This is a genomic window from Streptomyces sp. NPDC002580 (assembly GCF_042889485.1).
GTDB lineage: Bacteria > Actinomycetota > Actinomycetes > Streptomycetales > Streptomycetaceae > Streptomyces.
The window spans coordinates 245372-300985 of sequence record NZ_JBIAQZ010000010.1; the positions used below are offsets into that span (position 1 = coordinate 245372).

Consider the following 55614-nt stretch of genomic DNA (forward strand, 5'->3'; position numbering starts at 1 on the left):
CGACCACTTCCTGATGCCCGCGATCCTGAAGCGCCGGATCACCTTCCTGGCGAAGGCCGAGTACTTCACCGGGCCCGGGATCAAGGGACGGCTGACGGCCGCCTTCTTCCGCAGCGTCGGGCAGATCCCGGTCGACCGTTCCGGCAAGGAGGCGGGGCAGGCCGCGATCCGCGAGGGGCTCGGCGTGCTGCGCAAGGACGAGCTGCTCGGCATCTACCCCGAAGGCACCCGCTCGCACGACGGACGGCTGTACAAGGGCAAGGTCGGCGTCGCGGTGATGGCGCTGCGGGCCCAGGCCCCGGTCATTCCCTGCGCGATGATCGGCACCTTCGAGGCCCAGCCGCCCGGCAGGAAGCTCCCGCGGATCCACCCCGTGGTGATCCGCTTCGGCGAGCCGCTCGACTTCTCGCGCTACGCCGGGATGGAGGGCGAGAAGGCCGTCCTGCGGGCCATCACGGACGAGATCATGTACGCCGTCCTGTCCCTCTCCGGCCAGGAGTACGTCGACCGGTACGCGGCCGACGTCAAGGCGGAGGAGGCGGCTGAGAAGGCCGCCGAGAAGGGCGAGCAGGGACGCAGGTTCCCCCGGATGCCCATGAGTTGACCGGCCCGGGAACTCGTACGTACATCCTGTACGTTTCTTACACATGAGACGTGCTGTGGTGATCGGGGCGACAGGACAGATCGGACGCGCGGCCGTGCGGGCGCTCGCCCTGGACGGCTGGGAGGTGACGGCCGCGTCGCGCGGCGGCGGCCGTGACGACGGCTGGCCCGCCGGGGTGCGCACGGCGGCGCTCGACCGGGAGGACGACCCCGCGCCGGCCGCGGTGGTCGGTGACGGCTGCGACGTGCTGGTGGACATCGTCGCGTACGGCGCGGCCCACGCGCGGCAGCTGACGGCCCTCTCCGACCGGGTCGGCTCGGCCGTCGTCATCTCCAGCGTGTCGGTGTACGAGGACGACAAGGGCCGCGGATTCGACACGCAGTTCGAGCCGGACGGCTTCCCCGCCTATCCGGTGCCGATCCCCGAGCGTCAGGCGACCGTCCCGCCCGGCGAGGCCACGTACAGCACGCGCAAGGTGGCCCTGGAGCGTGAACTCCTCGCCGCGGGCGACCGGTTGCCGACGACGCTGCTGCGGGCGGGCGCCGTCCACGGCCCGTACGGCCGCGCGCCCCGCGAGCTGTACGTGGTCAAGCGCAATCTCGACGGCCGCCGCAGGCGCGTCCTCGCGTACGGCGGCGCGAGCCGTTTCCATCCGGTGAGCGTGCACACCCTCGCCGAGCTGATCCGGCTGGCCGCCGCGCGACCCGGCTCGCGCGTCCTCAACGCCTGCGACCCCGACGCGCCGACCGTCGCGGAGATCGCGCGGGCCGTCGACGCGGTGATGGGCGCCGAGACGGAGGACGTCCTCGTCGACGGGCCTCCCCCGTCGCCCACGGTGGGCGACACGCCCTGGACCGTTCCCCTGCCGGTGATCTGCGACATGAGCGCCGCCGAGCGGGAGTTGGGCTACCGCCCGGTGGTCCGGTACGCCGACACGCTCCCGGAGACGATCGCCTCGATCGAGCGGCAGCTCACGGGGCGGGACTGGCGGGAGGCCTATCCCGCGATGGCCAGGAACTACGGGGATCTCTTCGACTACGCGGCGGAGGACGCCTGGCTCGCGTCCTGAGACGGGGACGGTCCGACGCGCCCCCGCGGCGCGGCGGGTACGACCGAGGGGGCGGCCGGATGGACCGGCCGCCCCCTCGTACCGCGCTGACTACGGCTGCGGAGTGGCGTGCGACGCGCAGGTCACGTCGGCCGCGTCCGTCTTGCCGGTGAGCAGGTAGGAATCCACCCGCCCGTTGATGCACGGGTTGACCAGACCGGTCACACCGTGCGAGCCCGCGCCCTTCTCGGTGATCAGGCGGGAACCCTTGAACCGCTTGTGCAGCTCGACGGCGCCGACGTACGGAGTGGCGGCGTCATTGGTGGACTGCACGATCAGGACGGCCGGCAGACCCTTGCCGGTCGTCACGTTCACCGGGGTCTGCTGCTTGACCGGCCAGGTGGCGCACGGCAGGTTCATCCAGGCGTTGGCCCACGTCATGAACGGGTAGTCCTTGTGGAGCCGGGAGTTGTCCCGGTCCCACTTCCGCCAGCTGGTGGGCCACTGGGCGTCGGTGCACTCGACGGCCGTGTACACGGCGTTGCCGTTCTCCGAGGAGATGTTGCCGGCCGTGTCGGACAGGTCCGGGGCCGCGGCGTCGACGAGCGCCTGGGTGTCGCCGGCGACGTACTTGCTGAACACCGAGGCGGTCGGCGCCCACGAGGAGTCGTAGTACGGCGCGCTCTGGAAGAAGGAGATCAGCTCGGCGGGGCCGACGACGCCGCCCAGCGGGGCCTTCTTCGCGGCGGCGCGGACCTTCAGCCACTGGGCCTGCACCTCGGCGCGGGTGCCGCCGAGGTGGTAGGTCGCGTCGTTCTTGGCGACCCAGTCCTCCCAGTCCTTCCAGCGGCCCTCGAAGGCGATGTCCTGCTCCAGGTTGGCCTGGTACCAGATGTTCTGGCGCGCGGGGTTGACGACGCTGTCGACGACCATGCGGCGCACGTGCCCCGGGAAGAGCGTGCCGTAGACGGCGCCGAGGTACGTGCCGTACGAGACGCCCAGGTAGTTGAGCTTCTTCTCGCCGAGCGCGGCCCGGATGACGTCGAGGTCACGAGCCGTGTTGGGCGTGGTCATCTGCGCCAGCACGGCCTTGCCGCTGCGCTCGGCGCAGCCGTCCGCGTACTCCTCGGCCAGCTTGCGCTGGGCGCGCTTGTCGGCCTCGGAGTCCGGGACCGGGTCTGCCTTGGGCGCCTTGACGAACTCCTGCGGGTCGATGCAGGAGATGGGTGCCGAGTGGCCGACACCGCGCGGGTCGAAGCCCACGAAGTCGTACGCCTTGGCGGTGTTCGCCCACAGGGGCGCCTTGGTGGTGACACGGCGCGGGAAGCGCATGCCCGAACCACCGGGGCCGCCCGGGTTGTAGACGAGCGCGCCCTGGCGCTCCTCCTTGGTGCCGGTGCTCCCGATGCGGTCCACGGCCAGCTTGAGCTGCTTGCCGTAGGGGTGCGCGTAGTCCAGCGGCACGCTGACCCAGCCGCACTGGATCGGCTTCTCGAAGCCCCAGTCCGTCGGGCAGTCCTTCCAGTCGATCCCGGCCTCGGCGGCCCGCTCCGCGGCGATGGCCGCGCCGCGCTGCTCGCGGCTCTGACCGTGGCTCCGGCCCTGACGCGAGTCGGCGGTGGCCGACGGAGCCGCGACGGCTCCGGCTATCAGGGTCGCCGTGACGAGTGCTCCGGCCGAACCGAGCGCTGTCACCCGTCTCGTCGGTCTTGTAGACCTCAAGTGGGGCCTCCCCGTACATGGTTGCGATTGTCTCCGTGATCCTCGCGGCTGTGAGGCCCCTGGCAACAGACGTGACCGGTGTTCTTTACTAATCCGATAGCCGGTATGCCTTGTTCCGTTGAGCGGTGAATGTTTCGTGAACCCGCTTGCCCGCACCGGCTGTTGCCTTCGGGCGCTCGGGAACGGCCGACGTCAGGCGAGCCCGCGCAGTGCCTCGTCCAGCACCCTCCGCAGCAGCAGCGCGTCCGGGGCGAGCGCCGTCACGAGCACGGCCGGCCCGGCGAGCGGGGTGAGCGCCGCGCACGCGCCCAGCGGCCGGGCCGACGGCATCTCCTTCTCGAACTCCGGTCGCACGAGGACCAGCTGTCCTACGGCCCGGTGACCGGCGAGGACGGCGGGTCCGTCCCAGCCCCCGGGCGCACCGGGACCGCACGCCACCTCCTGGTCGAGCAGGGCCCGCCCGCCGTACCGCACGGTGAGACGGCTGGTGAGCCGCCCGGGTTCCTCACCCACGCGTCCGAGCACCTGCTCCTCCCGGAGGACGAGCCGGGCGCCGCGCCCGAGGTCCACGCGGGAGGAGACGACGAGGTCACTGCCGCCGGCGGAGATCAACTGCTCCGGCAGCCAGGTCAGTTCGCCTCCGTCGGCGACGTCGAGGCGCACGTCGTACCGGGCCTCGCCCTTGGCCTGTCCGGGCAGGGCGATGGTGGCGGCGGCCGAGCCCACCCGCAGTCGGGCGCCCGGACCGACCCGTGCCTCGATGGTGAGGTGATCCCCGCCGAGCGGTCCGCTCATCGCCCCGACCAGCATCACGCGGGCCTCGGGCCCGCCGCCGCGGACCCGGCGGAGGGCGAGCGGTCCCTCGCCGTCCAGCACCGGCAGCGACGTGCCGCCCCGGCCGTCGTCCCGGGCCTCGATCCGTGCGGTGGCGCGCAGGCCGGCCGTCGTCACGCCGTCCACGCCGCGAGCCGTTCCCGCACCCATCCCGCGACCGCCGTGACCCCGTCGTCGGTCCGCAACGACTGGAAGACCACGGGGCGTTCGGCCCGCTGCGCCTTGGCGTCGGTCGCCATCCGTCCCAGATCGGAGCCGACGTACGGCGCGAGGTCGGTCTTGTTCACGACGAGCAGGTCGGCCGTCGTGACGCCCGGCCCGCCCTTGCGCGGGATGTCGTCCCCGCCCGCGACGTCGATCACGAAGATCTGCGCGTCGACCAGCCCCTTGGAGAAGGTCGCGGTGAGGTTGTCGCCGCCCGATTCCACCAGGATCAGGTCGAGCGGTCCGACCTCGTCCTCCAGGTCCTCCACCGCTTCGAGGTTCGCGGAGATGTCGTCCCGGATCGCGGTGTGCGGACAGGCGCCCGTCTCGACGGCGGTGATCCGCTCCGGGGGCAGCACCGCCTCCCGCAGCAGGAACTCGGCGTCCTCGCGGGTGTAGATGTCGTTGGTGACGACGGCGAGGGACAGTTCGTCGCGCAGCGCCCGGCAGAGCGCGGCGACGGTGGCGGTCTTGCCGGAGCCGACGGGGCCGCCGAGCCCGATGCGCAGGGCACGGCGCCTTCCGTCGGGCCGTCGGGCGTCGGCGCTGACCGCGGACGGCCCGTGGAGAGTGTGGTCGAGATGCACGGCGGGCTCCAGATTCGTTCGGGGCGTTGCGGTCGGGAGGGGACGGGGCGGGTGACGGCCGTCCCGGGTGCCAGGGTCTCGGCGACCCGGACGGCGGGACACCGGGACGGTCTTCGGGCTCCCGTGGGTCCGGGAGCCCGCGGCCGCCAGGTCCTGCCGTCACGGGGCGGGCGGGAATGTGACGACAGGGCCTAGGACGCGAACAGCCGTACGGGCCAGGACGCATGGGCTTCGGCGCCGATCTCCAGCAGCGGCGCCGAGGCCGCGGGCAGCACGTCGACCCCGTCGTCGAGGACCCGTCGTGCCGCGCCCGCCGCGGCGTGGGCGACGACGTCCAGCTCCGGCGCCAGCCGGGCCAGCACGGCCGTCGCGTCGAACGGGTCGAGGCTCAGCAACCGCACCGTCGCCGAGGCCGGCCCGCTGACGCACTCGTACACCGAGCAGTACGCGGCGTCCTCGGGACCGAGGCCGGCGGCCCTCGCCGTCACGCCCAGCACGACCGGCTGATGAGCTCCCTTGGGGAACTCCCTTGCCAGCGCGTCGAGTTCGGCGCAGGGCCAGGTCGCCCGGGCCGCCCGCACGAGTTGCCGTCCGAGGCGGCGCGCGGCGACACGCAGCGCGAGCGAGGGCGTGCGCGCGTCGGCCGCCGCGTCCAGAGCCACCGGATCGACTCCGAGGGCGCCCGCCGCGGCCAGCGCGGCCGCGACGAGTCCGGTCGTGCGCAGTCGGCCCCGGCAGAAGTCCTCCAGGGTCGCCGCTCCGGTGATCCGTCCGGCCTCGACCGCGGCTTCGGCCCCGCCGGAGTGCGCGTGCCCTCCGGCGGGAAAGCGGCCGTCGGCCAGGACGAGAAGTGCTGCCCGCGACATCAGAAGAGGAAGTAACGCTGGGCCATGGGCAGTTCGGCGGCCGGAGTCGCCTCGACGAGTTCCCCGTCGATGTGCACGGCGAAGCTGTCGGGGTCGATCCGCACGTCGGGCCGCGCGTCGTTCTCCCGCATGTCGGCCTTGGTCACCGACCGTGTCGACTCGATGGCGACGAACCGCTTGCCGAGCGAGAGCCGTTCGGGCAGTCCGTCCTCGATGGCGAGCGGCGCCACGAAGTTGAACGAGTTCGCGGCCGGGGCCCGTCCGATCGCCCCGAACATCGGCCGGGGCAGGATCGGCTGCGGGGTCGGGATGGACGCGTTGGCGTCGCCCATCTGCGCGTACGCGATCATTCCGCCCTTGATCACGAGCTGCGGCTTGACTCCGAAGAACGCCGGCTCCCACAGCACCAGGTCGGCGAGTTTGCCGGTCTCCACGGAGCCGATCTCGCGGGCGAGCCCCTGCGCGAGCGCCGGGTTGATCGTGTACTTGGCGACATAGCGACGTACGCGACGGTTGTCCGCGCGGCCGTCGCCCGGCAGCGCGCCCCGGCGCCGCTTCATCACATGGGCCGTCTGCCAGGTCCGCATGACGACCTCGCCCACGCGGCCCATCGCCTGGGAGTCCGAGGAGATGATCGAGATGGCCCCGAGGTCGTGGAGTATGTCCTCGGCCCCGATGGTCGACGGCCGGATACGGGACTCGGCGAAGGCCAGGTCCTCGGGCACCGCGGGGTTCAGGTGGTGGCAGACCATCAGCATGTCGAGGTGTTCCTCGGCGGTGTTGACGGTGTAGGGCCGGGTCGGGTTGGTGGAGCTGGGCAGCACGTGCGGCTCGGAGACCACGGTCATGATGTCCGGCGCGTGCCCGCCGCCCGCGCCCTCGGTGTGGTACGCGTGGATGCCGCGTCCGCCGATGGCGGCGAGCGTGTCGGCGACGAACCCGGCTTCGTTCAGGGTGTCGGTGTGGATGGCGACCTGGACGCCGGTGCGGTCGGCGACGGTGAGCGCGGCGTCGATCGCGGCGGGCGTCGAACCCCAGTCCTCGTGGATCTTCAGGCCGAGCGCGCCGCCCCGGATCTGGGACAGCATCGCGTCGTGCGAGACGGTGTTGCCCTTGCCGAGCAGGCCGAAGTTGACCGGGTACCCCTCCATCGCCTCCAGCATCCGGGCCAGGTGCCAGGGGCCGGGCGTGACGGTGGTGGCCTTGGAGCCCTCGGCCGGGCCCGTGCCGCCGCCGACGAGTGTCGTGATGCCGGAGGCCAGCGCCTCGTCGGCGATCTGCGGACAGATCAGATGGACGTGCGCGTCGATGGCGCCCGCGGTCAGGATCCGCCCGTTGCCCGCGATGATCTCGGTCTCGGGGCCGATCACCAGGTCGGGGTGGACCCCGTCCATGGTGTCCGGGTTGCCGGCCTTGCCGATGCCGGTGATCCGGCCGTCGCGGATGCCGACGTCGGCCTTGACGATCCCCCAGTGGTCGATGATCACCGCACCGGTGACGACGGTGTCCGGGGTGCCGTCCGCGCGGGTGGCGCGCGACTGGCCCATGGATTCCCGGATGACCTTGCCGCCGCCGAACACCGCCTCGTCACCGGCGAGTCCGGGTCCGCCCGAGCGGTCCTCCTCGATCTCGACGAGCAGGTCGGTGTCCGCGAGGCGGATCCGGTCGCCGGTGGTGGGACCGAACAGGTCGGCGTACGCGCCGCGCGAGAGCTCAGGCATCGAGGGCGCCTCCGGTCTCGCCGCGCAGTCCGGGCACCACGCGGGCGCCGGCGATCGGGACCAGTTCGACGTCCACGGGGATTCCGGGCTCGAAGCGCACGGCGGTGCCTGCGGCGACGTTGAGCCGTCGGCCGTGCGCGGCGGCGCGGTCGAACGCGAGCCCGGGGTTGGCCTCGGCGAAGTGGTAGTGGGAGCCGACCTGTACGGGACGGTCGGCGGCGTTGAGGACGGTCAGCCGGGTGACCTCACGGCCCTCGTTGAGGATGACGGGATCGTCGGCGAAGAGGATCTCTCCGGGAATCACGGTGCTCGCTCCCCCGTCAGACGATCGGGTCGTGGACGGTGACCAGCTTGGTGCCGTCCGGGAAGGTCGCCTCGACCTGGACGTCGTGGATCATCTCGGGGATGCCTGTCATGACATCGTCCCGGGTGAGGATCCTGCGCCCGGAGGACATCAGCTCGGCGACGGTACGGCCGTCGCGGGCGCCTTCGAGCAGGTGCGACGTGATCAGGGCGACGGCTTCGGGATGGTTCAGCTTCAGCCCGCGGGCCCTGCGCTTCTCGGCGACGTCGGCGGCCACATGGATCAGCAGCCTCTCCTGCTCGTGCGGAGTCAGTTGCACGGCGTCCCACCTCACATCCTCGCTCCGGACCGCGCGGGGCCCGGTGGCCGGCGCCACCGAGACCCCTGGTGGCGTGGAGGGGCACGCTAGTTGGCCGGAGTTTCGAGGACGTTAACCGGCCGCTGATCCCTTTCGGGGCGGCCCACAGGGCCTCGCCCCGTCCTCCCGACGGCCCGGCTCCCCCGATTCCACCGCGTGGCCCGCACCGACGGTCCGGCGGACCGTCGCACGGTCGCACCGCCAGGGACCGGACCGTATACGGCGGACGGCGGACGGCGGACGGCGGACGGCGGACGGCGGACGGCGTGACTGTGACGCCACGTGGGGACGGCGGGCCGGGACCTGGCCCGGGTACCGCGCCGGCCAGGATCATCCGCCCGAAGACGCCCAGGCACCCTCACGCTCCCTTCCGGCGGACCGGCTCGGGCGGGAAGTCCCGCCTCGACGGCCGGACACCCGAGCGCCTCCGGTACGAGCGATTCCGGCCGCCACTCCCCCGGCTCGCCCCGGCCTGGGGACCCCACAGCTCGTGACGCGCCGACACGACCGCTCCCTGGCGGGCGCTCCCCGACGGGCGGGCCCGCACGGCCCCGGCCCTAGGAGGCGCTGGGCCCCCGGTGCTCCGCGGCGATGCCGAACCGCTGGCGTTCGCGGGGCGCGGAGGCCACCTCGCGGACGCTGGACAGGGAGCTGATCACCTGCTCGTCGGCGGGCTCCTCGAGTCCTTCGAGGCGTTCCAGGTCGGCGGCCGAGACCAGGGCGACGAGCGGCTTCCCGTGCCGCGTCACGACGACGCGCTCGCCGCCGTACACGACGCGGTTGATCAGTTCGGCGAGCTCAGCCCTGGCTTGCGTCACCGGAATCTCGTAGGCCATGGCGTCCAGCTTAGACCGGGCCTCCGGCACCCCGGAGGGTGCGCGACCCCGCCGACCAGCCGTGCGCACCGCCCCCGGCTCCCCTCCGGGTCCCGGCGCGGCGCCGTTTCCGCTCTCAGCGTGACCCCCCTTCCAGGGACGTACGTCCTGTACATTTTTTACAGACGTCGATCCGAGGAGGCGCCACCATGACCCACCCGTCCGCCCGCCACGTCCTGCCCGAGTTCACCGAACGCACCGGTACGGGGCACCGGACGCTGGATCCGTACGCCAAACTGCTCGGCGAGCGGATCGTGTTCCTCGGGACACCCATCGACGCCACCTCGGCGAACGATGTGACGGCGCAGTTCATGTACCTCGAACACCAGGCCCCCGAGCAGGACATCTCGCTCTACATCAACTCCCCCGGAGGCTCCTTCGGCGCGATGACGGCGATCTACGACACGATGCGGTTCGTCACCTGCGACGTCGAGACGGTCTGCCTCGGCCAGGCGGCGTCGAGCGCGGCCGTCCTGCTGGCCGCCGGCGCCCCGGGCAAGCGGCTCGCGCTGCCGGGAGCCCGCGTCCTGATCCACCAGCCGTCGGCCCCGGAGCCGATCCACGGGCAGGTGAGCGATCTGGCCATCCAGGCGGACGAGTTGGCGCGCACCCGCGAAACCCTCGAGGAGATGCTCGTACGGCACACCGGACGGAGCCCCGAACAGGTCGGCGCGGACATCGAGCGGGACAAGATCCTCGACGCTCCGGCGGCGCTGGCCTACGGGCTGATCGACCGGATCGTCGCGAACCGCGGGTCCTCGCCCGAGACGTCCGGCCCGAGGTGAACGGCCGATGATCCCGGACCTCCCCCCGCTGCCCGCGCTGACCCGTGCCGAGGCCGAGCTGATCGACCGCTACCTGGACGTGGTCGACCTGCTCGGCCGCATCAACCCGGCCCGCCCCGGTGACACCTATCGCGGCCTGAGGGCGGCTCAGGCACTGGTCGGCAAGGCCGCGGCTCTGCGGGACGCGCTCACACTGATGCACCAACGGGGTGAGAGCGAGGTGCACGCCCCCACTCTGGCCCAGGCCCTGCGCGTCCTCGACGGCGAGCGGCGCGCCGCCCGGGTCACCGTGCCGCCCGCGTCCGACAGTTGACGCACCCCCACACGGGAGCCGGTACGCGCCGGGTTCGCGCGGCGTCCGGATCAGGACTCAAACGGACCGGATGGTGTACCCACCGATGGCGTAGCGAACGGTCCTTTCTGAGACCCCTCCAACTTGCGCAACAAGCGGGTCCCAAAGGCGGGATGAAGCCCTTCGTCGCAGGTGCGGGCCTCATCGGTGTCCCCAACACCCCGTCGAACAGAGGGGTGTCCACCCGAACGGGTGAGTGGTGAGTAAGCCCACAAAACACCGGTTCCACTCGGATTTTCCCTCACTCATGAGTGAAGATCCCTCCGACGACAAGCCCCCGCCGCAGCGGCGGGGCGGTCCGGGCGGACGCCGAGTCCTGCCGCCGCCCGGATGCCCGGTCGACAGATGTGCATCGGCAGGAGTGGAGGACCCAGCACGACGGTCCGCCGGAGCGATCCGGGCGGACCTTGGGGTGAAGCCGCAACCGCGGCCGGGCAACTTCGCCAGCCCGAATCCGACAGGTCATCCTTCACAGGCGGCTGACGAAGGGTTGCGCATGACTGCGCTCAATCGTGTCCCGTCGCTGTGGACCCGGGCCGGTACGGCCTCGGCGCTCACCATCGCCGCCGTGGGCGGCAGCCTCGTGGTCCCCGGTGTCGCACCCGACGCCCAGGCGGCCACGCCGGCGACGAAGGCACTCCAGGTCGCGGCGTCCAAGCACGGCGCCCCCTACAAGTGGGGCGCCACCGGACCGCACCGTTTCGACTGCTCCGGGCTCACGCTCTACTCGTACAAGAAGGCGGGCAAGCAGCTGCCTCGTACGGCCGCGGCGCAGTACAACAAGACGCATCATGTCTCCGCCTCGCATCGCAAGGCCGGTGACCTCGTGTTCTTCCACTCGGGCCGGAACGTGTACCACGTCGGCATCTACGCCGGGAAGGGAAAGCTCTGGCACTCCCCGAAGACCGGGGAAGTGGTGAAGCTCCAGAAGATCTGGACGAGAAGCGTCTGGTACGGCAGGGTCAGCTGACCTTGTGACCGAAGGGGTGGCGGCACGTACCGCCACCCCTTCGGCCACGAAGCTCCCCGGTTGTGTGCGGCACGGACGGAACGGTTACTCATTCCGCATGACCGCCGACCCGGCCCGCACGCCCCGCGACGAGACGCCCGAGGGGAACGGCCCCGCCCAGCCCGCCCGGGCGTCAGGGCGCCGCGAGACACCCCTCGAACGGGCCGACCGCAACTTCGCCGAACTGCTCCAGGAACTGCGCGTCACCCAGACCGGGGTCCAGATCCTCTTCGCCTTCCTGCTGACGCTCGCCTTCACCCTGCGTTTCCCGTCCCTGGACACCGCGCAGCGGGCCACCTACGTCGTCACGCTGCTCCTGGTCGTGCTGGCCGCCGCCCTCTTCACGGCCCCCGCCGCCCTGCACCGGTCGTTGTTCCAGCAAAACGCCAAGGCCGCCGTCGTGCGCCTCTCCTCCCGGCTCGCGACCGCCGGTCTGTACGTCCTGATGCTCGCCTTCACCGGTTCGGTGCTGCTCGTCGTGGACGTGGTGCTGGGGCGCGCCGCGGGCATCGCCGCAGGGGCCGGCACGCTGACCGCCTGTCTGGCCCTGTGGGTCCTGCTGCCCTGGCTCGTGCAGCGCCGTCTCAGCCCCTCAGAGGCTCCAGCACGAGGACAAGACCCAGAACGGTGAGAGCGGAGCCGGTGACCCCCGACACGGCCCGCAGGGCGCGCGGCCCGCGCAGCCACCGTCCGAGCCGGTCCACCAGGAGCGCGACCACCGGGAACCACACGAGGGCCAGGACGACCACGATCAGCGCCAGGAGCAGCGTCCGCGGCATCGCGGGACTGCCCGCCGGCACGAACTGCGGCAGCAGGCTGAGGAAGGTGACGGGGGCCTTCGGGTTGAGCGCGTTGGTGACGAATCCCTGGCGCAGCGGACGCGCGCCGGGACCCGGCCCGTCCCCCGTCGCGACGCCCGGCCCCGGCCCCGTGCCTGTCACGGCACCCGATCCCGTCCCCGCGCCTGCCACGGCGCCCGTCTCGGGCCCCGGGCGGCGGGTCGAGCGCAGCGTGCTCAGGCCCAGGTACAGCACGTAGGCACCACCGAGCAGCTGGAGGGTCCGGAACAGCGCCGGTACGGCGGCGAGGACCGCGGCGACCCCGGCGACGGCCAGCGCCGTGTGCAGGAGCAGTCCGCCCGCGATACCGAGGGCGCACGCGATTCCGGCCCGGCGGGAGACGAGGGCGTTGCGTACGACCACGGTGAAGTCCGCGCCCGGCATCGCGACCATGCCCGCGGCGACGCCCGTGAAGGCGACCAACTGTGCGTCCATGCGCCCAGGCTGCCCGGCCCGGGCCTTCAGTGGGTATGTCGAATATCCTGGGCAGGCCTGAAGCGATCGTTTAGGCCCGGCGTCCGTCCGGACCCGGCGGCGGTGTCCTGACGGACGCGGCGGCGATGTCCGGACCCGACGGTCCGGTGGCCCGTCGCGGTGCTCCGCCCCCGGGAGGGTTCCCATGTACGACCCGACGCGGCTCGCGGCTCTGGTGGCGGTCTCCGAGGCGGGGTCGATCACCCGGGCGGCCGAGCGTCTCGGATACACCCCGCCGGCGCTCTCCCAACAGGTGGCGAAACTGGAGCGGGAGGTGGGAGCGACGCTCCTGACGCGTTCCCACCGCGGGGCACGGCTCACCGAGGCGGGTGAACTGCTGGTGGCGCGGGCCCGCCGGATCCTCGGCGAGATGGAGCTGGCCCGGCACGAGCTGGCACGGCTGACGGAGCTGTCGGGCGGCACCCTGCGTCTGGGCACCTTCCAGACGGCCGGCATCCATCTGCTGCCGCCCGTGCTCAGCGCCTTCCGCCGGGCCCACCCGGACGTGGAACTCGCGGTGGCCGACTACGAGCCCCCGCACGGGATCGCGGCGGTCGCGGCCGGGGAGGTGGACCTGGCCCTCACCCACACGTACCAGCCCGCTCCACCGGTTCCGGTGCCGGCGTCCGTGGCCCTCGAACCCGTCCTGGTCGAGGAGCTGGTGCTGGTGACCGCTCCCGGGCACCTCCTCGCGGGCGGTTCGGCCCGGCTGCCGCTCGCCGAGCTCGCCGGTCAGCCCCTGATCAGCATGGCCCCGGACCACCCGCCCCGGCAGGCGGTGGAGGCCGCGCTCGCCCGGGCGGGGGCCACCCCCGCGGTGCTCGTCGAGACTCCCGGGTACGCGCTGGTGTGCGCGCTGGTCAGCGCGGGGCTCGGGATCGCGGTGGTGCCGGAGATGGTGGCGGCGACCGCCGCGACCCCGGTCGGGACGCGGTCGCTGGAGCCGGGGGACCTGCGCCGGACGATCTCGGTCGTCCACCGCACGGACGTGACCGCGCCCGCGGCCGACGCGTTCCGCGCGCTGCTGCGGGGCACCTTCGGACGGGCCGGACAACACCGGGCCGGCAACCGGGCGGACCTCTAGAACCGGTCCGGGCGCGACCTCCGAGGCCGGTCCGGGCGGCCCGGCCCTACGGCTCTTGCGGGCCCGCGACGACCACCGGCTGGACGGGTGCGGTCCAGGGGAGGTCGATGGCGACCGTCTTGCCGCCCTCCCGGGTCGGCCGGACGGTGAGTCTGCCGCCGCATTCGGCGGCCAGCCAGCGGATGATCACCATGCCGCGGCCGTTGTCCTGCTGGACGGCCGCGGGCAACCGCCTCGGAAAGCGCGGATGGCTGTCGGTGACCCCGATGCGCAGGTGCTCCTCCCGGTCGAGACGTACCTCGACGGTGTAGGTGGGCGACTGCCCGAACGTGTGCTGGATGGCGTTGGTCGCCAGTTCGGACACGATCAGGCGTACGGTTTCGACGACTTCGGAGTCGGAGGGCAGACCCCATTCGGCCAACACCTCGGCAACGAATTTCCGGGCCGTGGAAACCGAGACGGGATCGCTCGGCAGCGTGATGATTGCTTCCTGGTGATCTGCCATGACGGCGTCGCCCCTTTCCCCCGCGACCGGAGCCCGACACCGAGCGGACGGTTCGAGTACGGTCCCGGACTGGTGCTTGCGCCAGACTGCCACTACCGGGCGGGTCACGGGTGCGATCCACCGAGTTATGCATATATCTGTCGCTCGATGCGGTGAACTCTGCGTCGGCAGAGCGTATTCGGGCGACTTGGAGGGAGTAAGGAGAACAGCCATGCAGCACGGTCCCGCGGTCCGCCGCCGCAAGCTCGGTGCCGAACTGCGCGCGCTGCGCGCGGGTTCGGGCCTCACGAGCGGCGAGGCGGCGCGTCTGCTCGGCTGGCACCAGTCCAAGGTGAGCCGCATCGAGACCGGCACCAGCGGGGTGAAACCGGGCGACGTGGAACGCCTGTTGGACGCGTACGGTGTCGAGGATCCGGAACTGCGCGAACTCCTGGTCGTGTTGGCGGGGTCGAAGGGCAACGGCCGTCATCACTGGTGGCACGCGTACCGGGGGGTGCTTCCGGCCACGTACCGGGACTTCATCAGCCTGGAGTCGGGGGCCAGCGACATGCGCACCCTGGAGACCTCCGTCGTACCCGGGCTGCTGCAGACGCCGGAGTACGCCCGGGCGGTGACGCGGGCCGCCGTGGGCGGCCTGGAGGAGAGCAGACTCGACGCCCTGGTCGAGGTGCGGCTGGCCCGGCAGGACGTGCTGCGTTCGGATCCGCCGCTGCGGCTGTCGGCGGTGCTGGACGAGGCCGTGCTGCGACGGGAGGTCGAGGGACCCGAGGTGATGGCCCGCCAACTGGGCCGGTTGTGCGAGTCCGCGACGCTGCCTCAAGTGCGCTTGCAGGTACTTCCGTTCAGGGCCGGCGCACACATCGGAGTCACCGGCCCTTTCGTTATTTTCTCATTTCCGACCACATCAGATCTGGACGTGGTTGTTCTCGACCACTTGACGAGTAGCCTCTATCTCGAGCAGAAAGAAGACCTCCAGGCCTACGCCGAGGCCTTCGACGCCCTTCAGTTCCACGCCCTTTCGCCCGAGGACTCGTTGGACTACATCGCCGGGATAGCTGACGGCGCGTGAGGAGGCACCCCCATGTCTGCAATGCCTCGGTACGTACCCTCCAGTACCTCACTGCACGACGTGCGATGGCTGCGCAGCAGCCGCAGTACGGGAATGAACAACTGCGTCGAGACGGCGCGTCCGGGCTCCGGCCCCTGTTCCGGACTGGTCGCGGTGCGCGATTCCAAGGACCCGGAGGGCCCCGCCCTCCTGTTCGCCCCCGACGTCTGGGAGGGATTCGTCACGGGACTGACCTGACCCGGTCCCGCACGGTTCACCGCTCCACCGGTCGATCACCTCACCGGTTCACCGTGTCACCGGTTCCGGCTGATCACGTCCACCGCGTGCCCGATCTGCTCCTCGGTGAGGTCCGCGCGGGCCGTCAGCCGCAGCCGCGAAATACCGTCGGGCACCGACGGGGGACGGAAACAGCCGACGGCGAGGCCCGCCTCGCGACAGTCGGCCGCCCATCGCACCGCCCGTTCGGGGGACGGTGCCCGCACGGAGACCACGGCGGCGTCCGGCCGCACCGCGGCCAGACCCTCCGCCGTCAGCCGGGTGTGCAGAGCCGTGGCCACCTCGCGCGCCCGCGCCGCCCGGTGCGGTTCGCGGCGCAGCAGTCGTAGCGCCGCCAGCGCCGCGCCCGCCGCCGCCGGCGCCAGCCCGGTGTCGAAGATGAAGGTCCGCGCCGTGTTGACCAGGTGGTCGATGACCGCCGCCGGGCCGAGGACAGCGCCGCCCTGGCTGCCAAGCGACTTGGAGAGCGTCACGGTCACGACGACGTCCGGGTCTCCCGCGAGCCCCGCCGCCTGCGCCGCGCCCCGGCCGCCGTCGCCCAGGACGCCGAGTCCGTGCGCGTCGTCGACGACCAGTCCCGCTCCGTACTCCCGGCAGGCGAGGGCGAGTTCGCCGAGCGGTGCCGCGTCCCCGTCCACCGAGAAGACCGTGTCGGAGACGGTCACGGCGGGTCCCTCGTGGGTGCCGAGCGCCTTGCGCACACCGTCGGGGTCCGCGTGCCCGACGACCTGGGTGGCACCGCGGGCCAGCCGGCAGCCGTCGATCAGCGACGCGTGGTTGCCCGCGTCCGAGACGATCAGCGAGCCGTGCGGCGCGAGCGCGGTGACGGCGGCGAGGTTGGCCGCGTAGCCCGAGGACAGGACGAGCGCGGATTCGAACCCGCAGAAGTCGGCGAGTTCGCGTTCCAGTTCGGCGTGCAGCTCGGTGGTGCCGGTGACGAGCCGGGAGCCCGTGGCTCCGCCGCCCCACACGTGCGCGGCCCGGGCCGCGCCCTCGGTGACCTCCGGATGGCGGGCGAGCCCGAGGTAGTCGTTGCTCGCGAGATCGAGGAGCGGCGAGTCGGCGGGGCGCGGGCGCAGCGTGCGCACGAGTCCGGCCCTGCGGCGCGCCTCGGCCTGCTCGTCGATCCAGCCGAACGCCATGTGTCCTCCGGGGCTCGTGACCAGTGCGGTGGCGGGTGTTTTGTAGGCAATGCACAGACCCTAGCGGTCGGCGCTTCGGCCCAGGATGTGGCAATACCCACACGTCGAAGCATCTCTGTTGTGCAAACTCTCCTTGGCCGATAGCGGTCGCATAGGCCAGGATCGGACCTCATGGACCTGCTGAACACGCTGGTGGACAAGGGGCTTCGGCGCGAGCTGCCGACCCGCGACGAGGCGCTGGCCGTACTGGCCACCTCCGACGACGACGTGCTCGATGTGGTGGCCGCGGCCGGCAAAGTACGCCGGCAGTGGTTCGGCCGACGGGTGAAACTGAACTATCTCGTCAACCTCAAGTCGGGCCTGTGCCCGGAGGACTGCTCGTACTGCTCGCAACGCCTCGGCTCCACGGCCGGGATCCTCAAGTACACCTGGCTCAAGCCCGACGAGGCCTCCAAGGCCGCGGCGGCCGGGCTGGCCGGGGGCGCCAAGCGGGTCTGCCTGGTGGCGAGCGGGCGCGGCCCGACGGACCGTGACGTCGACCGGGTCTCCGACACCATCAAGGCGATCAAGGACCAGAACGAGAACGTCGAGGTCTGCGCCTGTCTCGGCCTGCTCTCCGACGGCCAGGCCGAGAGGCTGCGCGAGGCGGGCGCGGACGCGTACAACCACAACCTGAACACGTCCGAGGGGACGTACGGGGAGATCACGACCACCCACACGTACGCCGACCGGGTGGACACGGTCCAGAAGGCGCACGCGGCGGGGCTGTCCGCCTGCTCGGGTCTGATCGCGGGCATGGGCGAGTCGGACGAGGACCTCATCGACGTCGTGTACGCGCTGCGCGAGCTCGACCCCGACTCCGTTCCGGTGAATTTCCTGATCCCCTTCGAGGGCACCCCGCTCGCCAAGGAGTGGAACCTCACCCCGCAGCGCTGTCTGCGCATCCTCGCCATGGTCCGGTTCGTCTGCCCGGACGTCGAGGTCCGCATCGCCGGAGGCCGCGAGGTGCATCTGCGCACCCTCCAGCCGCTCGCCCTGCACCTCGCCAACTCGATCTTCCTCGGTGACTACCTCACCAGCGAGGGCCAGGCGGGCAAGGCGGACCTGGAGATGATCGCGGACGCCGGCTTCGAGGTGGAGAACGCCGGGGAGGTGACCCTGCCGGAGCACCGCTCGACGGTCGCCGCCGGCTGCGGGTCGCACGCGGAGGCCGGCTGCGGATCGCACGGGAACGGGGGCTGCGGCTCCCACGCCGGTGGCGGCGTGTGCGGTTCCGCTCCGGCGGCCGCCGAGGTGCCCGCCGAGGTGCCCGCCGAGACCGGTACGGACGCCGAGGCTCCGGCCGGGGCCCGCACCGACCTGGTCTCCGTGCGTCGCCGCGGCGCCGGGACGGACCTCGCGCCCAATGCCTGACCTGTCCGTACGGGAACTGCTCGACCTCGACCGGCGGCACGTCTGGCATCCGTACGGGCCGATGCCCGGGCGCCAGGAGCCGCTGGTCGTGGAGTCGGCGAGCGGGGTCCGGCTGCGCATGGCCGACGGCACGGGCGAACTGATCGACGGAATGTCGTCCTGGTGGTCGGCGATCCACGGCTACAACCACCCCGTCCTGAACGACGCGGTGCGCGGCCAGCTGGAGCGCATGAGCCATGTGATGTTCGGCGGGCTCACCCACGAGCCCGCCGTGCGGCTGGCGAAGCGGCTGGTCGACATCTCGCCGGCCGGGCTGGAGCACGTCTTCCTCGCCGACTCCGGCTCGGTCTCCGTCGAGGTCGCCGTCAAGATGTGCCTCCAGCACTGGCGTTCGCTCGGCCGGCCGGGCAAGCAGCGGCTGCTGACCTGGCGGGGCGGCTATCACGGGGACACCTGGCAGCCCATGTCGGTGTGCGACCCGGAGGGCGGGATGCACGAGCTGTGGCAGGGCGTGCTCCAGCGCCAGGTGTTCGCCGAGGCGCCGCCTGCCGGGTACGAGGAGTCGTACGCCGACCGGTTGCGCGAGCTGATCGGGCGCCACGCCGACGAGCTCGCCGCCGTCATCGTCGAGCCGGTGGTCCAGGGCGCGGGCGGAATGCGCTTCCACTCCCCCGAGTACCTGCGGGTGCTGCGCGAGGCGTGCGACGCGCACGACGTGCTGCTGGTCTTCGACGAGATCGCCACCGGCTTCGGCCGTACGGGTGAGCTGTTCGCGGCGGACCACGCGGGCGTCACCCCGGACGTGATGTGCGTCGGCAAGGCGCTGACGGGCGGATACCTGACCATGGCGGCGACGCTGTGCACCTCACGGGTGGCCGACGGCATCTCGCGCGGCGACGTTCCGGTGCTCGCGCACGGCCCGACCTTCATGGGAAACCCGCTCGCCGCGGCGGTGGCGTGCGCGTCCCTCGACCTGCTGCTCGGCCAGGACTGGCGGACCGAGGTGAAGCGGATCGGGACGGGCCTGCGGGACGGTCTCGCGGAGGCCGCCGCCCTGCCGGGCGTCAAGGACGTACGGGTGCTCGGCGCGATCGGGGTCGTCCAGCTCGACCACGAGGTGGACATGAGGGCGGCGACGGCCGCCGCGGTGCGCGAGGGCGTGTGGCTGCGGCCGTTCCGCGACCTCGTCTACACGATGCCGCCGTACGTCACGGGCGACACGGATCTGGCACGGATCACGCGCGCGGTGTGCGCGGCGGCGCGGGAGGGCTGAGATGCCGGTACTGGTGATCACGGGGACGGGCACGGAGGTCGGCAAGACGATCGTCACGGCCGCCGTCGCCGCCACGGCCCTGGCGGCCGGGCGGTCCGTGGCCGTCCTGAAACCCGCGCAGACGGGCGTGGGTCCGCGCGAGCGAGGCGACGCGGACGAGGTGGCCCGGCTCGCGGGCGCCGTCACCACGCTCGAACTGGGCCGCTATCCGGAGCCGTTGGCACCGGCGACGGCCGCCCGTCGGGCCGGGCTGACGCCGGTGTCCCCCGAGCTGGCGGCGGAGGCCGCGGCCAAGCTCGCCACCGAGCACGATCTGGTGCTGGTCGAGGGCGCCGGCGGTCTGCTCGTCCGGTTCGACGGTGAGGACGGGACGCTGGCCGACACGGCCCGGTTGCTCGACGCGCCCGTGCTGGTCGTCGCCTCGGCCGGGCTCGGGACGCTCAACATGACGGAACTGACGGCTCGTGAGCTGCGGCGCCGGGAGCTGGACCTCGCCGGGGTGGTGATCGGCAGCTGGCCGGACTCCCCGGATCTGGCGATGCGGTGCAATCTCGCGGATCTCCCGGCGGTGTCCGGGGCTCCCCTGATGGGGGCGGTACCGGCGGGCGCGGGTTCCCGCTCACCGGCCGACTTCCGCGCGGGAGCGCCGAGCTGGCTCGACCACCGGTTGGGCGGCCGCTGGAACGCCGAGGCCTTCGCCTCGTCACAGACGGACTGACCCGTGGCGAACCGGCCCGGCCGCCTGCGGCCGGGCCGGCGGGGGCCCGGCCACGTCGGCGTGCCCGTGCGTGGCCCGGCCGCCTGCCGACCGGCGATCCGGGGGTCTGCCGGGGATCGGCGACGGCGCGCTCCTCGATCGCCCGGTGCTCGGAGCGTGCGGCGTACGTGCCCGGGGGACAATTCCGGTAGGTCCCGTCTCCCGGGAGGTCCGCCATGCCGTTCAACCCGATCCGGTCGGCCCGCACCGGCGCGGTCGCTCCGGAGGCTGTGCACCATCCGGTGTTCGCCCGCTACTACGCCCGCGTCAGCGCCGGCGCCGAGACCCGGATGGGCATGGGCCGGGTGCGCGAGCGGCTGCTCACCGGGCTCTCCGGGCGGGTCATCGAGATCGGCGCGGGCAACGGCCTGAACTTCGCGCACTATCCGGGCACCGTCTCGGAGGTCGTCGCCATCGAACCCGAGCGGCTGCTCCGGCAGTTGGCGGTGGAGGCGGCGCTGCGCTGCGAGGTGCCCGTCGATGTGGTGCCGGGGGCCGCGGAGGCGCTGCCGGTCAAGAGCGAGGCGTACGACGCGGCCGTGCTGTCGCTGGTGCTGTGCAGCGTGCGGGACGTGCGCCGGGCGCTCGCCGAGGTGCGGCGGGTGCTGCGCCCCGGGGGCACCGTTCGGTTCTTCGAGCACGGCAGGGGCGGAGGACGGCTGATGGGGTCCGTCCAGCGAGGCCTGGACGCCACGGTGTGGCCCCGGTTGTGCGGCGGCTGTCACGTCGCCCGTGACCCGATCGGCGCCCTGCGGGAGGCGGGGTTCGCACTGGGCCCCTACCGGCGGTTGCTGATGCCCGAGAGGGGGCCGCGCCTGCCGACCTCGTACTGCGTCCTGGGCACGGCCCACCGACCACTCGACTAGGCGATGCCGTTCGCGTCGTCGAGGCCCGGGCCGCGGCGTCCGGCGAGGCGGAGCGCACCCGGCCCGCCGGGCGTACCCGGGTGACACGGCAACGCGGCGAGACACCGTGCCGGGCATCGCGGCCCCGGAGCGATCCGGGGCCGCGCCCCTAGTTCACGCGGCCTTCGAAGCACTGCTTGCCCTCCTTCGCCGCGCGCCGGAAGCAGGCCTGGACGAGGGTTCCGGGGCGGGTCACCACCATGGGGGTGTACACGAAGGAGTCGGTGTCGGTGCCGTCCTTGATCCCGGCGCCGCGGGCCCGTCCGCCGGTACCGGCCGCGCGCACCTCGATCCGGTCCCCGACCCGGGTACCCCAGGTCCGTGCCCAACTGGTCCTGCACTCCTTGCTGTAGCGCAGTTCCACCCAGGCTCCGCCCGCCATGCGGTGCCGGGCCGGGGTGTCCGGCTCGGCGGCGCAGTACATGGCCATCGGGCTCCTTCCCTCGCAGTCGGACCCCCGGCAGTACGCCCCGGATCCGGACGGGGACGGGGATGCCGACGTGGGTGCGGACGCCGCCGGCCGGTCGCGGTGGTGCGGCAGCAGCAGGAGCGCCACCGCGACACCGCCGACGGCCACGGCGCACACGCACGCGAGGACGGCCACGCAGGTCGCGATCCGGTCGCCGGGCCGCCCGGTCCTCCCAGGTTCAGGAGCCGGGGACGGATCCGGAGGCTGCGGCCTCGGAACAGGTGTGTCCCGTCGCGGCGCCTCCGCCCCGCGCCCGCTCCACACGGGCTCGGCGATCTCCCACAGGGCCAGGCATCGGCCGGCCGGCTCGCCAGCGAGACGGCACAGGTCCTGCACCGCCGCGCGCGGTGGCAGCGTCCTGCCGTTGAAGTAGCGCTCCCACGACGACTTGCTGAACGCGGTCCGCGCCGCGAGGCCCACCAGGCTCAGGCGGGCGGCTTGTCTCAACTCCCCCAGCGCGGCGATGAGTCGGGCGTGTTCCGGCGATGGTGTCATCCGCGCAGGGCCCGCCAGGTGAGCGGCCCGACGACGGCGTCCGCGTCGAGGTCCGCCCGCTTCTGGAAGTCCAGGACCGCGCTCCGCGTCAGCGGACCGAACATCCCGTCGATGCCCCCCGGCGAGATGCCCGCCCTGCGCAGCAGACACTGCACCTCGGCCACCTCCGGTCCGGCACTGCCGTACGCCACGATCGTGGCCGTGGTGCGGCTGTTGCCCGCGTACCAGCCGCCGCCGCCGCGCCGCACCCGGCAGTTGTACGCGGGTGTCACCGACGGGGTCGGTGGCGAGGCGACGGGCGGAGCCGCCGTCGCCCTGCCGCGGCCGTCACCGAGCCGTACCGCCACGAGCACCGCCGAGGAGACGGCCAGTACCAGGGCCACCGAGCCGGCGACGACCGCGAGCCGCAGTGCGCGTCCGTACGGCGGCAGGTCCGCTGCCCCCGACAGAAGGATCTCCGGCTCGGGTGGTTCCGGCTCCGGCGAGGGCTCGCCGGCACGCCTGTTCCGCCAGACCTCGGAGGCGACCTCCCGCAGGGCGAGCAGCCGGGTCGGATCGTCGCCGCCGATCCGGGCCAGCGCCTCCACCGCGTCCGGGGGCGCCAGCGCGCGGCCGCCCAAGTACCGTTCCCACGACTTCGGGCTGTACCCCGTCTTCGCCGCCAGTTGCGGCACGCTCAGCTCGCCGCGGTCCTTCAGCCAACGGAGTCGCACCACCAACTGCCTTACCCGTGGATCCAGTTCTGCGGGCAGCTCTTTCCAGCGCGACAAGTTCCCCCACTCGCTTCCACGGTCATGTGCCTTGGCCGATGGTCCCCGTGGCCCCGCGGCATTGTGCACCAGCGCCAACTCCCCGCGTCCTGAAGCACTTCCCGCACGGGCGCAGATCCGGCCACCGCCCGCCGCGGGCGTCCCGCCACACCGACCCGGCGCACGGCGTCACCGCAGGTCAACCGGCGGGACGTCCCACGACGCCGTCACTTTCGCGGCAACTGTGGCCGTGTCGGCCGTCCGGCCCGCAGTCTCGTTCGCAACCAGGGCGTCGGCCGCAGCGGCTGACGCCCGATGATCCGAGAGGGAAACGCATGCGATCGAACGTCTTGGTCAGGACCCTGGTCAGTGCCGTCGCCGTGGCAGGGATCGCCGCCGGCGGACTGGCGACCGCGGGCACGAGCGTCGCGGCCTCAGCGCCCACCGCGAGCGTCCGGACCGCGGGTGTCGGCGTCCTCGCGACGCAGAACTTCGGCCTCAGCGTCCAGCAGGCCAAGAACGTCCAGTGCTTCATGCGCGGCTCCGCGGCCGCCGACTACCACGGCAACATCGACGGGCAGCTCGGCACCGTCAGCTGGAAGGGCATCCAGCGCTTCCTCAAGGCGAACTGGAACTACAACGACGGCATCGACGGCGACCCCGGCCCCAACACCGTCAAGGCGCTGCAGCGCATGCTGGCGTCCGGCTGGGACTACAACGGCCGCATCGACGGCGACGCCGGCACGGCCACGCGGGCCGCGTTCGCCCGGTTCGCCAACGACACGAGCGTCTTCTTCCCCTGCTGAGCCGGACCGCCGGACACCCGGGTGCCCCAGCGGCGCCCGGATGTCCGGCCTTCCGCCGGCGCCGTGCCCCGGCGCTGACCGCGGGCCGTCGCGTCCGGCAGGGGCGGACGGTTCGCCCCTCGGGCCGGCGGAGCGGCCCCGGTCGACGTCACAGGCTCCAGCGGCGCAGTTCGTGCGTGATGTCGTGGACGGTGGCCTCGCCGCCCTTGACCAGACGGGCCAGTTCCCGCACCTGTTCGGGCGAGGTGACGACCTTCAGGCCGCTGGCGACCAGGTAGGCGTAGGCGACGGCCGAGGCGAACATCGCGTTGGACCGTTCGAGCGCCGGGACGTGCAGCAGGAGCTGGAGCAACGCGGCGGCGCGGGCGTGCGGACTGTCGTACACGGGGATTCCGAAGATCTCCGCCTCATGCCGGCTGACGGCGGCGACGAGCGCTCCCCAGTCGGTGACCTGGGGATCTCCGGGTGTCTTCTGTTCGGCGATCATGAGAAGCCAGGCAAGATCGATTCTGAGACTGCTCAAGGGATCAACGACGACCTTCGCGGGTTCCCTCACGGTCCGCGCCGAACTCCTCGGCGAAGACGGACTCGTACTGCTTCATGAAATCGGCGGCGGCCTCCACGAACGTGTGGCCCACCTCCCCGGTGTCCTGCCGGACCAGTTCCTCGATGTAGCGGTTCACACTCATCCCCCGTTCCAGGGCTCGCTCCCTGGCGGCCCGCGCTGTTCCCTCGTCCACCCGGACGTTCAGCTGAGTCTTCGCCATCCTTCGAAGCTAGCGCGGAACGACTAGCGGCGGCAAGGGCGGGCTCCCGGCCAGGAGGCCGGCGCACCTCGGACCGCCCACCGGCGAGCAGCACGGTGGAGACCGCCATGGAGAAGCACGGTGGAGAGTGCCCCTTACATCGGTATCAGGGACACACCCTGAGACGGAGGCCGTCCGGCACTCAGGGGGGATACCGGGTGTGCCCCCGATCACACTACGCTCGGGCGGGACAAGGGAGTCGGGACGTCCATCACACAGGAGGCGGTCTTGTCCACAGCTGCTGCCGAGCATCTCCCCGGCCGCGCGGAGGGGGACGGGATCGCCGCCCGCGCCCGCGGCCTGACCAAGGCGTACGGTTCCGGCGAGACCGCCGTGCTGGCCCTCGACGGGGTCGACGTGGACATCGCGCGCGGCCGGTTCACCGCCGTCATGGGCCCTTCGGGCTCCGGGAAGTCCACCCTCATGCACTGCCTGGCGGGCCTCGACACCGTCTCGGCCGGACAGGTCTGGCTGGGCGACACCGAGATCACCGGCCTGAAGGACCGTGAACTGACCCGGCTGCGGCGGGACCGGATCGGCTTCATGTTCCAGTCGTTCAACCTGATCCCCACCCTGAACGCGGCGGAGAACATCACGCTGCCCATGGACATCGCCGGCCAGAAGCCCGACCAGAAGTGGCTGGACCAGGTCATCGACACCCTCGGGCTGCGCGACCGGCTGAAGCACCGGCCCGCCCAGTTGTCCGGGGGCCAGCAGCAACGCGTCGCCTGTGCCAGGGCGCTCGCCTCCCGGCCCGAACTGATCTTCGCGGACGAGCCCACCGGCAACCTGGACTCCCGGGCGGGGCTCGAGGTTCTCGGCTTCCTGCGCGAGGCCGTCGACGCGCTGGGCCAGACCGTCGTCATGGTCACGCACGATCCCGGCGCCGCCGCCCACTCCGACCTCGTTCTCTTCCTCGCGGACGGGCGCATCGTGGACGAGATGGAGCGGCCCAGCGCGGAGGCCGTGCTGGAGCGGATGAAGCGCTTCGACACGACCCGGGTGACCTTCGACGGCGGACGCGGCAAGGCCGGTGACACGGCGTCCGGCGCCGACTCCGACGGCGTCGCGCCTGCCGAGGGGGCGGAGGGAACGGCCCCCGTCGCTGGCGCGGCTCCCGGCGACTCCGCCCCCGGTTCCGTAACCCCCGACAAGGACTGAGGCGGTCGTGCTCAAGGCGACACTGCGAAGTTTCCTCGCGCACAAGGGACGGCTGCTGCTCTCGGCACTGGCCATCGTGCTGTCCGTGGCCTTCGTCGCGGGCAGTCTCATCTTCTCGGACACCGTGACCCGCACGTTCGACCGGCTCTTCGCCTCCACGTCGGCCGATCTGACGGTGGAGCCGAAGAACGACCTGAACTCGCAACTGCCGACCGGCGCCACCGAGACCGTCCCCGCCTCGGTCGCCGGCCGGATCGCCGCGGTCGACGGAGTCGCCGCCACCCACGTGGACGTGTCGGTGGAGAACGCCCCGGTGGTCGACAGCGAGAACGAGTCGGTCGGACCGACGACCGGCGCCCCCACCATCGTCAACAACTGGGAGATCACCGAACGCAGTCCGGTGAAGCTGACCTCCGGGCACGAGCCGCGGGGCGACGGGGAGGCGCTGCTGGACGCCGACACGGCCGACAAGAAGCACCTCGGTATCGGTGACACCCTGACGGTCCAGGCGCAACCCGGCTCGTTCCAGGTGCGGATCGTCGGGATCGCCACCTTCACCACCACGAACCCGGGCGCGGCCCTGGTCTTCCTCGACACCCCGACCGCGCAGAAGAAGCTGCTCGGCGGCACCGACGTCGCCACGAGCATCTCCGTGGACGCCGCGCCGGGTGTCGGGGACGATCAGCTCAAGAAGCGCGTCTCCGCCGAACTCGGCACCAGGTCCTACGACGTGAAGACGGCGGAGGAACAGGCCGAGTCGGCCGCCGCCCAGCTCGGCGGATTCCTCGACGTCATCAAGTACGTGATGCTCGGCTTCGCCGGGATCGCCGTGCTCGTCGGCATTTTCCTCATCGTCAACACCTTCTCCATGCTGATCGCCCAACGCACCCGGGAGCTCGGCCTGTTGCGCGCGCTGGGCGCCGACCGCCGCCAGGTGCGCCGGTCGGTGCTCACCGAGGCACTGCTCCTCGGCCTGGTCGGTTCGACCCTCGGGCTGGCGGCGGGGATCGGGCTGGCGATCGGGCTGATCAAGCTGATGTCGGCGTTCGGGATGAACCTCAAGTCGACCGAGATGGCGATCGGCTGGGCGACTCCCGTGGCGGCGTACGTCGTCGGGGTCGGCGTCACCTATGTCGCCGCGTATCTCCCGGCCAGGCGCGCGGCGGGCGTCTCCCCCATGGCGGCCCTCGCGGACGCCGAGGTCGCGGGCGTGGGCAGGCCGTTGCGGGTACGGGCCGTGGTGGGCGGTGTCGTCGGCGCGGCCGGGGCCGCGGCCCTCGCGGGATGCGCGGCCTCGTCGAAGACCTCGACGTCCGCGTCCCTGCTGGGACTCGGAGTCGTCCTGACCCTGATCGCGACGGTGATCGCCGGGCCCCTGCTGGTCCGGCCGGTCATCCAGGTCCTGGGCGGCGCGTTCCCCGCGCTCTTCGGCCCGGTGGGCCGGATGAGCCAGCGCAACGCGCTGCGCAACCCCCGGCGCACGGGCGCCACCGCCGCCGCGCTCATGGTGGGACTCGCCCTGGTCGGCGGGATGTCCGTGGCCAGCGCCTCCATGAGCAAGTCCTTCGACGAGCAGATCGACAAAACGCTCGGCGCCGACTTCGTGCTCCAGAACGACAACTTCGTGCCGTTCTCCAAGGAACTGACGGACGGCGTGCGTTCCACCGAGGGTGTCGGGCTCGTCGTCCGTCAGCGCTTCACCCCGGTCGCGGTACGGCTGCCGGACGGCAAGCGGATCGAGTCGGCGGCCTCGGCCTACGACGCGCGGCTCGACGACGTCGCCCACATCACGTACGCGCGGGGCGACACGGCGGCGGCTCTGGCCGACGGTCACATCGCCATGGACGCGAAGTTCGCCGAGGACCACGACGTGCGGATCGGCAGCACGATCCCCGTCGAGTTCCCCGCCGGACGCAGGACCGAACTGACGGTGGGCGCGCTCACCGACCAGGACGGCGGCGACGGGTTCGGGATGCAGGGCGGGCTCGTCATCGGGTTCGGCACGATCGAGAAGTTCGTGCCCGGCGGACAGGACACCGCCCTCTACGTGAACGCGGCTCCGGGCACCGCCCCGGACCGGTTGCGCCCGCGGCTGGAGAAGACCCTGGAGCCGTTCCCCCAGGTCAAGGTCCGCGACCAGGCCGACTACAAGAAGCTCGTCCACGACCAGATCGCCGTGCTGCTCTATCTCGTGTACGCGCTGCTCGGACTGGCGATCGTCATCGCGGTGCTCGGCGTGGTGAACACCCTCGCGCTGTCCGTGGTGGAGCGCACCCGCGAGATCGGACTGCTCCGCGCGATCGGCCTCGGCCGGCGCCAGCTGCGCCGGATGATCCGCCTGGAGTCGGTGGTGATCGCCGTGTTCGGCGCCGTCCTCGGACTGGCGCTGGGGCTCGTCTGGGGCGTCTGCGTCCAGCAGGTGCTCGCGCTGCAGGGCATGAAGGCGCTCGCGATCCCCTGGACGACGATCGTGGCGGTCGTGATCGGTTCGGCCGTCGTCGGCATCGTCGCGGCGCTCCTTCCCGCGCTGCGCGCGTCGCGCATGAACGTGCTCGCGGCCATCGCGCACGAGTGACCGGCCCGCCCCGTCCCCGCCGGGGCGGGGCGGGGCGGGGCGAGTCACCGGCCGGGGCGGAACGTTCACGCGGCGCCCGTTCTCCACGGGCGCCGCTCCGCCCGGCCCGGCGCCGACCCCGATCGCCGAGACGGGCCCCGGGGCGCACCTGCCCGCCGATGACCGTCCGCATGATGAAACCCGGCACCCGCGGCCGACCCGTGTGATGGGATCGGATCATGACCGACTTGCGGATACGGGCCGCGCGGCCCGACGACCTCGACGGCGTGCTCGCCTTCTGGAAAGTGGCCGCCGAGGGCACGAGCATCAGTGACGACCGGGGAGGCGTGGAACGACTGGTCGACCGCGACCCGGAGGCCCTGATCCTGGCGGAGCGGGACGGCGAGTTGGCCGGCACGGTGATCGCGGGGTTCGACGGCTGGCGCTGCCACCTGTACCGGCTGGCGGTCCATCCCGGGCACCGTCGCCTCGGCATCGGCTCGGCCCTGCTCGCCGCCGCCGAGGAACGCTTCGTACGACTCGGCGGGCGGCGCGGGGACGCCATGGTGCTGCGCCGGAACGAGGACGCCCACCACGCATGGCGGGCCGCCGGGTACGCGCCGGAGGAACAGTGGCGGCGCTGGGTGAAGCCGCTCACCGACTAGGACGGGTCGTCACCGTCCCGTCGTCGCCCGGAGGGGCCGGCGGGAAGGCGACGGCAGGGGCCCGGTCCTCCTCGGTACAGGCGCCGGGGAGGCCGCCGAGGAACCGCCTTTGCCCGTCCTTTACCCTTGGTGGACCGATCGACCCTTCGATGAAAGGTGTGAGCGTCCGCCCATGGGCGAGCCTCCCAGTAGCCGCGGCCGTGATCCCCACGGTCGCGACGGACATCGCGCGATCCCCCCGTCCCTGTCCGATCATGGAACGGAGGTGACCCGATGACGGAAGTGTTCCTGCTGCTGGTGGCGGTCCTGCTGTCGCTGGCCTGCGGCGGATTCGTGGCGGCGGAGTTCTCGCTGACCACGGTCGAACGCAGCGAGCTGGAGCGTGCCGTGGAACGCGGCGAGCGGGGCGCCTCCGGCGCTCTCAAGGCCGTACGGAACCTCACCTTCCAGCTGTCCGGCGCCCAACTCGGCATCACCGTGACCAACCTGGTCGTCGGCATGCTCTCCGAGTCCTCGATCGCCAAGCTGATCGCGGGCCCGCTCGAGTCGATCGGCGTCCCGGCGACCGCCTCGAACTCCGTGGCCCTGGTCATCGGCACGGCACTCTCGACGATCTTCCTGATGGTCGTCGGCGAACTGGTGCCCAAGAACTGGGCGATCTCCGCACCGCTGGCCGTGGCCAAACGGGTGGCGACGCCGCAGCGTTGGTTCAGCGCCGCGTTCCGCCCGTTCATCGCGCACCTCAACGACACGGCGAACCGCGTCGTACGCCGCTTCGGCCTCGAACCCGCCGAGGAGCTGGCCTCCGCCCGCGGCCCCCAGGAGCTGGTGGCGCTCGCCCGGCACTCCGCCAAGGAGGGCGCCCTGGAGGCGGACACCGCCGAGCTGTTCGTCCGCACCCTGAACCTCGCCGACCTGACCGCGGAGAACGTGATGACACCGCGCGTGCAGGTCATCGCGCTGGACATCCTGGCGACCTGCGAGGACGTGGCGAACGCGACCCGGGCGACCGGTCTGTCCCGCTTCCCCGTCTACCAGGAGACCCTCGACGAGGTCGTCGGCGTCGCGCACATCAAGGACGTGCTGTCGGTGCCGGGCGACAGCCGGACGCAGACCCGCGTCTCAGAGATCATGCGCGAGCCGCTGCTCGTCCCGGAATCGCTGACCGTCGACCGGTTGCTGGACCGGCTGGCCGACCGGCGCACGATGGCCGTGGTCATCGACGAGTACGGCGGTACGGCCGGGGTCGCCACGCTGGAGGACATCGTCGAGGAGGTCGTCGGCGAGGTACGGGACGAGCACGACCCGCACGAGACGTCCGACCTCGCCGCGGCCGGCACCGACGACGAGGGCAGGGCGCTGTACTCGGCCGACGGATTCGCCCGCACCGACCAGCTGGCCCGCGTCGGGCTGCGGGTGCCGGACGGACCGTACGAGACACTGGCCGGTTTCGTCGCGGCCGAACTCGGCCGCATCCCCGCCGAAGCCGACACCGTCGAGGTCTCCGGATGGCGGCTGGACGTGGTGGACGCCTCGGGGCGCAGGGCCGCACGCGTCCTGCTGCACGCGCCGCACGATGCCGAGGAGGGCACGCGATGACCGTCGTACAGCTGCTGATCGGGCTCGCGACGCTCGTCGTGAACGCGTTCTTCGTGGGCGCCGAGTTCGGGCTGATCTCGGTGCGCCGCAGTCAGATCGAACCGCACGCCGAGCGGGGCGACCGGCGGGCGCGCAGTGTGCTCTGGGGCCTCGAACACGTCTCGGCGCTGCTCGCGACCGCACAGCTGGGCATCACGCTGTGCACCCTGGTCCTGGGCATCGTGGCCGAGCCCGCGATCGCGCACCTGCTGGAGCCGCTGTTCCACGCGATGGGCGTCCCCTCCGGCGCGGGGCACGCGGTCTCCTTCGTCGTCGCGCTCTCCCTGGCGACGTATCTGCACATGCTGCTCGGCGAGATGGTGCCGAAGAACATCGCGCTCGCGGAGCCCGTCCGTACCGCGCTGGTGCTGGGGCCGCCGCTCGTCGCCCTCTCCCGCGCGCTGCGCCCGGTGATCTTCACGGTCAACGCCTTCGCCAACGCCCTGCTGAAACTCCTGCGGGTGGAGACGAAGGACGAGGTCTCGGCGACCTTCTCCGACGACGAGCTGGCCCGGCTCGTCCAGGACTCCAGCGCGGCGGGTCTCATCGACCACCGCGCCCAGGAGCGGCTCCACGACGTCCTGGAGCTGGGCCGCCGGCCCGTGCACGACGTCGTGCTCCCGGTGGAACGCGTCGTCTACGCGCGCGTGGGCGTCACTCCGGAGGAGCTGGAGCGGCTGTCGGCCGAGTCGGGCTTCTCCCGCTTCCCGGTCGTCGACGAGGGCCGCCGCATCGTCGGATATCTGCACGTCAAGGACGCTCTGGACGCCGTTCCCCGTGAGCTTCCGTTCCGCGTGGAGGACATGCGGACCATCGCCCGGGTCCGGGAGAGCACCCCGCTGGACGACGTCCTGACGGCGATGCGCCGCGGCCGTACGCATCTCGCGGCCGTCATGGGCAGCGACGGACGGCTCACGGGGCTGGTGACGATGGAGGACGTCCTGAGGGAACTGTTCGGGCAGCCGGCGTAGGACCGCTCCCCTCCGCGCGGACACGGAGGGGAGCGGCCGGCCCTCCGGTGAACGAGCCCGACCGACCGACAAGTATGTGTTCGGGTTACCATCTTTTCCGCCATGCAGACGAATGCCACCTACACCAGCCTTGTCGCGGTCGGCGACTCCTTCACCGAGGGCATGTCGGACGTGTTGCCCGACGGCTCGTACCGAGGATGGGCGGACATCCTCGCGGACCGGATGGCGGCCCGTACGTCCGGTTTCCGCTACGCCAACCTCGCCGTTCGCGGCAAACTGATCGGCCAGATCGTCGCCGAGCAGGTGGACGTGGCCGCCGCCATGCGGCCCGACGTGATCACTTTGGTCGGCGGCCTCAACGACACCCTGCGGCCCAAGGTCGACATGGGCCGCGTCCGCGGTCTCCTGGAGGAGGCGGTGGAACGGCTCGCCCCCGCCTGCGAACGGCTCGTCCTGATGCGCAGCCCCGGCCGCAACGGTCCGGTCCTCGAGCGCTTCCGGCCGCGCATGGAGGAGCTCTTCACCGTCGTCGACGATCTCGCGAAGCGCCATGACGCGCTGGTCGTCGACCTCTACGGGGCTCCTTCGCTCTCCGACCCGCGCATCTGGGACGTGGACCGGCTGCACCTGTCCGCCGAGGGGCACCGCAGGGTCGCCGAGGCCGTGTGGCAGGCCCTCGGGTACGAGGCCGAGGACCCGGACTGGCGCACCCCGATGCCGTCCACGGCCCCGCCCGGCTGGGCCGCCCGCCGTACCGCCGACGCGCGCTTCGCCCGGAAGCATCTGCTGCCGTGGATCGGGCGGCGGCTCACGGGACGCTCGTCCGGCGACGGACGTCCGGCGAAACGACCGGAGCTGCTCCCCTACGAGAGTTCCGTCACGGAAGGGCACGGCGGCTGAGTCCGTCGTCCGCCGCTCGGCTCCCGGTACCCGGACCCCGCTCGGGTGCCTGCCGGGGAGAGGGCGCTCCGTGATCACAGGGATCGGGGGCGCCGGCGGGACGGCTTCCGCCGTGTCCCTCTCGCGAGTGACACGGCGGCCCATGCTCCGCATGAAAGAAGACGCTACCGGTCCGTTCCCAGGCCGCCACAGGGCGCACAGGGGGCGCTTGGCAGCGCGGGAATGCCGCTGATGCGCTCACCCGCACTCCCCGGAACAACGGCTGGGCCCGGCACGTGCGCCGGGCCCAGCAGACGGCCCCTCCAGCTTTGCGGAGCATGGAGAGGAGCCGTCTTACCACCCTTGAGTGGATGGCAAGTAAACAGGCCAGCCGGGAATCCCGGCCTGGATCAACATCAAAGCACTCATGCCTTGGCCTGAGAAGTACGCCCCGAAGCACCGTGGAGGGGACTCCTGGAACCGGCTCGCACGCGTGGCCGGGGCAAAGGCGCGCGCGTACCTTTTCGCACGGTCGCACCATCGGTGGACGGATCAGGGCCGATGTGCCCCATCGGCACCCCGGCGGCGAACCGGCGGAGGGTGGAAAACCGGCCACGCGGAGCGGCCGCGCCTACTACCGATCAGGGTCGTTCTGGGCCAGCTGCAGTACGCCTCCCCGGAGCCTCCGTGGACGCGTGGCCTCGGTTCGCCTCGTGCAGGGACGAGGGGTGGCACGGGTGAGAAACAGCCATCCGAAGCGGTGTCCCCGGCGGTCGTCACGCCCTCTGCCCCCGGGGGTCGTCACGCGCACTCCCCGCCCGTCCCGTCCCTCGGAAGCCCGGACGGAAGGGGGGTGGCCGTCAGCGGACCGTGCGCCATCACGATCGAAGCCAGCGGATACGGGGGACCGTCCGTGCCCCGCAGGACCAGCAGGGGCATCCCGCGCTCGTCCTGTCGCCGGCCGAGCGTCAGCCAGATGCGGTCGGCCCGGTCGATCTGCCCCATGCCCAGGTCGTAGATGCGTCCCCAGAGGTAGAACGGGTCGACGGCGGCGTCGCTCGCTTCCTGGAGGAGTTCGGGGACACCGTGCGCGGTGAGGTGGACGGCGACTCCGTCCAGGGTTCCCGCGGCCACCTGGGCGTGCCCGGCCGTCCTGGTCCGCACGTTGCGAGCGGCCCCGATCGCGTCGAGCCAGTATTCCCAGTCGGCCAGGCAGGTGGCCTTGATGGCCACGGTCACCCGCTCGCCGTCCGCGCCGATCTGCATGGCTTCGAGGCGCGCGAGGTGGTCCGACTGCAGGGCCGCCGCGACGGAGACCGCGCGGGCGGAGGAGCTGCCCCACCCGATGGCGCGGGTGCGCGCGGCGGCCGGACGCACCCGCGGAACCTGACCGTCGACGCGCCGGGGCACCGGAGCCGCCCCGTGCTCCGCCATGGGCCGTCCGGCACCGCGGTCGGCGAGGTGCAGCACGATCGCTCCGCGTGCGGCCGGCACGAGCGACGAGGACGCGGGGGCACGGTCGTGCCGCGGCTCGGGGTCCTCGAGGACGGGCTGCGGCCCCGTCCGGTTCGGCGAGGAGGCCGGAGCACGGCCGCGCCCAGGCTCGTGGTCGCGGTCGTGGTGGAAACCGGGTCCGGACTCGGACTCGTGCTCGCGGGCGGAACCGAGTCCGGACTCGGGCTCGGACTCGGGCTCGTGGTCGCGGGCGTGGTCGTGGTCACGGGCGTTCTCAGGGTCGGACTCGGAGGCGGGCTCCGGGCCAGGAGCGGGCTCGGGGGCAGGGCCGGGGGCGGACTCGGAGGCAGGTTCGGGGTCCTGGCCGCCGGGGATCAGCCCCTTGCGGTTGAGCGCGGTGGCGATCCGCATCGCGACCTCGCTCGGGTAACCGCAGTCCTCGACGATCGTGTCGACGGCCGCGTGGTAGGCCTCCGGGCAGTTCTGCCAGGTCTCGACCTGGGTCCGCAGGCGTTCCAGGACCCTGGCGCCGCCCACCTCCACCAGGCGCCCCTGCGCCTCCAGTTCGGCGACGAACTCCCGCGCGAAGGCGCCGAGTTGCTCGGCGAGGTGCGTTTCGACCGCGGTGGGGATCCTGGGCATGGTGGTCATGCCGCCACCCCCAGGTACTCGCTGCGCAGCTTGGCCAGGGCCCTGAACTGCAGGGTCTTCACGGCCCCTTCGCTCCGTTCCATCTGCCGTGCCGTCTCGAGCACCGAGAACTCCATCAGGAAGCGGCGCGTGAGCACTTCGCGTTGGGGCGGTCGCAGTTGTTCGAGGGCCTGACGCAGCAACTCCTCGTCCAGACCGGTGAGTACGGTGTCCTCGGTACTGACGGTGAGGTCCTCGTCGAAGCCGAGCATGTCCTCGACGACGAACTCCCGGCGCTGCGCGCTCTTGCAGTGGTCGATGACCTTGTTCCGGGCAATGGTGATCAGCCAGCCGGCGAAGCCGATGCCGCGATAGGTAAAAGTGCCGCGTTTCATCCAGGCGTTGAGAAAGGTCTCGCCGGTGATGTCCTCGGCGACCTGCCGATTGCGTACGCGGCGCTGCACGTAGGCCAGGACCGCGGGGTGGTGCAGAGCGTAGAGCTCCCCGAACGCGTCCCGGTCACCCGCGAGTGCGCGGGCGATAAGGGCCGGTTCTCTCGTGTCGAACCGCGGTGTGGCGGCGTTAGCCTCGGCGATCAAGGCCTACTCCGTTCATGAGTGGATGAACTGTGGCGGGCAGGTGCTGCGACGGTCCGCTCCGGCCAAGGCCGGCCTCGGGCGCCGGATGACCGGATCGTCGTTTCCTGAGGGTTTCGAGGCGTCCCCCGCAGATGCCTCGCAGCTCCGGAGCGTGGACGAGCTGACGTCGAGGCGGTGCAAATAGGGTCCCCTCAAAGGGACTTGCATACGTGCGACTAACTCACAGTCATGCAACATATGCAACTTGCGTACACGTACGCAAGTTGCTTCGCCGGTATCACGGCGAGACTTTTTGTGGGGAACTGGAGTGCGAGGCGTCCCCCTTGGCCTGCCACGACACTCAAACGTCGGTTGACCTGCGAAGATGCACGCATGCAAGTCGCGTGCAAGTTGCATACACGCGCGCTACTCTCCGGGCATGCGGAGCATGGAAGAGTCCCCCCACGAGTCCCGCGGTGAGCGACAAGCTCTCGCAAGAAGGGTCGGCGAGTACCTCACGAATGCCGCGACAGCGGCCGGGTACGACGTGCGCCCACGAGCCGGTGGCCGGGCTCAGCTGGCCATCTCGATCGGAGTGAGCCTGACGACGATCAGCAGAACACTGGAGGGCAAGACCCTCCCCCTGCCCTCGCAGCTGACGACCTGGGCGTCGGTGCTGGGCCTCGACCAGCGGGAGATGTTGGTCAACAGCGGGATGCTTCCCCCGGAACAAGGGCCTCAGCCTTCGGTACGGAGGGTAGCCTCAGTAACACTCACCCCGGAGGAGGCAATGGACGCGTGGGGCATCACTGACCTCAGAATCCGCACACTGCTCAGCGGGAACATCGTCCAAGCGATCGAGCTCCAGAAGGATCTCGATGCCGACGACAACCGGGGGGCCACTGCAAGGGGGTAAAAAAACGTGGCGTACAGACTGGCATTCGCGTCCACCGCCAGCTGCACAGCCGGCTGGACATTCGTGGGCGTAGGCGTCTGGCACCATGCATGGGAGTTGGCGGCAGTCGGGGTCGGCCTGTTGACCATGGGGGTGGCAGGGGTGCTGGCAACCCTGCTGCGTCACACGGTCGAGCAGGTCGACGCCCGCACACGACATGACCTCGGCGTCCTGGCGGAACACCGCAGACGTCTCGAACTGGACATGCACAAGCGCGAGCTGGAGCTGTCCCAGCGAGAGAAAGCCATGGCCCGCCGGGCCACCACCACAGCCATCAGACTCGGGAGCCATGCCCGGGCCCTCGATGAGGCGCGGAACGCGAACTCGGCACTGCGCGCCAAGAACTCCCAGCTCATGCAGGAGATCGAGGAAGTCAACGACGAGCGCAACCAACTGATCACGGCGGAGCTCACGCTCGCCCACGACCGGTTCACCTCGAAGACCTACGGGGGCCTGCGCGCTGTGGTCGGCAGCGAGCAGTCCCACCCCGATCCGCACGCACAGGCGGGCTACGGGAGCCGCCCCCCGCGTTCGGGGTCCTGACGACGACCGTGCGCCATCGATCCAGCGGAACCTCCATCCACTAGTACGGGCGACAACTCACTTCCGTTCAAGGCAGGTCGAGCTTCATTCCGCCGGGACCACCGGCGGACGGCAGGAGCGACGACGTGGTCCGTGGTGCCCGCCCGCGCGGCGGCATCCGGTGCCCGTCCCCGCGCCTCTCCAGCACACCCCGGTCCGCCGGGGGGTGCCGCTCCGCCCGCCCGGGCGACCGGGTCGCGGCGGACGTAACAGGACCCGCGCCGGACAGCCGGTATGCTCCATACACGTGACTGCCGCGCCTGCAAAGCCCCGTATCCCCAACGTTCTCGCCGGACGCTACGCCTCCGCCGAGCTCGCCACGCTCTGGTCCCCCGAGCAGAAGGTGAAACTGGAGCGTCAGCTCTGGATCGCCGTACTGCGGGCCCAGAAGGACCTCGGGATCGAGGTGCCGGACGCCGCCATCGCCGACTACGAGCGCGTCCTCGACCAGGTCGACCTCGCCTCCATCGCCGAGCGCGAGAAGATCACCCGGCACGACGTGAAGGCGCGGATCGAGGAGTTCAACGACCTCGCCGGCCACGAGCACGTGCACAAGGGCATGACGTCGCGCGACCTCACCGAGAACGTCGAGCAGCTCCAGATCCGGCTCTCCCTCGAGCTGACGCGCGACCGTACGGTCGCGGTCCTCGCCCGCCTGGGCAAGCTCGCCGGCGAGTACGCCGAGCTGGTCATCGCCGGTCGCTCCCACAACGTGGCCGCACAGGCCACCACGCTGGGCAAGCGTTTCGCGACCGCCGCCGACGAGCTGCTCGTCGCGTACGGCCGCCTCGAGGAACTCCTCGGCCGCTACCCGCTGCGCGGCATCAAGGGCCCGGTCGGCACGGCCCAGGACATGCTCGACCTGCTGGGCGGGGACGCGGCCAAGCTCGCCGACCTGGAGCAGCGGATCGCCGGGCACCTCGGCTTCTCGCAGGCCTTCACCTCCGTCGGCCAGGTCTACCCGCGCTCGCTCGACTACGACGTCGTGACCGCGCTGGTGCAGCTGGCCGCCGCGCCGTCCTCGACGGCCAAGACGATCCGGCTCATGGCCGGGCACGAGCTGGTCACCGAGGGCTTCAAGCCCGGCCAGGTCGGTTCCTCCGCGATGCCGCACAAGATGAACACCCGCTCCTGCGAGCGTGTCAACGGCCTGATGGTCATCCTGCGCGGCTACGCGTCGATGACCGGCGAGCTGGCGGGCGACCAGTGGAACGAGGGCGACGTGTCGTGCTCGGTCGTGCGCCGCGTCGCGCTGCCGGACGCGTTCTTCGCGCTCGACGGTCTGCTGGAGACCTTCCTGACGGTCCTCGACGAGTTCGGTGCCTTCCCGGCCGTCGTCGCCCGCGAGCTGGACCGCTACCTGCCGTTCCTCGCGACGACCAAGGTCCTGATGGGCGCGGTGCGCGCCGGTGTCGGCCGCGAGGTCGCCCACGAGGCGATCAAGGAGAACGCGGTCGCCTCGGCCCTCGCCATGCGTGAGCAGGGTGCCGAGCGCAACGAGCTGCTCGACAAGCTCGCCGCGGACGAGCGGATCCCCCTGGACCGCGCGCAGCTCGACGAGCTGATGGCCGACAAGCTGTCCTTCACGGGCGCCGCGGCCGACCAGGTGGCCGTCGTCGTCGGCCGCGTCGAGGAGATCGTGAAGCAGCACCCGGAGGCCGCGGGCTACACGCCCGGCGCGATCCTCTGACCCACCTCGCTCGAGCGGACCTGGAGGCCGCCCGCGACCGGCCGCTCGTGCCGGACCCCCTCGCGGTCGGCCTCTCGGCGTTCTCCGGTGGTGCGCGGCCTCTCAGAAACGGGTCGCCGTCGGAAACGCGCCTCGGCAGAATCCGGGGTATGGAGCGTCTGACAGAGATCGCGGACCGGCTGACCGAGGTCGACGGCGTCGTCGGTGTGTGTCTGGGAGGCAGCCGGGCCAGTGGCACGCACGGCCCCGGCTCCGACTTCGATCTGGGCCTCTACTACCGGCCGCCGCTGGACACCGCGGCCCTGCGCCTGCTCGCGGCCCGGCTGACCGGTGATTCGGTGGACGTCACCGAGCCGGGCGGCTGGGGACCGTGGGTGGACGGCGGCGGCTGGCTGACCGTCGACGGTCACCGGGTCGACTGGATCTACCGTGACCTGGACCGGGTGCACCGCGTCTGGCGGCAGTGCCTCGCCGGGCGGTTCGAGATCGGTGTCCAGCCAGGACATCCCCTGGGTGTCTACTCCCACGCCTATGCCGGTGAGCTGGCCGTCGGACGGATCCTCACCGACCCCGGCGGTGAGCTTCGGGCCCTGCGGGAGCAGACGCGCCGCTACCCCGAGCCGCTGCGCGAAGCGCTCATGGACAACGCGCGGTGGGAGGCACCGTTCGTCCTCGCGGGCGCCCGCAAGGGGGCTGCTCGCGGTGACGTCTTCTACGTCTCCGGCTGTCTCTTCCGCGCGGTCGGACTTCTCGTTCACGCCCTCCATGCCCAGGCCCGGCGTTGGGTGCTCAACGAAAAGGGGGCGGTCCGGGCGGCGGGAGAGCTCGCGGTCGCCCCGCCGGAGTTCGCCGGACGGGCCCAGGGACTGTTCTCCGCGCTCGGCACCACCCCGGAGACACTGGCTGCCGCGCTCGACGACGCCGACAGCCTGGTCGCCGAGGTGTGCGGTCGCCTCGACGGCTGATCGGGTCCCGTACGGAACGGCCCCCGTGTCACCGCATCACGGTGGTCACACCGGCGCGCTCACCCCCTGACGGCAGGTCCGCCTCCGCGCTCACCGTGTCAGGACCGGTCGGTCTCCGTGATCACCGGATCAAGGCCGGTCGGTCCCCGCGCTCACCACGTCTGGGCGGTCCGTCCCCGGGACCGCCGACGGCAGCCCCGGGACCGCCGTACGACCCGGCGACCGACCCGCCGTGCCCCGTGGGAAAGTCCTCGGCGCACAGCCGGTCGATCGTGGCGAGATGCCGCGCGAAGGTCATGACGTCCGGTGAAGCCGCCACCACCGGCAATTACCGAGGCGTCAGGAAGCGAGTGCGGTCACGCGTCCCTGCGCCGGACGCACCACGCCCCCGCGCCCAGAGCCGCGGCGGTCCACAGCGCGGTCACGGCGAGCCCGCTCCAGGGACCCAGAGCGCCGTCCCACGAAGCGTGCAGGACCGTCTGCCCGGCCTTGTCCGGCAGGAAGTCCGCCACGCTCCCGGACGCGTTCCCCACGACGAAGGACACGATCAGGAGGAACGGGATCAGGATGCTCAGCGTGGCGACCCCGCTGCGCAGGACGGCTGCCAGGCCCGCCGCGAACAGGGCCATCAAGGAGAGGTAGACGGCGCAGCCGACCACACCCCGGAGCTCCTCCGTCCAGGTCAGGCCGTCGGCCCGGGAACCGAGCACGGACGTCCCGACGACCAGACTGAGCACGCCCGTGACCAGGCCGATCCCCAGGGCCGGTACGCCGATCGCCACCGTCTTGGCCAGGAACCAGCGCCCCCGGACGGGCACCGCCGCCAGTGAGACGCGGAGCGCGCCGCCCTGGTACTCGGCCGAGACCGCCTGGGCTCCGAAGGTGATGGCCGCGATCTGGCCGAAACTGACGCCGAAGAAGGTCGAGAAGAGCGGGTCGAACTCCGGGTCGTCGGAGTTGTCGAGTCCGGCGAGCGCCGAGAACGCGACCGTGGCCACGAGGACGGCGAGCAGGCCCCAGAGGAGCGAGCGCAGGGTTCGGATCTTGATCCATTCCGCGCGGAGTACGGGTGCGAAGGACACGGTCAGACCTCCTGAGGCTGTGTCGGGGCGGCGGCGAACTCGGTCTCGGCGGCCGTCAGATCCAGGTAGGCCTGCTCCAACGTCCCTTCTTCCGAGGCGAGTTCGAGGATGGGGAGACCGGCGGCCGAGGTGAGGCGCCCGATGTCCTCCAGTCCCGCGTCGAACGCGGTCCAGCGGCCGTCCTCGCCCTCGACGGCCTCGATGCCGTGCTCCGCGAACAGGCCCCCCAGGGCACGGCCGTCCACGCTGCGCACCCGGACGCGAGGCCGCACGCGCGCGTCGATGAACTCGCGCATGGGCATGTCGGCCAGGAGTCTGCCGCGGCCGAGGACGACGAGCTGGTCGGCGAAGGAGGCGGTCTCGTTCATGAGATGGCTGGAGACGAGGACGGTTCGCCCCTCCCGGGCCAGTCGGCGCAGCAACTCCCGGATCCAGATGATCCCTTCGGGGTCGAGCCCGTTCGACGGTTCGTCCAGGAGCATCACGGGCGGGTCGCCGAGCAGGGCGGCCGCGATGCCCAGACGCTGACGCATGCCCAGGGAGTACGTCTTCACCCGGTGCCGGGCCACCGGGGCGAGCCCCGTCTCCTCCAGCACCTCGTCGACCCGGCGTTCGGGGATGCGGTTGGTGGCGGCGAGGGCCCGCAGGTGGTTCCGGGCGGTCCGCGACCCGTGCGCGGCTCCCGCGTCGAGGAGGGCGCCCACCTTCCGGAGCGGTTCGTCGAGGGTGGCGTACGCGCGGCCCCCGATGGTGGCGGTGCCGGAGGTGGGCCGGTCCAGGCCCAGCACGAGCCGCATGGTGGTGGACTTCCCGGCGCCATTGGGGCCGAGGAATCCGGTGACACGGCCCGGGAGAACGCCGAAGGTCAGGTGGTCCACGGCGCGCTTGCCGCCGTACTCCTTGGTCAGGTCTTGGACGTCGATGCTGGTCATGGGTTCAGCGTGGCCGTCGGCGACTGGTGTCCGCCTCCCCCACGGGTGGAGATCGTCTCCCCCGCTCGGGGGAGGTCCGTTGTCGGTGCCCGCTGGCACGATGGCGTGATGGCCCGGTTTCTGCGCCCTCTGCTGTGGGGGACGACGTACACGCGCTTGCTGCACCTGTGGGTGCCGATGCTGTTCGTCAGCGTGTGGCTCTTCATCGACATGTCGAGGCCGTGGGTGCCCGCGCTGATGCTCATTCCGCTGGGGCTGATCCCGGCCGTGCGGCGGGGCGAGGGTGTGCAGGCGCGGTTCATGCTGGCGCCGGGCGAGCGGGGCGGTGAGGACGCGGCGTTCTCGGTCGCCCCCTCGGCCGGCCCGAGGGACCGGTGGCGCACCGTCCTCTGGCTGGAGGCGCGCATGCTGCTGAGCGTGGCGACCTCCATGGTCACCGTGTGGCTGCCCGTGTTCGCCGTCGACCTCACCAGGGCCGCCCTGGGCTACTGGCCGTCCGGAGACCCCGTGGTGCGGCTCCTGGACCCGCACTGGAGCTGCGCGCTGCTCATTCCTCTGCCCCTGCTCGCTCTGTACGGCGCGGTGGTCGGCCTCGGCGAGCTGACCACGGCGCTCGCCCGGCGGCTTCTCGGCCCCTCCTCCGCCGAGCGGCTCGCCGCCCTGGAGACGCGCACCGAACAACTCCTGGAGCGCAACCGCATAGCCCGGGAGCTCCACGACTCCATCGGCCACGCGCTCACTGTCGCGGTGGTGCAGGCCGGAGCCGCGCGCGCGGCCGGCGACCCGGAGTTCACCGACCGTGCCCTGACCGCCATCGAGGAGACCGGAAGAGCCGCTCTGGAGGACCTGGAGCGGGTGCTCGGGGTGCTGCGCGAGGCGGAACGTCCCGTGAGCGGCCGCCCCACGCTGGCGGACGCCGACCGACTGCTGGAGTCGGCGCGCACCTCCGGGGCCAAGGTGGACGCCGAGGTCTCGGGCCCGTTGGAGACGGTGGCCGGTCCGGTGTCCAGAGAGGGCTACCGCATCCTCCAGGAGTCGCTCACCAATGTGCTCCGGCATGCCGGGAGCGTCCCGGTGCGGGTCCGTATCGAGGTCAGGGACGGCACGCTCTCCCTGGAGGTCCGCAATCCGCTGCCGGACGGCAGAGCCGGTTCCGGGCGGGGCAGCGGTCTGCGCGGCATACGGGAGCGGGCCGCGCTGCTCGGCGGCAGCGCCCGGACGGGCCCGCACGAGGGTGACTGGCAGGTGCACGCCGAGCTTCCGTCGCACTGATCTACGCTGGCCGGATGCCGGTCACCGTTCTGCTCGTCGACGACGAACCCCTCGTACGCGCGGGGCTGCGCGCCGTGTTGGAGGCGCAGCCCGACATCGAGGTCGTCGGTGAGGCCGCCGACGGCGCCGCCGTGATCCCGCTCGTCCGGCAGTTGCGGCCCGATGTGGTCGCCATGGACGTCCGGATGCCCCTGATGGACGGCATCGAGACGACCCGCGCGGTTCTGCGGACGGTCGCCGACCCGCCCAAGATCCTCGTGGTGACGACGTTCGAGAACGACGAGTACGTCTACGAGGCGCTGCGCGCGGGGGCCGACGGCTTCCTCCTGAAGCGGGCGCGGCCGGCCGAGATCGTGCACGCGGTGCGACTGGTGGCCGAGGGCGAGTCCCTGCTGTTCCCCGCCTCCGTGCGGCAGTTGGCGGCCGACTACGGGGACGGCGGGGCCAGTCCGGCGGCGCGGGCGGCCATGGAGCGGGCCGCGCTGACCGAGCGCGAGGCGGACGTGCTGCGGCTGATGGCGCGGGGGATGTCCAACGCCGAGATCGCCGCGCGGCTGGTCGTCGGCACGGAGACGGTCAAGTCGCACGTCAGCTCCGTACTGGCGAAGCTGGGTGCCCGGGACCGTACTCAGGCGGTCATCGCGGCCTACGAGTCGGGGTTCGTGGCGCCGGGCTGACGGCGGTCCGCGCACGGGAAAGGGTCCCCGGCCCTCGCCGGGGTCCCCCGCGACGAGTACGATCCGGCCAACACGCGTACAAGCTGGGAGGACGGACGTTGGGGCGGTTGACCGGCGGGGATCCCTCTCTGCTGCGACGGATCAATTCCGCGGTGGTGCTGCACGCCCTGCGTGCCACGGACTGCGCGACCCTCACCGAGATCACCCGGGTGACCGGTCTGTCCCGGCCGACGGTCGAGGGCGTCGTCGAGGGGCTGATCGAGAACGGCCTCGTCGTCGAGAAGGCGGCCGAGGAGGGTGCCACGCGACGCCAGGGGCGTCCGGCGCGCAGGTTCCGGTTCCGGGCCGAGGCGGGGCATCTGCTGGGCCTGGAGATCGGCCCGCACCGCGTCGCGGCGCTGCTCGCGGACCTGGACGGGCGCGTGATGGGCGCGATGGCCAAGGACGTCGACGAGACGGCGTCCGCCGACGAGCGGCTGGAACGGCTGCGGGTGGCGGTCGCCGAACTGCTGCGCAGGGCGGGTGTCGCCCGCAGTTCTCTGCGCGCGGTGGGTGTGGGAAGCCCCGGCATCGTGGAGGCGGACGGCACCGTTCGCCTGGGCACGGCGCTGCCGGAGTGGACGGGCCTGCCCCTGGGCGAGCGGCTGAGCCGTTCCTTCAAGTGCCCGGTCCTGGTGGAGAACGACGCCAACGCGGCGGCGGTGGCGGAACACTGGAAGGGCGCGGCGACCGAGTCCGACGACGTCGTCTTCGTCCTGGCCGGGCTGAGCCCGGGCGCCGGCTCACTGATCGGCGGACGGTTGCACCGTGGGTACGGCGGGGCGGCCGGCGAGATCGGCGCGCTGCATCTGCTGGGCCGTGACGTCACTCCCGAGACGCTCCTGTCGACCACGGACGAACCGTTGCACCCGCTCGACGAGCAGGCCGTCGCCAAGGTGTTCGCGCTGGCCAAGGGCGGTGACCAGCGGGCGCGCGCGGCGATGGACCGTTTCATCCAGCGGCTGGTGCACGACGTGGCCGCCCTCGTCCTCGCCCTCGACCCGGAACTGGTCGTCATCGGCGGCTGGGCGGCCGGTCTCGACGGCGTGCTGGAGCCGCTGCGGCGGGAGTTGGCGCGCTACTGTCTGCGTCCGCCCAAGGTGGCCCTCTCCCTGCTGGGTGAGGCGGCCGTGGCGACGGGGGCACTGCGACTGGCCCTCGACCACGTGGAGGAGCAACTGTTCGCGGTGGAGGGGACCGTGACGGCGCGCCGCTGACCGGACCGACGGCGGTACCGCTCCCGACGCGAGGCCGCGTCGGCCGGGCAAGCAAAGCGTCGCGCCCCGGAGGTTCCGGGGCGCGACGGACGGGACTCCGGACGCGGCTCGAGGAGCGCGCCTGTCCGGGCGGACGGTTCAGGAGGCGCGGCGCTCGGTGTCGTGGTGGATCTCGACGCCGCCTGAGTCGCCGAACGTGAGCCGGCAGGTGTCCGCGCGATAGGTGGCCACGGAGACCGCCGCGGTACGCCCCTCGGAGAAGAAGCGGGTCGTGACGACGAGTACGGGCGCCCCCGGAAGCCGGTCGAGCTCCTTGGCGTCGTCCGCGCGGGCCGAGCCGAGTTCGACGGCGCTGTCCTGGCCTTCCAGATCCAGACGCTGAAGCTCCCGCAGCACGGCACGCGCGCGTGCGGCCCCCGAGGGCGCGTCGATCGCCGACAGATCCGGTACGGAAGTCGCCGAGATGTAGAGGAGTTCGGCGGCGACGGGCTGCCCGTGCGTCACCCGCGAGCGGCGCACCATGTGCACCTGCTCGTCGGCGGCGGTCTCCAGGACCGCGGCCACCGACGCGGGCGGTGCCGTCATGGTGCAGTCCGCCGCGTGCCAGGCGTCACCGACCGCTCCCGGCCACACGTGCTGTTCGCTGCCGACCGCCACACCCACGCGCGGTGGCGCGACGGTGGTGCCCACGCCACGACGGCGCTGCAGACGACCTTCCAGTTCGAGCTGTTCCAGCGCTTGGCGCAGCGTGGCCCGGGCGACGCCGAAGCGGGCCGCCAGATCACGTTCGTTGGGCAGGATCTCGCCCACCGTGAACTCTGAGTCGAGTGCCTCACTGAGCACGGTCCTGAGATGCCAGTACTTAGGTTCCGGCACCGTTTCCAACTGCGTGGTCCCCACCCTGTCCTCCGCAATCGCCGTGGCCCGGCGGCGTTTTAACGCCCTTGTTTATTAAAGGTTCCTGCACTATCCCTGCGACCATAGGGCCGCCCCCACCCTTGGTCAAGACCAATCCTCGATCCCTTGCGGTTTGCACAGGCGCCCGGCCGCGGAGCGTTCACGGGGTGTTCTCACTGGGCGATGCGCACGACACGAAACCGAGAGCCCCCGTCCGTGGGACGGGGGCTCTCGCTGTTCCGCCGCGGCTTCCGCGGGGGTGTTCCGAAGCGCCTGCCGGGCGCCGGGAGTGGTCAGTCCAGGGAGAGGGACACCAGCTTCTCGGGGTTGCGCATGATGTAGACGCACTGGACGCGGCCGTCCGCGACGTCCAGTTGCAGGACGCTGTCCGGCTTGCCCTCGGACAGGACCAGCACCGCGAGACCGCCGTTGACCTCCAGGAAGCGGAACGACAGTCCGGCGACGCCCTTCTTCGTGACCCCGATGACGAAGCGGCCGACCTTGTCGGCGGAGTCGAGAACCCGCAGCGGCGCCTGGGCCAGGCCTCCGCTGTCGCCGATGAGCCGTGCCTCCGGGGCCAGCAGGGAAATGAGTCCCGCCAGATTCCCCTCGCCCGCCGCGGCGAGGAACCGTTCGGTGAGGTCACGGCGTTCGGCGGGGTCGACCTCGTAGCGCGGCCGCCGTTCCTCCACGTGTCTGCGCGCCCGCCCGGCGAGTTGACGCACCGCCGGTTCGCCCCGTTCGAGTACGGCCGCGATGTCGGCGTACGGATAGCCGAAGGCCTCTCTCAGTACGAAAACCGCCCGCTCCAGCGGTGACAGGGACTCCAGGACGACGAGAACGGCGAGGGAGACGGAGTCGGCGAGAACGGCCCGTTCGGCACTGTCGGGGACGGTGTCGCCGAAGTCGGTGACGTACGGCTCCGGGAGCCACGGTCCGACGTAGGCCTCACGGCGCGACTGGACCTGGCGCAGCCGGTCGACGGCGAGCCGGGTGGTCACGCGGACCAGATAGCCGCGCGGTTCGCGCACGTCCGACCGGTCGTCGGCCGACCAGCGCAACCACGCCTCCTGGACGACGTCCTCCGCGTCGGCGACCCGCCCGAGCATGCGGTACGCCACGCCCATCAGGACCGGGCGATGCTCTTCGAAGACGTCGGTCGCTATGTCGGTGGCCACCCCACCATCCCACCCGACACCTTTCCTCGTGTCCAGGCGAAATCGCCCTGCCCGGCGCACAATGACCGCGGGCCGCCGGTGGCCCGCGATATCGACACGGGAGGAACGACGATGCGGTACGCGGTTCTTGGCACGGGAGACGTCGGGCGCACGCTCGCCGGGAAGCTGGTCGAGCTGGGCCACGAGGTGACGCTGGGTTCGCGCACGAAGGACAACGAGGCGGCCGTCGCCTGGGCGGGCGACGCGGGTCCGCGGGCGTTCCACGGCACGTTCGAGGACTCCGCGGCCTTCGGCGAGGTGGTGGTGAACGCGGTGGGCGGCCGGCTGGCGCTCGCGGTGCTGCGGTCGGCGGGCGAGGAACACCTGGACGGCAAGGTGATCCTCGACGTCTCCAACCCCATGGCCTTCGAGGACGGTGAGATGCGGCTGTCGCCCGTCGAGTCGGACAGTGTGGGCGAGCAGATCCAACGGGCCTTCCCGCGGGCACGCGTGGTGAAGAGCCTCAACACCGTCAACTGCGCCCTGATGGTGGACCCCGCCAGGGTGCCGGGCGAACACCAGATCTTCGTCTCGGGCGAGGACGACGGCGCCAAGGAGCAGGTGACGGCGCTGCTGGGCGAGTTCGGCTGGCCCGCGCACCGCGTGCTCGACCTCGGGGGCATCCGGACGGCGCGGGCCGTGGAGATGTATCTGCCGCTGTGGCTGGCCCTCTTCCAGAGCACCGGGACCTCGGAGTTCAACGTGGAGGTCCGCAGGGCGCGCTAGTCCGAGGCCCGGGAGACGGCGACGACGACCGCGGCGGCCGAGGCGGCGACAGCGACAGCGACAGCGACCAAACGATGCCGGGCGTGGTCGCTGCCGGGGCCGTGGGCATGGCATGCGCGTGGGCTCGGGCTCGGGCCCGAGCCTGTGGGCGGGGCCATGGGCGGGGCGGGGTTCCGGCGTCCTGCCCACGGTCTCCCGGCTCATCGTCGTACGCTTCGTGGCGACTTGGGGCTACCCGCCGGTAGCAGTTGCTGACAAGCTGTCTACGAGAGTTCGTCACGGCGTCCCAGACAAGGAGCGGTCCCATGTCCGACACGGTCTCCGTCACCCTCCCCTCCCCGCGCGGGCCGAGGGCGGTCACCCTGTCCTACGCACGCGTGGGCACGGGTGCGCCCCTGCTCCTGCTGCACGGGATCGGCCACCACCGACAGGCCTGGGACCCGGTCATCCCCATCCTCGCGGCCGAGCGCGACGTCATCTCCGTCGACCTCCCCGGCTTCGGCGAGTCCCCGGCCCTGCCCGAGGGACTCGCCCACGACCTGGCGACGGTGGTGCCCGTGCTCGGCGCGCTGTGCGAGGCGCTGGGCGTCGAACGACCGCACGTCGCGGGCAACTCGCTGGGCGGGCTGCTGGCCCTGGAGCTCGGCCGCGAGAAGCTCGTACGGTCCGTCACCGCGCTGTCTCCCGCCGGTTTCTGGTCCCCCGTGGAACGGCGGTACGCCTTCGGTGTCCTGCTCGCCATGCGCCAGGCGGCCCGGCGGACGCCGCTCCCGGTCATCGAGCGGCTCTCCCGCTCGGCAGCCGGCCGGACGGTGCTGACCAGCACCATCTACGCCCGGCCCGGGCGCCGGTCACCGGACGCCGTCGTCGCCGAGACACTCGCGCTGGCCAACGCCGAGGCGTTCACCGAGACGCTCCGGGCGGGCACGACCGTCCAGTTCACGGACGACATCCCGACGCTCCCGGTCACCGTGGCCTGGGGCACGCGTGACCGGCTGCTGGTGCGCCGCCAGGGCGTCCGGGCCAAGCAGATCATTCCGCGGGCGCGACTGGTACGGCTGCCCGGCTGCGGGCACGTCCCGATGAACGACGACCCCGCTCTCGTCGCCCGCGTCATTCTCGACGGCAGCAGCTGAGCGGCGCACCCCCGCCGCGGAGCCGGAGGGAGGACGGCATCGCCCGGCCTCCGCGGCGACAGCCCGCCGGTGATCGGTCCCCCTCGAAGGCGGGCCGCGGGCGGTACCGGCCCTCCGTCCTCGGAGGCGGCTCGCGGGCCGCCTCCGGCCGACCGGGGCCGGCCCGATCTCGCCTGCCGGAACGGCGAACGCGCACCGATTCACCACCGTCCAGGGACAGTTGTTCACCCACGGTTTCCGTGCGCGCTGCGGCACACCAGTAGTCGTGGCACTGCACACTGGCTGAATTCGTCCCTGGAGGCGCATCCATGTCGCAAGGTCCGACCCACTCCCCGCCCGGCCGCCGCAGCGTGCTGCGCGGCTCCCTCGCCGCATCGGCCGCACTGGCTCTGCCCACCGCGCTCGGCTCGGCGCCGACGTTCGGCTCGGCGTCGGCGTTCGCCCTGTCCGGCCGGCCGACGGCGGGCTGGGGCGTCCAGACCGGCGACGTCACCGACGACTCCGGCCTGGTCTGGGTCCGGTCCGACCGCCCGGCCCGGATGATCGTCGAGACCTCGGCGACCGGGTCGTTCCGCGACCCGCGCAGATGGCACGGTCCGCTGCTCGGCGCGGACACGGATTTCACGGGGACCACCCGGCTGCGCGGGCTGCCGTCCGGCGAACAGATCCACTACCGCGTCCTGCTCGCCGACCCCGACGACCCGCGCCGCACCGGCGAGCCGGTGAGCGGGACGTTCCGGACGGCGCCGCGCGGGCGCCGTGGCGGCGTGCGCTTCCTGTGGTCGGGCGACCTGGCGGGACAGGGCTGGGGCATCAACCCGGACATCGGCGGCTACCGCATCTACGACGCCATGGCCCGGCTCGACCCGGACTTCTTCCTGTGCAGCGGTGACAACATCTACGCGGACGGTCCGATCGCCGCGACCGCCGCGCTCCCCGGCGGCGGCACCTGGCGGAACATCACGACCGAGGAGAAGTCCAAGGTCGCCGAGTCGCTGGCGGAGTTCCGCGGCAACTTCCGCTACAACCTTCTCGACCAGAACCTCAGGCGGTTCAACGCCCGGGTTCCGTCCATCGTCCAGTGGGACGACCACGAGGTGCGCAACAACTGGTACCCGGGGGAGGTGATCGCGACCACGGACACGCGCTACACGGAGAAGAGCGTCGACGTGCTGGCCGCCCGGGCCCTGCGCGCGTTCAGTGAGTACTTCCCCGTCTCGACCCTGCGGCCGGCCGGCCGGGACGGCCGCGTGCACCGCGTCGTGCGCCACGGTCCCCTCCTGGACGTGTTCGTCCTCGACATGCGCACCCACCGCAACGCGAACTCGCCGGACGACCAGGTCGCGGACCCCCGGGGCATCCTCGGCGCCGCGCAACTGGACTGGCTGAAGCGGGAACTGTCGCGTTCCCGTGCCGTGTGGAAGGTGATCGCCGCGGACATGCCGCTCGGCCTGGTCGTGCCGGACACGACCGAGGGACGGCCGAACTTCGAGGCCGTTGCGCAGGGCGACCCGGGTGTGCCGCTCGGGCGCGAACTGCAGCTCGCCGAGCTGCTGCGGTTCATCAAGCACCGGCGGATCACCGGCACGGTGTGGCTCACCGCCGATGTGCACTACACCTCGGCACAGCACTATCAACCGTCGCGGGCCGCGTTCACCGACTTCGAGCCGTTCTGGGAGTTCGTCTCGGGTCCGCTCAACGCCGGTGCGTTCCCGGCCGGCGCGCTGGACAACACGTTCGGTCCGGAGCGGGTGTTCGTGAAGGCCCCCACGGCCTCGAACGTCTCGCCCGCGGGCGGCTATCAGTTCTTCGGCGAGGTGGACATCGACGGCGACAGCGGCGAACTGACGGTGCGGCTGCGCGAGCAGGACGGGACCGTGCTGTTCACCCAGCGACTCCAGCCAGGGCGCGTGGGGCAGTAACGGAGCACGCGGGGAAACGGGCGGCGGAGGTCGTACGGTTCCGGTGGGCCGTCCGCCGGCCGTGCGGTCCGTTCGGCCCCGCTCCCCCGCGGCGACCGTCACCCACGGCCGACCGCCTCGGCGCTCGGTGCCGCGAGACCGGCGCCGGACTCGACCGACAAGCAAATCGTCGCAGGTCAGAGGCGATTGTCAGTGGCGGCCCCTACGGTTTTTCCATGACGCGATCCTTGCAGGCCGTGGCCTACGCCCGACCCTCCGCGCTGGAGGCCTCGCCGGGTGGACCACGCTTGGGACTCGAGACCTCGCGGGGCCCGACGCCCGCGGGGATCGCGGCCCCGGCGGTCGGGCGGTCCGGCTCCGGTCGTCGGGCGACGCGAGGAGTTCCTGGAAGGTCCGGTCGACGGGGGCGATGAACGATGAGCGGCGAAGAACTGCTGAGAGCGGTACGGGCGGGGCGGACCGTCGAGGTGACCGGTCTGCTGGACGGGATGACGGATGGTGAACGCCGGTCCTGTCTGCCCGCGTTGAGAGAACTCCGCAAGGAGTTGCGCGCCACGCCGTGGGGCGCGACATCCCGGTCGACCGCCGGTCCCGCACTGCACGCGGCGGGAGCCGCCTGTCACACGGGCGCAGCCGGGGCGGCGTCCTGGATCGCCGCGGCCGACATGCGCTGGTCCCAGGCCTCCCCCGGTGTCCTCCTCCATGTGCTGGGAGACCGCGAGACCGACTGGCTCGCCGACCTGACACACCGGCTGGCCCGTCGCCCGGCGGGTTCCCGCCTCCCGTTCGCCCTGCTGTCGGGACTGGTGGGGCTGTCCGGCTGCGAGGTCCCGACGACCGAGGCCTACGTGCGGGGCTGGTTCGAGCACATCGGCGCCTCCCGGGACAGCGAGGACACGCTGGCCCGGCGACTGCGCCAGGAGCCCCGTCTGCCACGGATGGTCGACGCGCTCCTCACGTCCCTGGACGTCACGGGGCAGATCACCTGGATGTTCGGCGACGGCCCGGGCAGCTGGCACCACGCCCTGGCCGAGCTGGCGGCGGAGGGCACCCTCGACCGCGAGATCCTGGTGGACGCCTGCGTGGCCCGCCTGCTGCGCGGCGGCGCCCCCGCCGAACAGCGGCTGTTCCTGAGCCTGTTGTCGTGCCTCGGCCCGACACGTGACGAGGAACGTGAGCGCTCGGCCGACTGGATCGCGCTGGCCCGCGAAGCCGTGCCGACCGTGGCCTGGCACGCGCAGTCGGTGCTCGCGGCTCTGGCGCTGGAGGGCGAGTTGACTCCCCGGCAGCTGGCCGAGATGTCCTCGGCGGTGCTCTTCCGTACGGAGAAGAAGCTGGTACGCGCCCAGCTCATCCTGCTGGGCAAGGTGCTCGGGCGCGACCCGTCCACGGCGGACGCACTGCTGCCCACGGTGGCGCAGGCCTTCGGTCACGAGGACCCGGAGGCCCAGGAGCGTGCGCTGAAGCTGGTGGAACACCACGGCGCCGCACTGCCCGAGGGGGGCGAGGAGCGGGTTCGAATCGGCGAACTCGCCGACGGGTTGAGCCCGGGACTGCGGCTCCGGGCGCGGCGGCTTCTCGGCATCGAGGAACCCGGCTCCGCTTCGGTCGTCCAAGAAGAGCTGCTGCCGCCCGTTCCGGAGCGTGCCCGGCTGGCCGCGGCACCGGATTCGGTGGCCGAGCTGGCCGAGGAGATCAGCGCGCTGCTGGTCTCCGACGGTGGCGTCGCCGCGTTCGAACGTGCGCTGGACGGCCTGGTCCGCCACGCCCACCGCGATCGGGACGGGCTCGTGGACGCGCTCGGCCCGGTGGTCGCGCGATGCCGGTGGATGAACCTCGATGCGCGGCATCAGACCACGATGGCGCGCTTCCGGGAGTCGCCGCACGGCCTCGACGTCGTCCTCGCGGCCCTGTTCGAGAAGGTGGACACGGCCACGCTCCACGCGGCGGTGCAACAGGGCGCGCCGAACGGGAACTGCCCGCACAGCGCGATGTCGCGCGCTTTCGACGCACGCCTGTGGGAAGTGGCGTACCGGCTCCGCGCCGAGCCGATGCCGTTGCTGCTGGCGACCCCCACCTGGGACACCGGGCTGCTGGAGCCGGACGAGCTGGTGACGCGCCTCGCCGAGTACCGGCGGCTCGAGGCCCGGCCGGGAGCCGCCGACTTCGCCCAGGCCCTGCTGCGGGTGCGGCGCGGCGACCGTGCGACGGCGACGGCTGCCGCGGCCCGGGCCCGCGCCGTCGGCAGCCCCGAGGGGTACCGGCTGGCCCAGTGGCTCGCCGACGAGGGGCCGCTGCCGCCGGTGTACCGGCGCCGGACGGCGGGGGTCCGCATCCTGGTGGAACTCGGTGGACTGGAAGAGATACAGGGCTTGTTCCCCCCGGAGTTCCGGCTGCTGGGACGCCCCTTCACGGTGTTCAAGGACCGCTCGTCCTGTCGGCACTGGGACGTCGCGACGAAGCGGCACTGGCCGGCCGTCGTGCCGGAACGGCGGGAACTGGTGGCGGCGCGCGTCTTGCGGGACGTCAGCATGCTCTCGGTGGACGACAGCCGGTCGGACGCCGCGATTCTGCCGCTCCTCGCCGAGGCCGACGGCCCCGCGGGCGAAGCACTGCACCTGTGCGTGGCGTACGGGCTCGGGGCCCGGCATGCCGAGGACCGGCATGCCGCGGTGGACGCCCTGCTGGTGCTGGCCGCGCGCGGGCAGCTCGACGCCGGACGGCTCGGCGCGGACCTCGGGGAACTGGTGTGCCGGGGAGCGGTGAAGCCCTCCCGGTTGGCGGACTCGATACACGCCGCGGCGGCCACCGGCGCGTACGCCACGGTCTGGTCGGTGCTGCGCGACCTTCTGCCGGCTCTGCTGACCGACCTCGCGGCGGAGGGGTCGGACGGTGGCCCGATCCGAGGGCTGGGGGAACTGCTGACCGTCGCCGCCGACTGCGCCGAGCGGTCCGGGGCGCGCGGCGATCTCGCGCATCTCGCCGGGGCCGCCGGGCGGCGCGGCTCGTCCAAAGTGGTGGTGCAGGCTCGTCGGCTACGGCTCGCGCTGACACAGGAGGCCGCCGCATGACAGAGGGGATGGCCCCGCAGCGCTCGCCGGGCACTCTGGACGCGGTGCCCGGGAGTCGCGCCGCACCTGACCAGGCGAACGGACCCACGCGCACACGTGACGCAAAGATCCACGAAAAGAACTACAAACCGGACAGAACTACACTTAACCGATCAGTCACAAGCCGTTCGTGATCACGCAACACCGTTCCTTCACAGTGACGGTATGACTCGAGACATGACTGATGTGACGCGTGCGAGGCACGGACGTCCCGTACACCACTGGCGGCGGGACGTCGTCGAACTCGCCGCGCTCTTCACGGCCGTGGCGGTCGCGGACGGCGTGGCCCAGCTGATCGGGCACGGGCCGGACGGCCCCGCGCTGCTGGTGGTCTCCGCCGTGATCCTGTTCGCCACGGCCGGGTTCCACACGTGGTGGGCACGCCGCCACGGTCACGCACCGCCGACCGGCGATACCGACGCCCGGCCCCTCGCGGAGGAGCGAGCGGCCGGGCCGTCCGAGCAGGAGGCGGGCGCCACCACCGCGGTGGCCGTCCCGAAGCCGACCGTGCTCTGGCGGATGCGGACGACGGTCGAGGACGCCCCCGGTTCCCTGGCCACGCTGTGCACGGCGCTCGCGCAGCGCCAGGTCGACATCCTGAGCCTCCAGACGCACCCGCTGGCGAAGGGGACGGTCGACGAGTTCCTGCTGCGCGCCCCCGCGGACCTGCCCACGGCCGAGATCACCCGCGACGTGGCACGGGCGGGCGGCACCGGCACCTGGATCGAGCGGGCCGACGCCCACGATCTGGTGGACGCGCCGACCCGGGTGCTGGGCCTGGCCACCCGTACCGCCCTCGATGCCTCCGAACTGCCCCTCGCGTTGCGGCAGTTGCTCGGCCGGTGCACGATCCGCTCGCTGCCCGCCCGGTCCCCCGTCTCCGGCCGGGCGGCGGAGGGGGCTCCCGTGGAGGGTGCGCTCGAGGACACGGTGATGCGGTTGCGGGCGCCGGAGGGCGGTGTGATCACGGTGGAGCGGCCGTATCTGCCGTTCACGCCGACCGAGTTCGCGCGGGCGCGGGCTCTGGTCGAACTGGACGCACGGCTCGGGCCGCGCATCCCGCGCGGGCAGGATCTGCTGACGCTCCCCGAGGGCAACGCGATCACGGTACGCCGCGCCGACGTCTCCGATCTCGAAGCGGCCAGGGCCATGCACGAGCGCTGCTCTCCGGGCACGCTGAGCATGCGGTACCACGGTCCCGTCGGGGACGCGGACCGGTATCTCAGCCACCTGCTCAGCCCCAGTTTCGGACGCACTCTCGCCGTGCAGACGGCGTCCGGCAGGATCGTCGGTCTCGGACACCTCCTCTGGGACGGCGACGAGACGGAGGTCGCGCTGCTCGTCGAGGACGACTGGCAGCGACGCGGTGTCGGCGCCGAACTGATCGGCCGCCTGGTGACCATGGCCGCCGAAGCGGGCTGCGAGAGCGTGTACGCCGTGACGCAGGCGTCCAACACCGGCATGGTGGCCGCCATGCGCGGCCTCGGGCTCCCGCTCGACTACCAGATCGAGGAGGGCGTCCTGGTGATCACCGCCCGCCTGGAGCCGACGCCGGTGGCGTCGCGGTTGCCGTACGACCATGGCCAGGGGCGCGTACAGAACGGAACCCGGGCGGTACGGGACCAGCCCCGCCGGCCCTGACCCGCGCACCCGCCCGCTCCACCGGGCACGGGTCCGCCTGACCGCGAGACACGGCTCCGCCCGTCCACTCCACGTCCACCGGACGCCGGACCCGCCGGACCCGCCGGACCCGCCGGACCCGCCGTTCAGGGTGGGTGCCGCTCCCCCGACGCGGGTCGGCGGGGCGCGGCGCGTCCAGCGGCCGGACGGCCATCGGCTCCTGGTCCGCTCCGTCCGGCGCGGGAACGCCGGGCGGCGGCACTCCGGCGGACACATCCCGCGGTGGGGGTGCCGGACAGCTCCCCCACCGCCGCCCCGGGGATCACCCGACCCCCGGGGTCCGCACAGCCCGGGACCGCCCGGCCCGGCAGTACGCCACCGCACCACGAGCGGACCTGCCCGGCGGGAGACCACCGGGCGCCCCGAGGGGACCGCCACCACCGGGCATCGTCGAGTGCCCCGCGCGCCCGGCCCCCCGGCCGCTCGCCCGGGACTCTCAGGCCCCGCTCGTGCACCCCAGCGCGTCGTCCAGGTCGGACCACAGGTCGTCCACGTCCTCCAGGCCCACCGACAGGCGCAGCAGGCGGTCGCTGACGCCCGCGTCGCGGCGGTCCTCCGAGGGCACTATGCGGTGGCTTATGGAGGCCGGGTGCTGGATGAGGCTGTCGACGCTGCCGAGGCTCACGGCGGGGGTGATCAGCCGTACTCCGGCG

54 protein-coding genes and 1 riboswitch (2 of these 55 only partly in view) are annotated in these 55614 nt (G+C 72.2%); of the genes, 32 read left to right on the plus strand and 22 right to left on the minus strand.

Features of this window, described 5'->3' with window-relative positions; genetic code table 11:
- On the plus strand, positions 1–604 hold the 3' portion of the coding sequence (locus tag ACFYW7_RS29165; protein ID WP_389507685.1) for a lysophospholipid acyltransferase family protein. Its footprint begins 134 nt before the window's first position; only the last 604 of its 738 coding nucleotides appear in the window; its start codon lies beyond the left edge, outside the window; its stop codon occupies positions 602–604.
- Positions 605–647: 43 nt separating this feature from the next.
- Positions 648–1673 (plus strand): NAD-dependent epimerase/dehydratase family protein, encoded by a 1026-nt coding sequence (locus ACFYW7_RS29170; protein WP_389507687.1) that lies wholly within the window; start codon positions 648–650, stop codon positions 1671–1673.
- Between the two features lie 90 nt (positions 1674–1763).
- Here ACFYW7_RS29170 and ACFYW7_RS29175 read toward each other — a convergent pair whose 3' ends face one another.
- The 8 genes from ACFYW7_RS29175 to ACFYW7_RS29210 all read right to left on the minus strand — a co-directional run bounded on the left by ACFYW7_RS29175 (position 1764) and on the right by ACFYW7_RS29210 (position 9084).
- Complete coding sequence (locus ACFYW7_RS29175) at positions 1764–3374, minus strand: alpha/beta hydrolase (protein WP_389507689.1); 1611 nt, start codon at positions 3372–3374, stop codon at positions 1764–1766.
- Positions 3375–3566: 192 nt separating this feature from the next.
- Positions 3567–4358: an urease accessory protein UreD gene (locus ACFYW7_RS29180; protein ID WP_389507691.1), complete on the minus strand. Its 792-nt coding sequence runs from the start codon at positions 4356–4358 to the stop codon at positions 3567–3569.
- A complete protein-coding gene (ureG, locus tag ACFYW7_RS29185) occupies positions 4322–4999 on the minus strand; it encodes an urease accessory protein UreG (RefSeq protein WP_389507693.1) in 678 nt (225 codons plus the stop codon). Before ureG ends, ACFYW7_RS29180 begins: the two co-directional genes overlap by 37 nt.
- Positions 5000–5190: 191 nt before the next feature.
- Entirely contained in the window at positions 5191–5865 is a 675-nt protein-coding gene (locus tag ACFYW7_RS29190; RefSeq protein ID WP_389507695.1) for an urease accessory protein UreF, read from the minus strand.
- Entirely contained in the window at positions 5865–7586 is a 1722-nt protein-coding gene (locus ACFYW7_RS29195; RefSeq protein ID WP_389507697.1) for an urease subunit alpha, read from the minus strand. The genes ACFYW7_RS29190 and ACFYW7_RS29195 overlap by 1 nt, the downstream gene beginning before the upstream one ends.
- Positions 7579–7890, minus strand: a complete 312-nt coding sequence (locus tag ACFYW7_RS29200) for an urease subunit beta (protein WP_389507699.1) — start codon at positions 7888–7890, stop codon at positions 7579–7581. The genes ACFYW7_RS29195 and ACFYW7_RS29200 overlap by 8 nt, the downstream gene beginning before the upstream one ends.
- 16 nt (positions 7891–7906) lie before the next feature.
- On the minus strand, positions 7907–8209 hold the full coding sequence (locus ACFYW7_RS29205; RefSeq protein ID WP_389507701.1) for an urease subunit gamma: 303 nt from the start codon (positions 8207–8209) through the stop codon (positions 7907–7909).
- A 596-nt stretch (positions 8210–8805) separates the two neighbouring features.
- Complete coding sequence (locus ACFYW7_RS29210; RefSeq protein WP_389507703.1) at positions 8806–9084, minus strand: type II toxin-antitoxin system Phd/YefM family antitoxin; 279 nt, start codon at positions 9082–9084, stop codon at positions 8806–8808.
- A gap of 188 nt (positions 9085–9272) precedes the next feature.
- On the opposite strand from ACFYW7_RS29210, the gene ACFYW7_RS29215 reads away from it, so the two are divergent.
- The 4 genes from ACFYW7_RS29215 (at position 9273) to ACFYW7_RS29230 (ending at position 11900) form a co-directional block, all read left to right on the plus strand.
- Positions 9273–9908, plus strand: a complete 636-nt coding sequence (locus tag ACFYW7_RS29215) for an ATP-dependent Clp protease proteolytic subunit (RefSeq protein ID WP_389507705.1) — start codon at positions 9273–9275, stop codon at positions 9906–9908.
- Between the two features lie 7 nt (positions 9909–9915).
- The gene (locus tag ACFYW7_RS29220) at positions 9916–10221 is read left to right on the plus strand and encodes a hypothetical protein (protein WP_389507707.1); all 306 of its coding nucleotides are present in this window, start codon (positions 9916–9918) and stop codon (positions 10219–10221) included.
- A 368-nt stretch (positions 10222–10589) separates the two neighbouring features.
- Positions 10590–10753: riboswitch (cyclic di-AMP (ydaO/yuaA leader) on the plus strand.
- Positions 10754–10756: 3 nt separating this feature from the next.
- A complete protein-coding gene (locus ACFYW7_RS29225) occupies positions 10757–11230 on the plus strand; it encodes a C40 family peptidase (protein WP_389507709.1) in 474 nt (157 codons plus the stop codon).
- A gap of 97 nt (positions 11231–11327) precedes the next feature.
- Positions 11328–11900, plus strand: coding sequence for a DUF6328 family protein (locus tag ACFYW7_RS29230; protein WP_389507711.1), 573 nt, complete (start codon positions 11328–11330; stop codon positions 11898–11900).
- Here the strand turns inward: ACFYW7_RS29230 and ACFYW7_RS29235 are convergent.
- A complete protein-coding gene (locus ACFYW7_RS29235; RefSeq protein ID WP_389507713.1) occupies positions 11854–12543 on the minus strand; it encodes a LysE family translocator in 690 nt (229 codons plus the stop codon). The two genes, ACFYW7_RS29230 and ACFYW7_RS29235, sit on opposite strands and share 47 nt — an antisense overlap.
- Before the next feature lie 184 nt (positions 12544–12727).
- Between ACFYW7_RS29235 and ACFYW7_RS29240 the strand changes: the two genes are divergently transcribed.
- A complete protein-coding gene (locus ACFYW7_RS29240; protein ID WP_389507714.1) occupies positions 12728–13666 on the plus strand; it encodes a LysR family transcriptional regulator in 939 nt (312 codons plus the stop codon).
- A gap of 46 nt (positions 13667–13712) precedes the next feature.
- Here the strand turns inward: ACFYW7_RS29240 and ACFYW7_RS29245 are convergent, their stop codons facing one another.
- Positions 13713–14171 (minus strand): ATP-binding protein, encoded by a 459-nt coding sequence (locus tag ACFYW7_RS29245; RefSeq protein ID WP_389507716.1) that lies wholly within the window; start codon positions 14169–14171, stop codon positions 13713–13715.
- A 211-nt stretch (positions 14172–14382) separates the two neighbouring features.
- On the opposite strand from ACFYW7_RS29245, the gene ACFYW7_RS29250 reads away from it, so the two are divergent.
- Together ACFYW7_RS29250 and ACFYW7_RS29255 are read left to right on the plus strand one after the other, a co-directional pair.
- Positions 14383–15240, plus strand: a complete 858-nt coding sequence (locus ACFYW7_RS29250) for a helix-turn-helix domain-containing protein (protein WP_389507718.1) — start codon at positions 14383–14385, stop codon at positions 15238–15240.
- A 12-nt stretch (positions 15241–15252) separates the two neighbouring features.
- Positions 15253–15477 carry a DUF397 domain-containing protein gene (locus tag ACFYW7_RS29255; protein ID WP_389507720.1) on the plus strand — a complete coding sequence of 75 codons (225 nt, stop codon included), beginning with the start codon at positions 15253–15255 and terminating at the stop codon, positions 15475–15477.
- Positions 15478–15533: 56 nt separating this feature from the next.
- Here the strand turns inward: ACFYW7_RS29255 and ACFYW7_RS29260 are convergent, their stop codons facing one another.
- Complete coding sequence (locus ACFYW7_RS29260; protein ID WP_389507722.1) at positions 15534–16658, minus strand: 8-amino-7-oxononanoate synthase; 1125 nt, start codon at positions 16656–16658, stop codon at positions 15534–15536.
- A gap of 171 nt (positions 16659–16829) precedes the next feature.
- Between ACFYW7_RS29260 and bioB the strand changes: the two genes are divergently transcribed.
- The 4 genes from bioB to ACFYW7_RS29280 all read left to right on the plus strand — a co-directional run bounded on the left by bioB (position 16830) and on the right by ACFYW7_RS29280 (position 20967).
- The gene (gene bioB, locus ACFYW7_RS29265) at positions 16830–18071 is read left to right on the plus strand and encodes a biotin synthase BioB (RefSeq protein ID WP_389507724.1); all 1242 of its coding nucleotides are present in this window, start codon (positions 16830–16832) and stop codon (positions 18069–18071) included.
- Positions 18064–19344 carry an adenosylmethionine--8-amino-7-oxononanoate transaminase gene (locus ACFYW7_RS29270; protein ID WP_389507726.1) on the plus strand — a complete coding sequence of 427 codons (1281 nt, stop codon included), beginning with the start codon at positions 18064–18066 and terminating at the stop codon, positions 19342–19344. The genes bioB and ACFYW7_RS29270 overlap by 8 nt, the downstream gene beginning before the upstream one ends.
- 1 nt (position 19345) lies before the next feature.
- Positions 19346–20062, plus strand: a complete 717-nt coding sequence (gene bioD, locus ACFYW7_RS29275) for a dethiobiotin synthase (RefSeq protein ID WP_389507728.1) — start codon at positions 19346–19348, stop codon at positions 20060–20062.
- Between the two features lie 215 nt (positions 20063–20277).
- Entirely contained in the window at positions 20278–20967 is a 690-nt protein-coding gene (locus ACFYW7_RS29280) for a class I SAM-dependent methyltransferase (RefSeq protein ID WP_389507730.1), read from the plus strand.
- A gap of 148 nt (positions 20968–21115) precedes the next feature.
- On the opposite strand, the gene ACFYW7_RS29285 is transcribed toward ACFYW7_RS29280, so the two are convergent.
- Positions 21116–21970: a DUF2690 domain-containing protein gene (locus tag ACFYW7_RS29285; RefSeq protein WP_389507732.1), complete on the minus strand. Its 855-nt coding sequence runs from the start codon at positions 21968–21970 to the stop codon at positions 21116–21118.
- The gene (locus ACFYW7_RS29290; RefSeq protein ID WP_389507987.1) at positions 21967–22689 is read right to left on the minus strand and encodes a peptidoglycan-binding protein; all 723 of its coding nucleotides are present in this window, start codon (positions 22687–22689) and stop codon (positions 21967–21969) included. The genes ACFYW7_RS29285 and ACFYW7_RS29290 overlap by 4 nt, the downstream gene beginning before the upstream one ends.
- A 365-nt stretch (positions 22690–23054) precedes the next feature.
- Here ACFYW7_RS29290 and ACFYW7_RS29295 point away from each other — a divergent pair, with 365 nt between their 5' ends.
- Entirely contained in the window at positions 23055–23525 is a 471-nt protein-coding gene (locus ACFYW7_RS29295) for a peptidoglycan-binding protein (RefSeq protein ID WP_389507734.1), read from the plus strand.
- A 148-nt stretch (positions 23526–23673) separates the two neighbouring features.
- Here the strand turns inward: ACFYW7_RS29295 and ACFYW7_RS29300 are convergent, their stop codons facing one another.
- Together ACFYW7_RS29300 and ACFYW7_RS29305 are read right to left on the minus strand one after the other, a co-directional pair.
- Complete coding sequence (locus ACFYW7_RS29300; RefSeq protein WP_389507736.1) at positions 23674–24048, minus strand: fic family toxin-antitoxin system, toxin component; 375 nt, start codon at positions 24046–24048, stop codon at positions 23674–23676.
- Between the two features lie 4 nt (positions 24049–24052).
- Complete coding sequence (locus ACFYW7_RS29305; RefSeq protein WP_028800409.1) at positions 24053–24292, minus strand: toxin-antitoxin system antitoxin component; 240 nt, start codon at positions 24290–24292, stop codon at positions 24053–24055.
- A 267-nt stretch (positions 24293–24559) separates the two neighbouring features.
- Here ACFYW7_RS29305 and ACFYW7_RS29310 point away from each other — a divergent pair, with 267 nt between their 5' ends.
- From ACFYW7_RS29310 to ACFYW7_RS29335, 6 genes are all read left to right on the plus strand, one after another.
- Positions 24560–25492, plus strand: coding sequence for an ABC transporter ATP-binding protein (locus tag ACFYW7_RS29310; protein WP_389507739.1), 933 nt, complete (start codon positions 24560–24562; stop codon positions 25490–25492).
- Between the two features lie 7 nt (positions 25493–25499).
- Positions 25500–28067 (plus strand): ABC transporter permease, encoded by a 2568-nt coding sequence (locus tag ACFYW7_RS29315; protein WP_389507741.1) that lies wholly within the window; start codon positions 25500–25502, stop codon positions 28065–28067.
- Between the two features lie 218 nt (positions 28068–28285).
- Positions 28286–28711, plus strand: a complete 426-nt coding sequence (locus ACFYW7_RS29320; RefSeq protein WP_389507743.1) for a GNAT family N-acetyltransferase — start codon at positions 28286–28288, stop codon at positions 28709–28711.
- A 273-nt stretch (positions 28712–28984) separates the two neighbouring features.
- Entirely contained in the window at positions 28985–30310 is a 1326-nt protein-coding gene (locus ACFYW7_RS29325; RefSeq protein ID WP_389507745.1) for a hemolysin family protein, read from the plus strand.
- Complete coding sequence (locus tag ACFYW7_RS29330) at positions 30307–31320, plus strand: hemolysin family protein (RefSeq protein ID WP_389507747.1); 1014 nt, start codon at positions 30307–30309, stop codon at positions 31318–31320. The genes ACFYW7_RS29325 and ACFYW7_RS29330 overlap by 4 nt, the downstream gene beginning before the upstream one ends.
- A 102-nt stretch (positions 31321–31422) precedes the next feature.
- Positions 31423–32220 (plus strand): SGNH/GDSL hydrolase family protein, encoded by a 798-nt coding sequence (locus ACFYW7_RS29335; RefSeq protein ID WP_389507749.1) that lies wholly within the window; start codon positions 31423–31425, stop codon positions 32218–32220.
- A 780-nt stretch (positions 32221–33000) separates the two neighbouring features.
- On the opposite strand, the gene ACFYW7_RS29340 is transcribed toward ACFYW7_RS29335, so the two are convergent.
- The gene (locus ACFYW7_RS29340) at positions 33001–34305 is read right to left on the minus strand and encodes a BN159_2729 family protein (protein WP_389507752.1); all 1305 of its coding nucleotides are present in this window, start codon (positions 34303–34305) and stop codon (positions 33001–33003) included.
- Positions 34302–34883, minus strand: coding sequence for an RNA polymerase sigma factor (locus ACFYW7_RS29345; RefSeq protein WP_389507755.1), 582 nt, complete (start codon positions 34881–34883; stop codon positions 34302–34304). The genes ACFYW7_RS29340 and ACFYW7_RS29345 overlap by 4 nt, the downstream gene beginning before the upstream one ends.
- Positions 34884–35301: 418 nt before the next feature.
- On the opposite strand from ACFYW7_RS29345, the gene ACFYW7_RS29350 reads away from it, so the two are divergent.
- The 4 genes from ACFYW7_RS29350 to ACFYW7_RS29365 all read left to right on the plus strand — a co-directional run bounded on the left by ACFYW7_RS29350 (position 35302) and on the right by ACFYW7_RS29365 (position 39054).
- Positions 35302–35778: a transcriptional regulator gene (locus ACFYW7_RS29350; RefSeq protein ID WP_389507757.1), complete on the plus strand. Its 477-nt coding sequence runs from the start codon at positions 35302–35304 to the stop codon at positions 35776–35778.
- A gap of 96 nt (positions 35779–35874) precedes the next feature.
- Positions 35875–36360 carry a hypothetical protein gene (locus ACFYW7_RS29355; RefSeq protein WP_389507759.1) on the plus strand — a complete coding sequence of 162 codons (486 nt, stop codon included), beginning with the start codon at positions 35875–35877 and terminating at the stop codon, positions 36358–36360.
- Between the two features lie 286 nt (positions 36361–36646).
- Positions 36647–38089 carry an adenylosuccinate lyase gene (purB, locus tag ACFYW7_RS29360; RefSeq protein ID WP_389507762.1) on the plus strand — a complete coding sequence of 481 codons (1443 nt, stop codon included), beginning with the start codon at positions 36647–36649 and terminating at the stop codon, positions 38087–38089.
- Between the two features lie 149 nt (positions 38090–38238).
- On the plus strand, positions 38239–39054 hold the full coding sequence (locus ACFYW7_RS29365; RefSeq protein WP_389507765.1) for a nucleotidyltransferase domain-containing protein: 816 nt from the start codon (positions 38239–38241) through the stop codon (positions 39052–39054).
- Between the two features lie 356 nt (positions 39055–39410).
- On the opposite strand, the gene ACFYW7_RS29370 is transcribed toward ACFYW7_RS29365, so the two are convergent.
- On the minus strand, positions 39411–40136 hold the full coding sequence (locus ACFYW7_RS29370) for an ABC transporter permease subunit (RefSeq protein WP_389507767.1): 726 nt from the start codon (positions 40134–40136) through the stop codon (positions 39411–39413).
- Between the two features lie 2 nt (positions 40137–40138).
- Positions 40139–41068: an ABC transporter ATP-binding protein gene (locus ACFYW7_RS29375; RefSeq protein ID WP_389507769.1), complete on the minus strand. Its 930-nt coding sequence runs from the start codon at positions 41066–41068 to the stop codon at positions 40139–40141.
- A 108-nt stretch (positions 41069–41176) separates the two neighbouring features.
- Here ACFYW7_RS29375 and ACFYW7_RS29380 point away from each other — a divergent pair, with 108 nt between their 5' ends.
- The 3 genes from ACFYW7_RS29380 to ACFYW7_RS29390 all read left to right on the plus strand — a co-directional run bounded on the left by ACFYW7_RS29380 (position 41177) and on the right by ACFYW7_RS29390 (position 44273).
- Positions 41177–42340 (plus strand): sensor histidine kinase, encoded by a 1164-nt coding sequence (locus ACFYW7_RS29380; RefSeq protein ID WP_389507771.1) that lies wholly within the window; start codon positions 41177–41179, stop codon positions 42338–42340.
- Between the two features lie 14 nt (positions 42341–42354).
- Positions 42355–43017, plus strand: a complete 663-nt coding sequence (locus ACFYW7_RS29385; RefSeq protein ID WP_387302040.1) for a response regulator — start codon at positions 42355–42357, stop codon at positions 43015–43017.
- Positions 43018–43115: 98 nt separating this feature from the next.
- Positions 43116–44273, plus strand: coding sequence for an ROK family transcriptional regulator (locus ACFYW7_RS29390; protein ID WP_389507773.1), 1158 nt, complete (start codon positions 43116–43118; stop codon positions 44271–44273).
- A 138-nt stretch (positions 44274–44411) separates the two neighbouring features.
- Here ACFYW7_RS29390 and ACFYW7_RS29395 read toward each other — a convergent pair whose 3' ends face one another.
- Complete coding sequence (locus tag ACFYW7_RS29395; RefSeq protein WP_389507775.1) at positions 44412–45173, minus strand: GntR family transcriptional regulator; 762 nt, start codon at positions 45171–45173, stop codon at positions 44412–44414.
- Between the two features lie 290 nt (positions 45174–45463).
- Entirely contained in the window at positions 45464–46348 is an 885-nt protein-coding gene (locus ACFYW7_RS29400) for an RNA polymerase sigma-70 factor (protein ID WP_389507777.1), read from the minus strand.
- A gap of 111 nt (positions 46349–46459) precedes the next feature.
- On the opposite strand from ACFYW7_RS29400, the gene ACFYW7_RS29405 reads away from it, so the two are divergent.
- The 5 genes from ACFYW7_RS29405 (at position 46460) to ACFYW7_RS29425 (ending at position 54922) form a co-directional block, all read left to right on the plus strand.
- Entirely contained in the window at positions 46460–47113 is a 654-nt protein-coding gene (locus ACFYW7_RS29405) for an NADPH-dependent F420 reductase (protein WP_389507779.1), read from the plus strand.
- Between the two features lie 305 nt (positions 47114–47418).
- Entirely contained in the window at positions 47419–48249 is an 831-nt protein-coding gene (locus ACFYW7_RS29410) for an alpha/beta fold hydrolase (RefSeq protein ID WP_389507781.1), read from the plus strand.
- A gap of 308 nt (positions 48250–48557) precedes the next feature.
- Entirely contained in the window at positions 48558–50171 is a 1614-nt protein-coding gene (locus ACFYW7_RS29415) for an alkaline phosphatase D family protein (RefSeq protein WP_389507783.1), read from the plus strand.
- 416 nt (positions 50172–50587) lie between these two features.
- Entirely contained in the window at positions 50588–53242 is a 2655-nt protein-coding gene (locus tag ACFYW7_RS29420; protein ID WP_389507785.1) for a DUF6493 family protein, read from the plus strand.
- A gap of 216 nt (positions 53243–53458) precedes the next feature.
- Positions 53459–54922 (plus strand): GNAT family N-acetyltransferase, encoded by a 1464-nt coding sequence (locus ACFYW7_RS29425; RefSeq protein WP_389507787.1) that lies wholly within the window; start codon positions 53459–53461, stop codon positions 54920–54922.
- Between the two features lie 475 nt (positions 54923–55397).
- Here ACFYW7_RS29425 and ACFYW7_RS29430 read toward each other — a convergent pair whose 3' ends face one another.
- Positions 55398–55614: the 3' end of a trans-sulfuration enzyme family protein gene (locus tag ACFYW7_RS29430; RefSeq protein ID WP_389507789.1), read on the minus strand. The gene runs 998 nt beyond the window's last position; 217 of the gene's 1215 nt are visible here — the last part of the coding sequence; its start codon lies off the right edge, out of view; the stop codon is at positions 55398–55400.

Excerpts from the sequence above, each read along its gene's own strand:
- ACFYW7_RS29385 (WP_387302040.1), top strand. The coding sequence starts at position 42,355 with ATGCCGGTCACCGTTCTGCTCGTCGACGACGAACCCCTCGTACGCGCG.
- ACFYW7_RS29305 (WP_028800409.1), bottom strand. The coding sequence starts at position 24,292 with ATGGCGAAGACTCAGCTGAACGTCCGGGTGGACGAGGGAACAGCGCGG.
- bioD (WP_389507728.1), top strand. The coding sequence starts at position 19,346 with ATGCCGGTACTGGTGATCACGGGGACGGGCACGGAGGTCGGCAAGACG.
- ACFYW7_RS29270 (WP_389507726.1), top strand. The coding sequence starts at position 18,064 with ATGCCTGACCTGTCCGTACGGGAACTGCTCGACCTCGACCGGCGGCAC.
- ACFYW7_RS29220 (WP_389507707.1), top strand. The coding sequence starts at position 9,916 with ATGATCCCGGACCTCCCCCCGCTGCCCGCGCTGACCCGTGCCGAGGCC.
- ACFYW7_RS29335 (WP_389507749.1), top strand. The coding sequence starts at position 31,423 with ATGCAGACGAATGCCACCTACACCAGCCTTGTCGCGGTCGGCGACTCC.
- ACFYW7_RS29225 (WP_389507709.1), top strand. The coding sequence starts at position 10,757 with ATGACTGCGCTCAATCGTGTCCCGTCGCTGTGGACCCGGGCCGGTACG.
- ACFYW7_RS29380 (WP_389507771.1), top strand. The coding sequence starts at position 41,177 with ATGGCCCGGTTTCTGCGCCCTCTGCTGTGGGGGACGACGTACACGCGC.
- ACFYW7_RS29415 (WP_389507783.1), top strand. The coding sequence starts at position 48,558 with ATGTCGCAAGGTCCGACCCACTCCCCGCCCGGCCGCCGCAGCGTGCTG.
- ACFYW7_RS29350 (WP_389507757.1), top strand. The coding sequence starts at position 35,302 with ATGCGGAGCATGGAAGAGTCCCCCCACGAGTCCCGCGGTGAGCGACAA.
- ACFYW7_RS29230 (WP_389507711.1), top strand. The coding sequence starts at position 11,328 with ATGACCGCCGACCCGGCCCGCACGCCCCGCGACGAGACGCCCGAGGGG.
- ACFYW7_RS29195 (WP_389507697.1), bottom strand. The coding sequence starts at position 7,586 with ATGCCTGAGCTCTCGCGCGGCGCGTACGCCGACCTGTTCGGTCCCACC.
- ACFYW7_RS29340 (WP_389507752.1), bottom strand. The coding sequence starts at position 34,305 with ATGACCACCATGCCCAGGATCCCCACCGCGGTCGAAACGCACCTCGCC.
- ACFYW7_RS29245 (WP_389507716.1), bottom strand. The coding sequence starts at position 14,171 with ATGGCAGATCACCAGGAAGCAATCATCACGCTGCCGAGCGATCCCGTC.
- ACFYW7_RS29365 (WP_389507765.1), top strand. The coding sequence starts at position 38,239 with ATGGAGCGTCTGACAGAGATCGCGGACCGGCTGACCGAGGTCGACGGC.
- ACFYW7_RS29425 (WP_389507787.1), top strand. The coding sequence starts at position 53,459 with ATGACTGATGTGACGCGTGCGAGGCACGGACGTCCCGTACACCACTGG.
- ACFYW7_RS29260 (WP_389507722.1), bottom strand. The coding sequence starts at position 16,658 with ATGGCGTTCGGCTGGATCGACGAGCAGGCCGAGGCGCGCCGCAGGGCC.
- bioB (WP_389507724.1), top strand. The coding sequence starts at position 16,830 with ATGGACCTGCTGAACACGCTGGTGGACAAGGGGCTTCGGCGCGAGCTG.
- ACFYW7_RS29405 (WP_389507779.1), top strand. The coding sequence starts at position 46,460 with ATGCGGTACGCGGTTCTTGGCACGGGAGACGTCGGGCGCACGCTCGCC.
- ACFYW7_RS29255 (WP_389507720.1), top strand. The coding sequence starts at position 15,253 with ATGTCTGCAATGCCTCGGTACGTACCCTCCAGTACCTCACTGCACGAC.
- ACFYW7_RS29420 (WP_389507785.1), top strand. The coding sequence starts at position 50,588 with ATGAGCGGCGAAGAACTGCTGAGAGCGGTACGGGCGGGGCGGACCGTC.
- ACFYW7_RS29210 (WP_389507703.1), bottom strand. The coding sequence starts at position 9,084 with ATGGCCTACGAGATTCCGGTGACGCAAGCCAGGGCTGAGCTCGCCGAA.
- ACFYW7_RS29325 (WP_389507745.1), top strand. The coding sequence starts at position 28,985 with ATGACGGAAGTGTTCCTGCTGCTGGTGGCGGTCCTGCTGTCGCTGGCC.
- ACFYW7_RS29330 (WP_389507747.1), top strand. The coding sequence starts at position 30,307 with ATGACCGTCGTACAGCTGCTGATCGGGCTCGCGACGCTCGTCGTGAAC.
- ACFYW7_RS29240 (WP_389507714.1), top strand. The coding sequence starts at position 12,728 with ATGTACGACCCGACGCGGCTCGCGGCTCTGGTGGCGGTCTCCGAGGCG.
- ACFYW7_RS29410 (WP_389507781.1), top strand. The coding sequence starts at position 47,419 with ATGTCCGACACGGTCTCCGTCACCCTCCCCTCCCCGCGCGGGCCGAGG.
- ACFYW7_RS29180 (WP_389507691.1), bottom strand. The coding sequence starts at position 4,358 with ATGGGTGCGGGAACGGCTCGCGGCGTGGACGGCGTGACGACGGCCGGC.
- ACFYW7_RS29170 (WP_389507687.1), top strand. The coding sequence starts at position 648 with ATGAGACGTGCTGTGGTGATCGGGGCGACAGGACAGATCGGACGCGCG.
- ACFYW7_RS29190 (WP_389507695.1), bottom strand. The coding sequence starts at position 5,865 with ATGTCGCGGGCAGCACTTCTCGTCCTGGCCGACGGCCGCTTTCCCGCC.
- ACFYW7_RS29280 (WP_389507730.1), top strand. The coding sequence starts at position 20,278 with ATGCCGTTCAACCCGATCCGGTCGGCCCGCACCGGCGCGGTCGCTCCG.
- ACFYW7_RS29235 (WP_389507713.1), bottom strand. The coding sequence starts at position 12,543 with ATGGACGCACAGTTGGTCGCCTTCACGGGCGTCGCCGCGGGCATGGTC.
- ACFYW7_RS29320 (WP_389507743.1), top strand. The coding sequence starts at position 28,286 with ATGACCGACTTGCGGATACGGGCCGCGCGGCCCGACGACCTCGACGGC.
- ACFYW7_RS29285 (WP_389507732.1), bottom strand. The coding sequence starts at position 21,970 with ATGACACCATCGCCGGAACACGCCCGACTCATCGCCGCGCTGGGGGAG.
- ACFYW7_RS29295 (WP_389507734.1), top strand. The coding sequence starts at position 23,055 with ATGCGATCGAACGTCTTGGTCAGGACCCTGGTCAGTGCCGTCGCCGTG.
- ACFYW7_RS29375 (WP_389507769.1), bottom strand. The coding sequence starts at position 41,068 with ATGACCAGCATCGACGTCCAAGACCTGACCAAGGAGTACGGCGGCAAG.
- ACFYW7_RS29215 (WP_389507705.1), top strand. The coding sequence starts at position 9,273 with ATGACCCACCCGTCCGCCCGCCACGTCCTGCCCGAGTTCACCGAACGC.
- ACFYW7_RS29250 (WP_389507718.1), top strand. The coding sequence starts at position 14,383 with ATGCAGCACGGTCCCGCGGTCCGCCGCCGCAAGCTCGGTGCCGAACTG.